Below are 54988 nucleotides of genomic sequence, written 5' to 3' on the forward strand. Positions count from 1 at the left end.
CGCCGCCGCCGCCCGCATCGCGTTGGTGTTGCCCGCGCGCGGCCGCGGGGGCCGGCCGGGCGGCCCCATCCCCGGTACCCATAAACCCCCGGGGGGGGCCCCGGCGGGCGCGGGCCCCTCGACGTCGCGCGAAGGGGGTGTTACTTGGACTGGCTGGGCGAGGGCGCCAGCGTCTCCATCGGGGTGTTGCCGGTCGGCTCGGGCGGCAGCGGAGCCTGGTCGGACGTGGTGGTGATGGCGTCGGCGCCGCCGCACACGGCGCCCGGCTCGGGGGTGTCACGGCCGTTCTGGTACTTCTTGATGAAGGCCGGGAGCTTGGGGTCGGACGGGTCCTGGAGCTTGAGCTGGTGGCCCCACGTCGAGGCGACGATCGGCGCCGGCAGGCCCGGGTAGGGGCTGACCAGCATGTAGTCCTGCTGGCCGGTGGAGGTCGCCACTTCCTTCAGCGCGTCGAGCTGCGCCTTGGGCAGGTCGGGGCGGTAGGTGATCCAGACCGCGCCGTGCTCCAGCGAGTGCACCGCGTGCTCGTTGTGGATCGGCTTGTCGTAGACCGCGCACTGCTGCCAGTAGTTGTTGTGCTCGCCGCCGACGGGCGGGACCTCCTTGTACGTGACCGACTTGGCGACGTGCTGCCCGGCCTCGTACTTGTAGTTGGCCACCGCGTCGAGCGAGGTCGCGCGCGCCTGGTTGACCAGGTAGACGCCGACCACGCCGACGAGGAGCACGACGATGAGACCGCCCGTCCCCCACATGAGCAGTGCGGCGCGGCGTTGTTTGCGCTGCTGCTCGGCCCGCATCTTCTGCAGATGCTCGCGCCGCGCCTGCGCCTTCTCCTTCGTCATCGTCCCTCCATCGGCGTACCTGACTGCGGTCACCCTATGCCCTACCGGCGTATGCGGAGAATAAGAGGCGCATAAGCGTCGGATCACAGCTTGCGCGGGGATGGGTACGCTGGACGGGCCATGGAAAAGCCCGCCAGAAAACCCGTTCTGATCGTCTGCGCCGTGCTGGTGCTCCTCGCCGCGGCGTTCCTGCTGTTCGGCCGCGACTCCACCCCCGGAGACTCCTCGCCCGAGGCCGGGTTCGCCCGCGACATGGCCACGCATCACGCGCAGGCCGTGGAGATGGCGTTCGTCATCCGGGACAAGAGCCCGGCCAAGGAGATCAGGAACCTCGCCTTCGACATCATCACCACGCAGTCCAACCAGCGCGGCATGTTCCAGGGCTGGTTGCAGCAGTGGGGTCTCGACCAGGCGACCGACCAGCGCCCGATGGCCTGGATGGCGGGCCATGGCCACGGGGCCACGCCCGCCGCTCCCGGCACGGCTCCGGGCTCGATGCCCGGCATGGCCTCGCCGCAGGAGCTGGCCAAGCTCAAGGAGCTGCAGGGCGTCCAGGCCGAGGTGCTGTTCCTGCAGCTCATGATCCGCCACCACGAGGGCGGCGTGGAGATGGCCGAGGGGCTGCTCAAGCTGTCCAAGCGGGACGAGGTGGCCGGCATGGCCCAGAAGATCGTCCAGGGGCAGAGCGGTGAGATCAGGCTGATGACCGACCTGCTCAAGCAGCGGGGGGCGCAGCCGTACCCGTCGATCCTGGCCCCCTGAACCCCGCGCGGGGCGGCGTGAGAGGCTGGAACCCCGGAGCGCGGAAGGGCGGGCGCCATGATCACCGCAAGGGCTGAGACGGTCGTCGTGGGGTCGGGCCCCAACGGGCTGACGGCCGCGGTCATGCTGGCCCGCGCCGGGCGCGAGGTGCTGCTGCTGGAGGCGGCCGACCGGTTCGGCGGCGGGCTGCGCTCCGGCGAGCTGACGCTGCCCGGCCGGGTGCACGACCTGGGCGCCACCGTGATGGCGATGGCGCTGGCCTCGCCGGCGATGCGGGCGCTCGACGTCAAGGGGGTCGAGTTCGCCCATCCCCCGGTGGCCGCGGCCCATCCGCTCGACGACCGTCCGGCCGTGCTGCTGCACCGCGACGCGGCCCGTACGGCCGAAGGGCTCGGCCGCGACGGCCGGGTCTGGCAGGCGACCGCGGGCGCGGCGGCGCGGGCCGGGTTCCCGCTCATGGAGGTGCTGCTCAGCCCGCTCGGGCCGTGGCGGGCCGGGCCGCGCACGTTCGCGCGGGCGGCCGGGTTCGGGGCCGCGGCCGCGCTGCCGGCCACGACGTTCGGCCGCCGGGCGCTGCGCACCGTCGAGGGGCGGGCGCTGCTGGCCGGGCTGGCCGCGCACTCCATGCTCGACCTGCGCTCGCCCGTCAGCGCCGGTTACGGGCTGGTGCTCGGGGCGCTGGCCCACCTGGTGGGCTGGCCGGTCGTGCGCGGCGGCTCGCAGGTGCTGGCCGACGCCCTGGTGGCCGAGCTGCGCTCGCTGGGCGGCGAGGCGGTGACCGGCCACCGGGTCGAGCGGCTCGACGAGCTCGACGCCCGGACGGTGGTGCTCGACGTGACGCCCCGGCAGTTCCTCGCGATGGCCGACCTGCCCGCCGGTTACCGCCGCGGCCTGCGCCGCTACCGGTACGGGCCCGGCGTCTTCAAGCTGGACTGGGCGCTCGACGGCCCGGTGCCCTGGCGTGACCCGGAGGTCGCGCGGGCCGGGACCGTGCACCTCGGCGGGACGCTGGAGGAGATCGCGCTCGCCGAGGCCGAGGTCGCCGCCGGACGCCACTCGCCCCGCCCGTACGTGCTGGTCGTCCAGCCGTACGCGGCCGATCCGACCAGGGGCGGGCACACGCTGTGGGCCTACTGCCACGTCCCCAACGGCTCGGCGGCGGACCTGACGGACGTCGTCGAGGCCCAGATCGAGCGGTACGCGCCCGGCTTCCGCGACAGGGTGCTGGCCAGGCACGCGACCGGCCCCGCCGCCCTGGAGGCGGGCAACCCCAACCTGGTCGGCGGCGACATCGGCGGCGGGCTCAACGACCTGGTCCAGCTCGTGCGGCGGCCGGTCTGGTCGGCCGCGCCGTGGCGCACCCCGCTGCCCGGGGTGTTCCTCTGCTCGTCCTCGACGCCGCCGGGGCCCGGCGTGCACGGGATGGGCGGCTGGCAGGCCGCCCGCCTGGCCACGCAGGCGGAGCGGCACGCCTCCTGACCGGCGGTCAGGCCCGCATCTCCTCGGCGACCGCCGCCGCGAACGCGTCGACGTCCGCCTCGGTGGTGTCGAAGGCGCACATCCAGCGCACCTCGCCGGTCGCCTCGTTCCAGGTGTAGAAGCGGAAGCGCTTCTGCAGCCGCTCGGTCACGTCCGCCGGCAGGATCGCGAAGACCGCGTTGGCCTCCACGGGCCGGGGCAGCGTGACGCCCGGGATGCGCCCCACGGCCTCGGCCAGCCGCCGCCCCATGGCGTTGGCCTGCCGCGCGTTGCGCAGCCACAGGTCGCCCGAGAGCAGCGCCTCGAACTGCGCCGAGACGAACCGCATCTTGGACGACAGCTGCATGAACGTCTTGCGGATGTAGTCGACGCCGGTGGCCGCCGACGGGTTGAGCACCACGACGGCCTCGCCGTACAGCAGGCCGATCTTGGTGCCGCCGAAGGAGAGCACGTCCACGCCCGCGTCGGTGGTCAGGGCCCGCATCGGCACGTCGAGCGCGGCGGCGGCGTTGGTCAGCCGCGAGCCGTCGAGGTGGACGAGCAGGCCGAGCTCGTGCGCATGGGCGCAGATCGCGGCGATCTCCTCGGGCGTGTAGACGGTGCCCCACTCGGTGGTGTTGGAGATGGACACCACCTTGGGCTGGGCCCGGTGCACGTCGCCGAAGCCCCACGCCTGGCGGTCGATCAGCTCGGGGGTGAGCTTGCCGTCGGGCGTGGGCACGGTGAGCAGCTTGATGCCGCCCGCCACCTCGGGGGCGCCGCCCTCGTCGGTGTGGATGTGGGCGCTCTCGGCGCAGATGACCGCCTCCCAGTGGGCGGTCATCGCGCGCAGCGAGACCACGTTGGCCGCCGTGCCGTTGAAGACCGGCCAGGCCCGCGCCCCGTCGCCGAAGTGCCGCTGGAAGACCTGCTGCAGCGCCTCGGTGTAGACGTCGTCGCCGTAGGCGATCTGGTGACCGCCGTTGGCCTGGACGATGGCCTGGAGGATCTCCGGGTGCACGCCGGCGTAGTTGTCGCTGGCGAACGCCTTGAGCTGGGGGTCGTGCCGGGGGATCAAGAAGTGAGGTCCAATCGGGTGCCGTTGATGTCTGCGGCGGGGCGGTCGTAGAGGCCGGCGATCGCCTCCGCCAGGTCGCCGACGTCGGTGAAGCCGGGGAACTTCGCCTCCGGCTTCGCGGCCCTCATCGCGTCGTTGACCAGGGCCTTCACCACCAGTATGACCGCCGCGGCCGTCGTGCCGGACAGCGCGTCGGCCAGGGAGAGCGTCCACGCCTCCGAGGCCGCCTTGGCCGCCGCGTAGGCCGCGCCGCCCGCCGTGGGGCGCTGGGCGGCCTTGGCGGAGATGATCACGAACCGGCCGTTGTCGCTCTTGCGCAGCAGCGGCTCGAAGGCCAGCGACACGTGCTGGAGCGTGCGGATCAGCAGGTCGTGCAGGTCGTCCCAGTCCTCCAGGCGGGTCTCGGCGAAGGTGCGCGAGCCGCGCCAGCCGCCGACCAGGTGGACCACGCCGTCGACCCGGCCGTGCTCGGCGTCGATCCGGGCCGCGAGGTCCTGGACGGCCGCGCGGTCGAGCAGGTCGACGTCGTCCTTGTCGACCCCGATCACGGTGTGCCCCTGCTTGCGGAAGTGCTCGGAAACGGCTTCACCCGTGGGGCCGCCGGCCCCGGTCACCAGGATGATCATGCGCGGATCCCCTTAGTCGACTCGACCACGTCTGTCAGCTTACGGCGCAGCGCCTCGTAGAACATGCTGAGCGGGAACTCGTCCGGCAGCACCGCGTCCACCTTGGCCTTCTGCTCCTCGGGCAGGGCCTGGACGCCCTTGGCCCACACCGAGCCGGGCGCCGGCGGCACGTACGCGCTGACCAGCTCGTGCGCGGCCAGCCAGTGCGCCAGCTTGGAGCGGTCGATGCTGTCGCGGTACAGCTTCTCGACCTCGCCCCGCAGGTCGGCCACGCCGTCCGCGACCCGCTCCCAGTCGATGGTGAGCCGGTTGTCGGTCCAGCGGACGATGTCGTTGCGGTGCAGGTACGCGAAGAGCAGCTGGCCGCCGAGCCCGTCGTAGTTGCGCACCCGGTCACCGGTGACCGGGAACCTGAACAGCCGGTCGAACAGGATGGCGAGCTGCACGTACCGGGCGTGCGGCACGCCCTTGCCCTCCAGCTCCACGGCCTCGCCGAACGCCGTCAGGTCGCAGCGCAGCTCCTCCAGCGAGTACAGCCAGTACGGCATCCGCTGCTTGATCATGAACGGGTCGAACGGCAGGTCGCCGTGGCTGTGCGTGCGGTCGTGGATCAGGTCCCACAGCACGAACGTGTCCTGGGCGAGCTGCTGGGAGTCCAGCAGGCGGGCGGCGTCCGGCGGCAGGTCGAGCCGGAGCGTGGCGGCGGCCGCCGCCGAGACCCGGCGGAACCGGGCGGACTCGCGGTCGGCGAAGATGCCGCCCCAGGTGAAGCGGGCCGGGGCCTGGCTCACCGCGACCGTCTCGGGGAACAGCACGGCCGAGTGGGTGTCGTAGCCGGAGGTGAAGTCCTCGAACGCGATCGGCACGAACATCGGGTTGTCGTAGCCGCCCGCCTCCAGCCTGGCCAGCCAGTCGGGCCAGATGGTGCGGATCCAGACGGCTTCGAGGTTGCGGCTGAGGTTGCCGTTCTGGGTGTACATGGGGAACACCACGACGTGCTCCAGGCCGTCCACGCGCTGGGTGTCGGGGTGGAAGAGGTCCAGGGCGCGCAGGAAGTCGGGCACGCCGAGGTCCTGGTCGGCCCAGGCGGCCAGGTCGTCCTGGACGGCCTGGAGGTACGCGGCGTCATGGGGGAAATAAGGCGAAATTTCGCCCACGCGGCGGCCGATCTCGGCGACCAGCGCCTTGGCCCGCTCCTTCTCCTCCGGCACCGAGCCGTCCTTGACCTGCAGCGGCTTCAGCTCCTCCACGGCCTCCTTGAGCCGGGCGAACAGCGCGGCCTTGGCCTCGTCCCGGGACCCGGCGGCCTCGTCGCCGCCGGGGACGCGGGCGGCCCAGGTGATCACGTTGCCCCAGAGCCTGCGGTGGTCGTAGTCCTCGATCGAGTCGTCGCCGAACAGGTCGGAGTCGGCGAACACGACGACCCGGCCCTTGCCGTGCCGCAGGGCGAGGGCCAGCGGCGCGCCCGCCGGGTCGGCGGTGGCCGAGGTGGCGAACAGCACCGTCGCCTCCTCGGGGGCGGTCAGGACGCCCGAACGGTAGAAGCAGGCCCGCTGGACGCCGGCCAGCACGCCGTCGCCCGTGGCGCGCTCGGCGAGCACCCAGGTGGCGACCTCGCGGTGGGCGTTCCTCGGGTCGCGCACGGTCGTGTGCCCGACGCCGACGCCGAAGCGGGCGAGCAGCTCGGCGACGTTGTTGCCGTACTTGTCCTGCTCCTCCTCGGCCAGCACCACGAGCCCGCCGCCCTCGGCCACGAACGCCTCGACGGCGTCCAGCTCGGCGGCGGCGAAGACGGGGCTGCCGTGGCCGGTGGTGCGCTCCCACCGGTCGCCGGACGGGTGGGCGATCACCAGGACGTCCTGGCCGGCCAGCGCCCCGGCCGTGAGGGCGCCCTCGGTGTGGGCGAGCACGTCGTGCCCCAGATGGCGCAGCGCGGCGGCCGCGCGCGCGTAGCTGTTGTCGTCGGGATGGGCGGGGTTGATGGTCTCGGCGACCTCGCGGCGGATGGTCCACGACTCGCTGTGGGCCTCGTCGAACAGCACCCGGGGGAACGATGGCATGAAATATCTCCTGTTGCTACCGCCTTCTCACGGAAAATATACACATACGTACCCCCCTGTCCGTCAAACCTCAGGCCGCACCGGGGCGCACAACCCCTGATTCGTAGGCGAAGACGACCGCCTGGGCCCGGTCCCGCAGGCACAGTTTCATCAGCACCCTGGCCACGTGCGTCTTGACCGTGGCCTCGCCGACGTACAGGTCTCTGGCGATCTCGGCGTTCGTCAGCCCCCTGGCCAGCAGCCGCAGCACCTCCAGCTCGCGCGGCGTCAGCTCGGCCAGCATCGGCGAGGGCGTGGGGTCGGCGCGCCCGGCGAAGGTGGCGATGACCCGGCTGGTCACGGCCGGGTCGAGCAGCGCGTCGCCGGCGTGCACCACCCTGATCGCCTCCAGCAGCTGCTCGGGCGGCGACACCTTGAGCAGGAACCCGCTGGTGCCGGCGCGCAGCGCGGCGTAGAGGTTCTCGTCGGTGTCGAACGTCGTGAGCGTGATGACCTTGGGCGGGGAGGGCGTGTCCAGCAGTTCCCTGGCCGCGGCGAGCCCGTCGAGCCGGGGCATGGAGATGTCCATGAGGACGATGTCGGGTCTGGTGCGGCGGGCCACCGCGATGGCCTCGCGTCCGTCGCCGGCCTCGCCGACGACCTCCATGCCGGGGTCGCTCTCGACGACCATGCGCAACCCGGCCCTGACCATCGCCTGGTCGTCGGCGATGACGATTCTTATGCCCACAGGCGGAGGGTAGACGGCCGATGCCCGGCTTGGACACCCAGGTCAAGCCGGGCACAAGTCAGTTACAAGTCTACGAAAGGCGCACGCTCTGCCTGATGCGCGTCTGGACGGCGTCGTCGCAGGTGTTCTTGGCGCAGAAGTACATCACGAGCATGGTCTTGGGCTGACGGTCGATGACGTAGCTGACGAATCCGAGCCGGGTGCCGCCGGCCGGGTCGTGCAGCACGCCGTCGAAGCGGGTGGCCGGGCTGCTGCCCGCCTGGTCCTGGACCGGCTTGCCCAGGTCCACCTGGCCGGGCAGCAGGTTGTCCATCTTGCTCTTCATCTGCTCGGAGTCGCCGCCCGCGTCGAGGGTGTCGGAGACCTGGACGTACACGCCCACGGCGCTGTCGGGGTCGTCGGCGACGATCTGGGAGATCGCCGACCAGTCGGCGCCCGGACCGGCCACGAACAGCGACTCGAACTCGGTGGCGTGCGGCGAGGCCACCGCGAACAGGTCCTGGTGGGTGCGCGCGGACCAGTCGCCGGGGTACTCGAAGGCCAGCGGCGCGGCGGCGCTGGCGGCGTAGCGCGACCAGGTGTCGCCGCGGTGGTTGAAGATGATCATCGCGACCAGCGTCAGCGCGGCCACGGCGGCCACCAGCGTGACCGCCACGATCGGCAGCCGCCCCGGCCGCCTGGCCGGAGCGGTGGGATGGGTGGGGGCGGCGTGCCGGGAATGGGCCTCGTGCGGCCCCGAGGGCTGCCCCAGGCCGTGCGGGCCGGTGCCGGGCACCGCGTACGGGCTCTGCTGCGGGCCGGTCCTTGGGACGGCCTGAGGCCCCGTACGCGGGCCGGTCAGCGGGCCCGCCGCCGCTCCCGGGACCGGCGCGGCGTGCGGGCCGGTGCGCGGGACGGCGTGCGGCACCGGATGCGGCCCCGACGGGTGCCGGCCGCCCGGCTCGGCCTCCAGGCCGCTGAGCGCGTCGCGCAGCGCGGTCACGAACTCGACGCAGGTGGCGTAACGCTGCTCGGGCGCCTTGGCCAGCGCCCGCGCCATCACGACGTCCACCTGCGGCGGCAGCTCGGGACGCAGCTGCGACAGCGGCGCGGGCTGCTCGGCCAGGTGCGCCCACAGCAGCGCGATGTCGTTCTCCCGCTGGAACGGCAGCCGCGCGCTCAGCGCCTCGTAGACCACGCAGGCCAGCGCGTACTGGTCGCACCGGCCGTCGATGTGCTCCTTGTTGATCTGCTCGGGCGACATGTACCGGGGCGTGCCGATGAACTGGTCGGTCTGGGTCAGGCCGGAGATCGACGAGCGGTGCTTGGTGATGCCGAAGTCGGTCAGGTAGACGTGGTCGCCGGCCAGCAGGATGTTGGCCGGTTTCACGTCGCGGTGGATCAGGTCGTGGGCGTGCGCGGCGTCGAGCGCGGCGGCCGTCTGGGCGAAGATCTGGCTGGCCTGGGCGAGCGGCAGCGGGCCCCGGTCGTAGATGAGCCGGCGCAGGTCGAGGCCGTCCACGTAGCGCATGGCGATGTACAGAACGCCGTCGGCGTCGGCGTTGGCCTCGTAGATGGGGATGATGTTGGGGTGCTCGATGCTGGCGACCGTCCTGGACTCCAGGATGAAGCGCTGGCGGAACCTGTCGTCCACGGAGAGCACCGGGTTGAGGATCTTCAACGCCACGCGGCGGCTGAGCCGGGGGTCGAGCGCCAGGTAGACGACGGCCATGCCGCCCTTGCCGACGATGTCCTCGATGTAGTACCCGGCCACCTCCTGGCCGATGAGCGATCTGTCGTTCAATTGCATCACGTCTCGATGGGATGGCCGCAGTAGCCGCAGAAACGATGGGCCGGGCCGAGCCTCATGCCGCACGAGGTGCAGTACTTGACCGGCGGCGAGTCGGGGGCGGTCATCACCTGCTGCTGCTGCGGGACCGCCTGGAACGGCTGCGAGCGGCGCACGACGACGGTCTGGCTGGCGCTCTCGTCGAACGGCGAGGGCACCGGCAGGGGCTCCGGCAGCTCGACCGGTCTGTCCGGGGCCCGCCGCCGCCACAGCAGGAACACCAGGCCGGCCCCGGCGATGAGCAGCAGCCCGGCCGCCACCAGGAACGGCCACAGCGGCGTGGAGCGCGACGGGGGCGCCGCCGCCTGCTTGGTGCCCTGGTCCTCGGGCCCGCCGCGCTTGGCCAGCGACGTCTTGAGCAGCGTGGCGGCCACCACGTTGCCGGGGTAGAGCTCCAGCACGCGCTGGAAGCCCGGCGCCGCCTCGGTGTAGTACCTGGTGTGGTAGCGGGTCAGCGCGGCCTCGAAGGCGGTGTCGATCGCGCCTCTGCGCGGCGCGACCTTGGCCGCGGCCAGGGTCGCGGTGATCTCCCTGACGCCCAGCATGGTGGCGGTCTTGCCGCCGCCGATGAGCATGCCGATGACGTGCCCGTCCTTGTCGCCGATCACCGGCGCGCCGGCCAGGCCCTGGTCGACCAGCGCGCCCAGCTTGACCGGCTCGTCCACCTTCTTCTCGGGGTCGGCGAACGGCCTGCCGGAGACGCCGGCCTGGCCGCCCTTGGCCAGGTGGGCGATCTGCACGGTCTCCTGGACGCCGGGTCCGGGCCGGCCGAGGAAGCCGGCCACGTTGGTCGGCGAGCCCTCCTGCTCGGGCACCTTGTCGGCGAGCGGCGCGGTCGGCATGCCGACGCTGCCGGCGGCGGGCGTGAGCGGGACCAGCACGGCGGGGGTGTCGGGGGTCTTGCCGGCCTTGATGCACTTGTACTTCAGGCCCTGGCCGGGCGGCGAGACGTTGGTGAACACCGTGATGTCGGTGGTCACGTCGATGATGCAGGTGGCGGTGCTGGTCTTGGGCGGGTAGCACTCCTGCAGGTGGTGGTCGAGCAGGTCGTCCTTGAGCTTGTGCTTCTGGTAGTCGAGCGGGATCTTCACCTTGTGGTGCTCGGCGAAGATCTTGTTGGCGGCGTAGACGGCGACGTCGTCCGGGTTCACGGCGTTGCGCCTGAGCGTGACGACGTCGCCCTCGGGGTTGACGACGGTCCCCGTGCCCGACGCGAACGGGATGTCGTAGGAGCGCTCCACGTGTTTCAGCTCGCCGATGTGGTCGAGCAGGGTGATCTCCACATGGGACACCGCCTCCACCCGCACCACGGCCGGCGTCACCAGGTCGGTGATCCCGCTGGGATGGTTGTGGGCCGCGGCGGGGAGAGCCGCGGGGATCGCGAGCAGCACGAGCGCCGCCGCCATGCCGCCCGCCAGAGCTGTGATGCGCGCCATCTTGGCTCCAAACACTGAATACGTCCAGGTTCCCAATCAGATGCCGTAAGTCAAGAGATCGATACATAGACAAGCGCTTGCTCGGGGATCTACCGTACCGGGATGGGGTTCGCGATCGGCGTCGACGTCGGCGGCACCTTCACCGACGTGGTCCTGAGCGGCCCCGGCGGGGTCGCCGCCGTGGCCAAGTGTCTGAGCACCCACGACGACCCCATCGCGGGCATACTCACCGGCGTTACTCGCGCGCTCGGATCCGTGGACCCCGCCCGGGTCACCCGGGTCGTGCACGCCACCACGCTGGCGACCAACGCGGTGCTCGAACGCACCGGCGCGCGGGTGGCGTTCGTGACCACCAGGGGCTTCCGCGCCGCCGTCCCGCTCGGGCGGCACGCCCGCGTGGAGGAGGACCGGTACGACCTGCGCTTCACCCCGCCCCCTCCCCCGGTCGCGCCCGGCGACTGCTTCGAGGTGGACGAGCGCGTCTCGGCCCGCGGCGACGTGCTCACCCCCCTGGACCCGGGCTCGGTACGGCGGGCCGCCGCGGAGATCGCCCGGCGCGGCATCACCTCTGCGGCCGTCTGCCTGCTGCACTCCTACGCCGAGCCCGCCCACGAACGGCGGGCCGCGGCGATCCTGCGCGAGCACGTGCCGCACGTGGTGGCCTCCTGCGAGATCTGGCCCGAGATCCGCGAGTACGAGCGCGCCACCACCACCATCATGTCCGCCTACATCGGCCCGCTGATGACCTCCTACCTGTCGCGCCTGCGCGAGCGCCTGGCCGCGATCGGGATCGACGCGCCCGTGCACGTCATGGAGTCCGGCGGCGGCGTCGTCTCGGCCGAGCTGGCGGCCCGGCGGGCGGTGTCCACGATCGAGTCGGGCCCGGCCGCCGGGGTGCTGGCGGCGGCCGGGACCGGGCTGCCGGACGTGATCTCGTTCGACATGGGCGGCACGACGGCCAAGGCGTGCGTGGTGCGCGGGGGACGTCCGGAGATCACCCACGAGTTCCACGTGGGCGGCAAGGGCAGCTTCGGCGGGCGGCGGGCGGGCACCGGCGTGCCGATCAAGACCCCGGCCATCGACCTGGCCGAGGTCGGCGCGGGCGGGGGCAGCATCGCGTGGCTGGACCCGGCGGGCGCGCTGCGCGTCGGGCCCCGGTCGGCGGGCTCCTCCCCCGGTCCCGCGTGCTACGGGCTCGGCGGCGGCGAGCCGACGGTCACCGACGCCGACCTCGTGCTCGGCTACCTCTCCCCGGCCTCGACGCCGCTGTCGGCGCCGCTGTCGGAGCCGCTGGCGGCCAAGGCCGTGGACCGGCTGGCCGGGCCGCTCGGGGTGTCCCGGGAGGAGGCGGCGCACGCCGTGCACGAGATCGTCAACGCTTCGATGGCCGCGGCCGTGCACGTGGTGACGGTCCAGCGCGGGATCGACCCGCGGGGGTTCGCGCTGGTGGCCTTCGGCGGCGCGGGGCCGATGCACGCGGCCGGGGTGGCGCGGCGGTTCGGGATCGCGACGGTGGTGGTGCCCGCGTACTGCGGGGTGGCCTCGGCGGCCGGGCTGCTGGCGGGGGCGCTCTCGACGGACCGGGTGCTGTCGCGGCTGGACGCGGGCGACCCGGAGGAGGTGTTCGCCGCGCTGGCCGCCGACGCCGCCGCCGATCTGGGCGTCGCCCGGGTGCGGGTGGCCCGGTCGGTGGACGTGCGGTTCAAGGGCCAGTCGCACGACCTGACCGTGGAGTGGGCGGAGTCGCGGGAGGAGCTGGCGTCACGATTCTTCGCGAAATATGCGCAGGTGTATGGGATTGCCCAGCAGGGGGAGATCGAGCTGGTCAGCTACCGCGTCCGCGTCACGGACGCCACCGCCCCCGCGCCCGCCACCGCGCCCGCCACCGCCGCCCCTCCCCGCCGGCCCGAGCCGCCCGGCGGCGGCGCGGAGGGCCGCAGGAGGGCGTACTTCCCCGAGGCCGGGGGGTGGCTCGACGTCCCCGTGCACCCGCGGCGGACGCTGGACCGGGTGCGCGGCCCGGCGATCGTCGAGGACGCCGGGTCCACGATCGTCGTCCCGCCCGGCTGGCGGGCCGCGGCCGGCCCGTCCGGCGCGGTGCGCCTGACCCTGGAGGGCGCCGCGTGAACGACACGCTGACCGCCGAGGTGCTGAGGAACGCGCTGGTCGTGGCCGCCGAGGAGGCCAGCATCGTGGTGGTGCGGTCGGCGTACTCGACGTTCATCGTGGAGGGCTCCGACGCCTCGGCGGCGATCCTGGACGCCGGGGGCAGGCTGGTCGCGCAGTCCATGGCGACCACGCTGATGAACAGCATGGCCCTGAAGGTCGCGCTGCCCGAGTTGCTGAAGGACGTCCCGCCGCACACCATGCGGCCCGGCGAGGCGTACGCGCTCAACGACGCCTACCGGGGCGGCGTGCACACCAACGACCTGCTGGTCTACCGGCCGGTGTTCGCCGGCGGGGTCCCGGCGTACTTCACCGCCACCATGATCCATGTCTCGGACCTGGGCGGGCTGTCGGCCGGCGGGATGGCGCCGCTGGCCACCGACATCTTCCTCGAAGGGCTCCAGCTCCCGCCGGTCCGCCTGGCCACCCGGGACGGCCTCGAACCGGCCGTGGAGGCCGTCCTGCGGGCCAACAGCCGCACGCCCGACAAGGTCATGGGCGACGTGCGGGCGCTGGTGGCCGGGACGGCGGTGGCCGCAGCCCGCGTGGAGGCCCTGATGGCCGAGTACGGCGTGGCGGGCCTGGCCGCGGGCGTCGAGGACTACCTGGACCACACCGAGACCAGGACCCGCGCGGCGCTGGCGGAGCTGCCCCGGGGCCGGTTCGAGGCGTCGTACCCGATCGACGACGACGGGGTGCGGCCGGGGGTGGCGCACCACGTGCGGGTCGCCGTCACGCTGGGCGGGGACGCGGCCGTCCTGGACTTCACCGGCACCGGGCCGCAGGTGCCCGCCGCGATCAACGCCTCGGCGTCGCAGTCGCTGGCGGCGGCCGTCTTCGCGGTGCGCTGCTTCCTGGACCCGACGATCCCGATGAACGACGGCTGCCTGCGCGCGATCGAGGTCGTCCTGCCGGCGGGCTCCCTGCTGAACGCCCGTTCCCCGCATCCGTGCGGCGGCCGGTACGTCCCCATCTACGCCGCCATGGAAGCGGTGTTCCAGGCGATGTCGGACGCGATGCCGGACCGCGCGATCGCGGCCAGCGGGATCCTCCAGCCGTTCTCGATCGCGGCGGTGGGGGCGCCGTACTGGATCCACCTGTCCTACGACTTCGGCGGAGTGGGCGCCCGGCAGGGGCTGGACGGGCCGGACGCGACGGGCGTGCACTTCGGCATCGGCCGCAACTCGGTGCCGCAGGCCGAGCCGGTGGAGAGCCGCTGCCCGCTGATCGTGGAGTCGGTCGAGACGATCGCCGACTCCGGCGGCCCCGGCCGCTTCCGGGGCGGGCTCGGCTCGCGTACCGTCTACCGCTTCCTGGCCGACTGCCACGTCACCACCCGCGGCGACCGCCTGCGCCTCCCGCCCCCGGGCCGGGACGGCGGCCTGCCCGGCAGGGTGGGCGGCTTCCACAAGCGCCACCCGGACGGGCGGGTGGAACGGCTGGCCTCGAAGGTCAACAACGTGCGGTTCGCGGCGGGCGAGGCGTTCGTCGTGGAGACCACGGGCGGCGGCGGCCTCGGCCCCCCGTCGGAAAGGGACCCGGCGGCGATCCTGGCCGACCTGGAGTCAGGCCACATCACCCCCGAAGGCGCCGAGAAGGACTACGGCTTCGCCCGCCGGGGACCGGTCAGGACGGCCGGGTCGAAGCTCACCGGATAGGGAGCCGAGAGACTGACCGTGGTGCCCGCCTCATACGCGACGGGCCCCTTGTAGGAGTCGTCGTCGAGCTCGTAGACGTAGAGCGTCGGCCCCTCGTCGGGCTCCACACGCCAGTAGAGGGGAATCCCGGCTGCCGCGTAGGCCAGCACTTTGCTCGTACCGTCGAGTAGTCGGGCGTGCGGGCCCGCGACCTCCACGGCCAGCAGCACATCGCTGGCCACGAGCGGCCCCGACCCGCAGGCTTTCTCGGGCACCACGACGAGGTCGGGGATGTAGAGGCACCCCTCGCCGGCGCGAACGCCGACGCCCGGCAAGGGCTCCAGCCCGGGCGTGGCCGCGTCGTCGAGGATCACCAGCAGCCGGCTGATCACTCGTTGGTGATCGGGGGTGGAGGGAGGACTCACCACCAGGCTCCCGTAGACACGCTCGTAACGGTTCCCGCCGTTGGGGAACGTAAGGAGGTCATCGTCCGGGCCGGGAAGAACGGTGCACCGTGTGGGGGGTTCGATCGGCGTTGCGGTCACCCACTCAGTATCGGGAGTCACGCCCTTGTCCACATGCTACTTCCCCCAAAATGCTCACCTGTAGTCACCGGGGCGCCACGCCTCGGCGCCGCGGCGGACGGCTGTGTGGACGGCGCGGGCCGCGCGGGCGCCCCACTCCGAGCGGGGGCCGCCGAAGAGCTGCTCGGGGCCGTCCTGCGGGACGACCACGCAGACGGCGTCCGAGGCGGTGCCCGTGCAGGGGTAGCCGGCCTCGATCAGCGCCTGGGTCTTGGCCTCGGTGACCGTCATGACCAGGTTCACCAGGGCGGCGTCGGTCATGGCGACGGGCAGGACGGTCACGATGTTGACGGTGCCCGCCCGCATGGGGGCGAGCTCGGGGTCGGCGGCGCCCTCGGGGGCGGCGGCCCAGGTGGGGACGCGCAGCCCGACGGTGGCCACGGCCTCGGCTCCCCCGTCGGCGGCCCGGACGTACCGGTCGACGGAGGCGGCGGTCAGCATGCCGACGCCGGGGCCGGGCGGCCCCAGCTCGACCAGGTGGTCCACCGGGTCCATCCGGGCGTAACCGGCCACGACCTGGGCGTTCAGCACCCATTCTCGGGGGCCGATGCCGCCGCCGAGCATGGCCGAGGAGATCATGCGGAAGCCGGGCCCGAACTCCCACAGCAGGGACCCCAGCCGGGTCCCTTCCTCCACGCGATAGGTCAGCTTCACGTCCCACCTCGCACCAGGTGCACCACGGGCCGCCCGTCGGGGCCCGGCTCGATCTTGACACGGGCGTCGAAGTGCCGTCCGATCAGCGCCTCGGTCAGCACCTGGTCGGGGCGGCCGGTGGCGGCGGCGCGGCCGCCGGCCAGCAGCATCAGGCTGTCGGCGTACAGGCCGGCCACGGTCAGGTCGTGCAGGGTGGTGACGACGGTCAGGCCGTCGGCGCGGCGCAGGCGGTCGACGAGCTCCAGCACCTGCTGCTGGTGGCCGAGGTCGAGCGCGGTGGTGGGCTCGTCGAGCAGCAGCACGGGGGCCTGCTGGGCCAGCGCCCTGGCCAGCACGACGCGCTGGCGCTCGCCGCCGGACAGCTCGCCGACGCGGCGTCCGGCGAAGGAGGTCAGGTCCAGCCGGTCCAGCACGGACGCGGTCACCTCGCGGTCGTGCCGGCTCTCGCGTCCCAGGTAGGGGATGTACGGCGTGCGTCCCAGCAGGGCGTAGTCGAAGACCGTCATGTCGGGCGGCAGGGCGGGCGTCTGCGGGGCGTAGGCCAGCAGCCTGGCGCGCTCGCGGGGCTTGAGCGCGGCGAGCGGGCGCTCGTCGAGCACGACCTCGCCCCGCTGCGGGACGATCGCGCCCATGACGGTCTTGAGCAGCGTGGACTTGCCCGCGCCGTTGGGCCCGATGATCGCCAGCCACTCGCCGCGCCGCACGTGCGCGTCCACGCCGGTCAGCACGTCGCGCTCGCCCAGGCGCACCGACAGGGCCCGTACGCCGATCACGTGGCCACCCGCCTGGTCATGCGCAGGACGCCGACGAAGAACGGCGCCCCGACGAACATCGTGACGACCCCGATGGGCAGTTCGGCCGGCGCGATCACGGTACGGGCGATGAGGTCGGCCGCCACGAGGAAGGCCGCGCCGCCGATCAGCGACAGCGGCAGCACGATCCGGTACGAGCCGCCCGCCAGCCGCCGGACGACGTGCGGCACGACCACGCCGACGAACCCGATGAGCCCGCTGACCGCGACGGCCGACGCGGTGGCCAGCGAGGCGGCCACGAGCACGGTCAGGCGCACCCGCCCGGCCCGTACGCCGAGGCTGCCGGCCTCCTCGTCGCCGACGCTGAGCACGTCCAGCATCCTGCCGTGCAGCAGGAGCAGGACGGAGGAGACCGCGGCGTACGGCAGCACCAGCAGGAGCTGGTCCCATCCGCCGCCGACGTCGCCGAGGATCCAGGAGTAGATGCGCTCCAGCTCCTCGACCTTGAGCTGCTGGACGAACGTCTGGATCGCGGTCAGGAACGACGTGACCGCGACCCCGGCCAGCACCAGGGTGGCCGTGCCGCCGCCGGCGCCGCCGGAGCGGCCGGCCGCGTTGCCCAGCGTGTACGCCAGGAACACCCCGCCCACCGCCCCGGCGAAGGCGGCGACGGGGATGCTCGCGCTCGCGCCGGGCAGCAGCACGATGGCCAGCGTCGTGGCCAGCCCGGCGCCGGAGGCGGCCCCCAGCAGGTACGGGTCGGCCAGCGGGTTGCGGAACACGCCCTGGTACCCGGCGCCGGCCATGGCCAGCAGGCCGCCCACGACCGCGGCGACGAGCACCCTGGGCAGGCGCAGCTCGTACAGCAGGCCCTGCTCGACCGGCGCGAGGCCCGAGTCGGCCGAGACGAACGGCAACCAGTCCGCCACCTGGAGGACCACCTGCCACGGCGAGATGTCCGCCGCGCCGCCGAGCAGCCCGGCGACCATCGTGAGGGCCAGCACGGCCAGGGCGCCCGCCACCCAGACCGGACGCGCCCTCGACGGCTGCGCCTTGCCTGTCACCGTCAGCCCGCGCCGCCGGCCTTGGCCACGGCCGCGCCGATCGCCTGGGCCAGGTCCACGACGCGCGGGCCCCAGCGGGAGGCGAGGTCGTCGTCGAGCTGGATCACCTGGTCGTTCTTGACGGCCGAGAGGTTCTTCCAGCCGGGCCGCTTGGCCAGCGTCTCCTTGCTCTGCTGGCAGCACTTGACGTCGGCCAGGAAGATCAGCGCGGGGTCGGCCTGGGCGACGAACTCGGCCGACAGCTTGGGGTAGCCGCCCGCCGCGTCCGGGGCCTGGTCGGCGATGTTGGTCAGCCCGAACATGCCGTAGACCTGGCCGATGAACGTCTTGGACGTGGCGGCGTAGGGCGTCTGGTCGAGCTCGTGGTAGTAGGTGAGCTTCTTGTCCTTGGGGGCGTCGGCGGCCAGCTTGGCCATGGCCGCCTTCATGCCGGAGACGACCTCGTCGGCCTTGGCCTTGTTGCCGGTGGCCGCGCCGATCTCGCCGATCTCCTCGTACGCCTCCTCCAGCCCGGTCGCGGCCGGTTCGAGCAGGACGGGGACGTTCACCTTGGCCAGCTCGGCGACGATCTTGTCCTGGTCGTTGGAGAGGATGACCAGGTCGGGCTTCTTGGCGATGATCGCCTCGACGTTCGGCTTGAAGCCGGACAGGTCGCTCTTGGGGGCCTGCGGCGGGTAGTTCGACTGGTCGTCCACCGCGACGACCTGGGGGCCGGCGCCGACCGCGAACAGCGTCTCGGTGTGGGTGGCCGAGAGGGAGACGATGCGTTCCGGCTTCTTGGCGAGGGTGACCTTGCCGTTGCCCGCCTCGACGGTGACCGGGAAGTCCCCGGTGCTCGCCGCGGTGGTGGCAGGGGGGTCGGCGGGGGAGTTCGAGGGGGCGACATTGGCGCCGGTCTGGCCACATCCGGCCAGGACGAGCGTTCCCAGCAGCGCGCCCGCGAAGGCCGTGCGTACGGGCCTCACGAGTAGTCCTTTCACACTGTCGGAACCGAGAGACCCGCGATGAGCGACGGATCACCCTTTTCCACGAGGGTTGATGACGTCGGCGCAGAGGCAGGCGACCTGGCTATGACAGTTGCGGGACAGCGCCGGAATCGCACCGGACTTCGCTGCAGCACTGCGCGTCGGACAAACGTTATCAATGCCCCAGACTTCCTCGACGTCAAGGGGTCTCGGGGTCAGGCGGCGAAGGCCACGGGATCAGGCGGCGAGCTGCGCCTCCGCGGCGGCGATGATCTCCTGGAGCCGCAGGCCGTGCGCCGCGTCCAGCGGGTGGCCGCCGCCGCGCCGGACGGCCTGGGCGAACTCCTCGGCCACGACCTCCAGGGGGTCCTCGTCGCCGGGCAGCAGGACGGCGTTGCCGGTCCTGCCGTACACCTCGAAGGTCGAGGGCGGCAGGTCGCCGACGGCCGCCATGCACAGGGACGCCTCGCTGACCGCGCCGCCCTCGTGCTCCAGCAGCAGGCCGGTCCAGCCGAGCGGGTTGCCGTGCGCGCGCACGCCGACGATCCGGCCGAGCGCGGCGTCGAGCAGGTCGATCACGTGCGGGCCGACGTCCAGCAGGGCGCCGCGCTCCAGCCGCCACGGGGTGGCGAACGGGTTGCCGCCGAGCAGCGCGCCGGAGATGTTGGCGGCGTGCCCGCCGAACGGCTGGATCTCGGCGCAGCGGGCCAGGAACGTGCGGGTCGGGGTGGCGTAGCGCATGGTGAGCATCATCTGCGAGGGGACGCCCGTCTCCGCCACGGCCTCGGCCACGCGCATGGCCCCCTCGACGGAGTCGGCGAGCGGCTTCTCCAGCAGCAGCGCCTTGCCCGCGTGGGCGGCGCGGACGGCCAGCTCGGCCTGCACGCCGGGCGGCACGCAGAACGCCACGGCCTCGCAGGCGTCGAACAGCTCCTCGACCCGCTCGTACACGGGGGCGCCGAGCCTGGCGGCCTGCTCGGGGCGGCGGGCCCAGACGCCGGCGAGCCGGGTGTGGGGGCCTTTGGCCAGCATCGGCGCGTGCGCCATCTCCGCCCAGGGCCCCGCCCCGATCAGCCCGACCGCGACCGGCTCCATCCGTCCCCCTTAGTCCGCTTTTCTCCCGACCTTAGATCCCTCGGCCGGGCTCCCGCCCACCGGCCCCTCCGGTCAGGCGCGGGAGCGGTGGATGGCGTGCTCGGGGCGGTGGACGAGGGTGCCGCCGTCCAGGGCGACAGTCTGGCCGGTGATGCAGCGGGACTCGGCCGAGGCCAGGAAGGCCACCAGATCGGCCACGTCCTCGGGGGCGCAGGGCCAGGGCAGGAGGCGTTCGGCGGCCTTGTCGGCGAGCTGCTCCGGGGTGAGGGCGCGCTCGGCGGCGGCGGTCATGACCAGGGCGGGGGCGACGGCGTTGCAGCGGATGCCGCGGTCGCCGTACATGGTGGCGACGTAGCGGGTGAAGCCGACCAGGGCCGCCTTCGAGGTGCCGTACGCGGCGTGGTCCACGTCGCCGGTCAGGCCCGACACCGAGGACGTCAGGACGATCGCGCCGCCGTCGCGCATCACCGGGACGACGTGCTTGACCAGCAGCATCGCGCCCCGCAGGTTGACCTCCATCGTGCGGTCCCAGACGGCGGCGTCCATGGCGGTCAGGTCGCGGTCGCGGCCGTAGACGTCGCGGTCGAGGCAGGCGGCGTTGGAGTGCAGCACGTCCACCCGGCCGAAGGCGGCCACCAGCGCGGCCACCGACTCCTCCACCTGCTTCTCGTCCGACACGTCGCAGGTCAGCGCCATGGCGGCGCCGCCCCGGGCGCGTACGGCGGCGGCGGTGGCGCGGGCCGGGGCGGCGCGCAGGTCGAGCACGCCCACCCGGGCGCCCTCGGCGGCCAGCCGGGCCGCGCAGGCCGCGCCGATGCCCGACCCCGCCCCCGTCACCAGCGCCACCCGCCCGCCGAACCGGCCGTTCATGGTGCCGGCGGTCACCACTCCACCGCCAGCGCGCTCAGCCCGCGTCCCACCAGCGACCTGCGGTAGGCGACGGGCGCGTCCGGGGCGAGCCGCAGGCCGGGCAGGCGGCGCCCGAGGACGTCGAGCGCGGCGCGCAGTTGCAGGCGGCCGAGCGCCGCCCCGACGCAGAAGTGGATGCCGTACCCGAAGACCAGGTGGTCGGCGGCGTTGGGACGGTCGATCACGAACCGTTCCGGGTCGGGGAAGACGGTCTCGTCGTGCCCGGCGGAGTCGGTGGACAGCAGGACGAGCGAGCCCGCCGGGATCGTCACGCCGTGCAGGACGACGTCCTGGACGGCGTACCGGAAGGAGCCCAGCGAGGCGCCGTCGATCCGCATGCACTCCTCGACCGCCCCCGCGATCGAGGAGGGCGGCACCGGCCAGGCGTCCTCGCGCAGCAGCCGCAGGACGCTGTTGCCGAGCTGGTTGGGGACGGTGTCGTTGCCGCCGAGCAGGATCGTGGAGATCAGCTCGACGACCTCCCGATGGCTCAGCTCGTCGCCGATCAGCGAGGTCATCAGGGACGTGAAGTCGTCCCGCGGGTCCTTGGCGCGGGCGGCCACCAGGCGGTCGACGTAGTCGAGGTAGGCCAGGAAGCTGTCGGCCAGCTCAAGCTGGCGGGCGGGCGGCTGCGGCGACAGGAACAGCATGAACCAGTCCTTGACGTGCGCCTGCACGAACGCCTCGTCGGCCTCGGGCACGCCGATGAAGCGGGCGGTCAGCTTGACCGACGGCTCGTGCCCGATCTCGGCGACGAAGTCGGCCCGGCCCCTGGGGGCGACCCGGTCGAGGACGTCCTCGTTCAGCCGCCGGAAACGCTCCTCCATGGCGGCGACGGCCCGCGGCGTGAAGGCCCGGGAGACCGAGCGGCGCAGGCGGGTGTGGTCCGGCGGGTCCACGTTGGCCACGAAGCTGGACAGGAACGAGCCGTGCTCGCCCAGCTTGGCGCGGGTCTGCGGGGTGAGGCTGCGGGAGATCGTCAGCGACCCCTCGGAGGAGAAGCGGGCCGGGTCGCCGTACGCGGCGCGCACGTCGGCGTGGCGGGTCAGCACGTACGCGCCCAGATGCTCGCTGCGGAACACCGGCTGTGCGGCGCGCAGGCGGCGCAGGAAGTCGTACGGCGCGGCGACGTGCCAGTCGGCGGCGACGTCGAAGTCCTGCGCCGAGGCGGGGGTCGTCGCAGAGGTCATCGCAGGATCCTCCTGGGGTTGTCGACGAGCATCTGGTGGAGCTGGTCGCCGGTGACGCCGCGTCTGCGCAGTTCGGGCACGACGTCGCGGGAGATGTGCAGGAGGTGGTAGTTCGGGTGGCGCCGCCGTACGACGTCGGGGTCGAACCGGTCATTGAAACAGTACGAATCGTGACCCAGAACCATTTTTCCGGCGTGGCCGCGTTCGCACATCGCCGCCACCACCGCCACCCGGTCCTCGAACGAGCTGATCGTCTCGATGCCGAACCGGTCCATGCCCAGGTACGAGCCGCCCGCCACCAGCTCCTCCAGGTACGCCAGGTCGGTCGAGTCGCCCGCGTGCCCGATCACCACCCGTTCCAGGTCCACGCCGAGCGAGCCGAGCAGCCGCTGCTGCTCCAGCCCGCCCCTGGAGGCGCTGTGCGAGTGCGTGGTGATCGGCGCGCCGGTGGCCAGGTGGGCCTCGGCCACGGCCCGGAACACCCGCTCGCACCCCTTGGTCATCCCGAGGTGGTCGGAGGCGCATTTCAGCATGGCCGCCTTCACCCCGGTCCGCCCGATCCCCTCGGCGATGTCGCGGACGAAGAACTCGGCCAGCCGGTCCGGGCCGCCGAACAGCGACCCCGGCCCCCGGTTCCCGAAGTACGGCGGCAGCGCGTCGTAGGTGTAGAGCCCGGTGGCGGCCACGATGTTCACCGACGTCAGCTCGGCCACCCGCTGGACGGCCGGGACGTACCGGCCGAGCCCGACGACGGTCAGGTCGACGATGGTGTCGATCCCCTCGGCCTTGAGCGCGTCCAGCTTGGCCGCCGCCTCCCGGGCCCGCCGCTCCAGGTCCCAGCCCTCGGGGACGTCCGGCCAGTTCCACAGGATCTCCGGGCTGAGCCCGAACACGTGCTCGTGCATCAGCGTCGCCCCGAGGGCGGCGACCGGGCCCCTCACGGTCTCAGGCACGGGAACCTCTCGTGCTCGAAGGGCCGGTTGACCTCCAGGCCGAGCCCGTCGGTCTGCCGGTACGGCAGCCCGGTGTAGAGGGCGTCGGCGTCGAAGTAGGTGACGGTGAACGACAGGCGGGCGGCCTCGCGCCGGTTGGCGGGCGCGCCGTGCACGGTGAGCGCGTGGTGCACGGTGGCGTCCCCGGCCCGCAGGTCGAGCGGCGGGGACAGCTCCAGCTCCGCGATCCAGGGATGCTGGGTGAGCTGGTCGTCCCCGGCGCGGGTGAAGCTGCGCCCGAGCAGGCCGCAGCGGTGTGAGCCGCTGTAGAAGCGCAGCGACCCCATGTCGGCGGGAACGTCGGCGAGGGCCAGCCACACGGTCAGCATGGCCGAGCGGTCCATGGGCATCCACGGGAAGTCCTGGTGGAACTCGGTGGCGCCGTGCTCGCCCGGCTCCTTGACCAGCAGGTTGGTGACCTGCACGCGCACGGCCCGCACCCCGCCCAGCAGCCGTACGGCGTTGCGGCCCATGGCCGGGCTGGTGCTCAGCGCGCCGAACAGCTCGTCCTCGGCGGCGACGTCGCGGGACTGCCCGAAGGCCCGGTCGACCGGCGTGTCCCCGGCCCGGGTGCGCGACCGCAGGCGCTCGCGGGCCCGTTCGCGCAGCTCGCCGACCGTGTCGGGGGCGACCAGCCGGTCCAGGCGGACCCAGCCGTGCTCGCCGAAGAACGCCACCTCGTCGTCGGTCGCCTGGCGTACCGGGATCTCCATGGCCACCAGTGTGCCACTCCAAGCAAGCGCTTGGTAAGATCCGGGTCGAGGAGGATGCCGTGCGACGGTTCAGGTTCGGTGCGGTGCTGCGCGGGGCGCGGTCCGGCAAGGAGTGGGCCGAGCGGGCCAGGCGGCTGGAGGCGTCCGGCTTCGACGTGCTGCTGGTGCCCGACCACCTGGTCGGCCCGCGCTTCGCGCCCGTCGCGGCGCTGACGGCGGCGGCCTGCGCCACCACCCGGCTGCGCGTGGGCACGCTGGTGTTCGCCAACGACTTCCGGCACCCGGCCGTGCTGGCCAAGGAGGCCGCCACCCTGGACCTGCTCTCCGGCGGACGCCTGGAGCTGGGCCTCGGCACCGGCTGGATGGCCGACGAGTACGAACGGGCCGGGCTGCGGCTGGACCCGCCCGGCGTGCGCCTCGACCGGCTGCGCGAGGCCCTGGAGGTGATCAAGGGCCTGTGGGCCGGGGGCCCGCTGACGTACGAGGGCGCGCACTACCGCCTGGCCGGGCTGGCGCAGGAGCCCCGGCCGGTGCAGCGCCCGCGCCCGCCGATCCTGCTGGGCGGCGGCGGCCCCCGCATGCTCGCCCTGGCCGCCGAGCACGCCGACATCGTCAACCTCGGCACCCGCGTCAAGGCGGACGGCACCGGCCCCGACCCGCGCGACGCCGGGCCGCAGGCGTTCCTCGCCAAGCTGGCGCTGCTGCGGCGCAGCCCCCGCCACCACCTGCTGGAGATCGGCACCAGCGTGATGCAGGTGGGCGAGCGCAAGCCGGAGGAGTCGTGGAGCGCCGCCGACACCTCGCGGCTCGGCGACACGCCGCAGGTGCTGCTCGGCACCCGCCGCGACATCGTGGACCGGCTTCGCCACTGGCGCGACGCGCACGGCGTCTCCTACTTCGTGCTGCACCACGAGCGTGACCTGGCCGCCTTCACCCCTGTCGTCGAGGAGCTGGCGGCCCTGCCGGATGATGGACCTCATGGATGAGATGTTGTTGCTGAGGCACGGAGCCACCGAATGGAGCACGGCCGGCCGGCACACCGGCCGTACCGACCTGCCGTTGACGCCCGACGGGGAGGACCAGGCCAGGGCGCTGGCGCCGCTGGTCAAGGCGTCCGCGTTCGGGCTGGCGCTGGTCTCCCCCGCGCAGCGGGCCCGCCGTACGGCGGAGCTGGCCGGTTTGACGGACTACGAGGTCGACCCCGACCTGTGGGAGTGGGACTACGGCGGCTACGAGGGCATCACCACGCCGGACATCAGGAAGACCCGGCCCGGCTGGTACCTGTGGCGTGACGGCGTGATCCCCGGCGACGCCGAGCATCCCGGCGAGAGCGCCGCCGAGGTGGCCGCGCGCGCCGACCGGGTGATCGAGCGGGCCCGAGGGGTCGAGGGGCGGGTCGTACTGGTGGCGCACGGCCACTTCCTGCGCGTGCTGGCCGCCCGCTGGCTCGGCCTCGACCCGGCCGACGGCCGGCTGCTGCGGCTGGACACCGGCACCTACTCCCGCCTCGGCTTCGAGCACGCCGAACCGGTCCTGCTGAGCTGGAACTCACCGGTCGCCTGACCCGGGACGCCTGGGTCAGTCGCACCCGAGGGTGGCGGCGGCGTGGATCAGGTCCCGGACCAGGTCGCGGTCGCCCTCCGACGCGTGCGGGAAGGCGTCCGGGGGCCACCGGCCGGCCACCAGCCGGCAGAAGTCCACCGCGCCCGCCGAGATCAGCCCGGCGTCCCGGCCGGGGGCGCGCGAGAGCGGGACCGTCCAGGTGCCGCCCCCCGGCCCGGTCAGCACGACGGTGACCGAGACGTCGCGGCGCGGCCCCCTCAGCGCCCGGGGCAGCAGCGCCAGGCCGAACTCGGCGACCAGGCGCACGTGCCCGGCCCGGGGCGGCGCGGGCGGGCGGCCGGTCGCCGCCCTGATGTCGTCGGCGTGCGTCCAGGTCTCGAACGTGCGCTGCACCAGGGCCTGGCGCAGCGGCGCGCGGGCCGGGCGCACCCCCGCCAGCGCCACCTCCACCCCGAGCAGCACCTCCCCGGCCCTGGAGAGCCGTTCCAGCAACGCCCCGGCCTGCTCCCGCCAGCGCCGGCGCTCCCCCGCCGGCTCCCCCGCCCGCTCCCCCGCCCGCTCGCCCGCCCGCTCCCGGGCCGCGCCCGCGCCGGGCAGGCCCATGAAGCAGGCCACGGTGGCGTCGTTGGCGGCCAGGTGCCCGACCAGGTCGCGGACGGTGCCGTGCCGGGTGATCGGCGCGTCCCACTGGGACGGGCCCAGCTCGGCGAGCAGGTCGTCCATGAGCGCCACCTGCTCGGCGTACGGCACGGTCACGGACGCCACGCCCCCGGCGGCGGGCGCGCGCCGGCGGCGGGCCCCCGACAGCACGGCCGCGCGCAGCTCGGGCGGCGGCCCGGCCGGCGGGCGCCGCGGACCCGCGGGCGCGGCGGCGGCGCGCGGTTCCGGCTGCGCGGCGAGGGGATCGGCCTCGCCCCCGCCGTAGAGGTACGGGTCCGTCATGGCTGCCTCCGCAGCCGACGCTAACCCGGCCCCGGTCCCCGCGCCAGACGGCTGCCGGGAAACGGCGCGAGCAGGGTCTCGCGCCAGGGGCCTTCGAGGTAGCCGCGGGCCCGCCTGCCCCAGTCGAGCAGCCGGGAATCGGGCGCGACCTCGTCGTCGAGGCCGAGCGCGGCGTCGCGGGCCCGCTGGGTGGCCAGGTGGTCCTCCAGCGAGACGGCCCACATGGTGACGGCCTCGGTGTCGCAGAACAGCACCTCGTACAGGCCGGTCAGGGTGTGGCCGTGCTCGGCCAGCAGCGGGGCGCGCTCGGTGCGGACGGCCTCCAGGTAGTCCAGCGCGGCCCCGGGCCGGACGCGGGCGCTCTCGAAGAGGTAGAACTCGGCGGCGGGCGCCTCGGCGAGCGGCGGGCAGCCCGGCGCGGCGCCGAGCGGCCGGGAGAAGGCGGAGAAGCGCAGGTCGTCGATGTCGGACAGGAACAGGCGCTCGTCCACGCCCTGGTAGATGCCCATCATCTGGCGCCAGCCGCCGTCCCACCCGCCGTGGCAGTCCCACAGCGTGACGGCCTTGAACTGGGGGTGGCCGGTGATGCCCACGGCGTAGAAGGCGCCGACGAGGTCGATCTCGCGCGACCTGATGGACATGCCGGTGGTCAGGGCGGGCTCGGCGCGGCTCTCGTCCTCGCGTTTGTAGCGGGTCAGCCAGGTCAGGTACTCCAGCGGCCGCCTGGAGTTCATCGGCCGGAAGTCGACCTCTTCGAGCAGGTGGATCGCACGCCGCACCACGCCTCCTCTACCAAGCATTTGCTTGGCACGAGGATAGCGATCAGGTCAGCGCCTGGGAAGGCCGCGGCCCCCTGCCGGTCAGCCACTCCAGCACCCGGCGGTGCCCGGAGGCGGCGTCCTCGAAGTGGCCCCAGTGCCAGTAGCGCGGCTGGTCGCGCAGGCCGGTCACCCAGGTGCGGTAGGAGATGGCGGCGCCCGCGGGCGCCACGCCGTACGTGCGGACCACGACCTTGCCGCCCGGCGCGAGCAGCACGTCGTCGGCGATCGGGTACAGGTTCATCTGGTCGAGCATGACGACATCCTGACCGGCGGAAAGTCCCCGCCGGTTACGCCTCCGGCGCGCCCCCGTTACGGAAGCGCGCCGGAGGTGAACAGGCTGTTACACGAGAAGGCCGTCGAACTCGCCGTCCTTCGCGCCGAGCACCAGGGCCCGGATCTCGTCGCGGGTATAGATGAGAGCAGGGCCGTCGGGGAAGCGCGAGTTGCGGACCGCGATCCCTCCGTCGGGAAGCTCCGCGAGCTCCACGCAGTTGCCCTGCGAGTTGCTGTAGCGGCTCTTGCGCCAGGCGACCTGGGTGAGGTCGGCCGCGGGCATGCCGTTGTAGGTGTGGTTCATCTACATCTTTCTGAGAAGACCGCCGATGAGCTCGACGGTGCCCCCTGGCGTGGTGCTTTCCACGCACAGTTGCTCCATGGCGGTGAGGTACGGGTCGATGTCCTCACGTTTGTCCAGGTACAGGGCACCCCAGAGCTGCTCGACGTAGACAACGTCCGACAAATCGGACTCGGGAAACCGCAAGATGCTGAACGCGCCCCCCTCGGCGGCGTGCTTGCCGAACCTGAAGGGCATCACCTGGAGGGTGATGTTGGGCAGGGCGGCGACTTCCAGCAGATGCTGGAGCTGCTCGGACATGACCTCTCGCCCGCCGATGGTCCGCTTGAGCGCCGCCTCGTCGATGACGGCCCACAGCTTGGGGCCGTCCTTCTGGGTGAAGCGCTCCTGGCGCTGCATGCGCATGTGCACGCGGCGCTCGATCTTGTCCGGACTCGCGTCGGGGTTGCCGAGCTGGAAGACCGATCGCGCGTACGAGGCCGTCTGCAGCAGGCCGGGCACGAACTGCACCTCATAGGTGCGGATCACGCTCGCGGCCTCCTCCAGGCCCACGTACGTCGTGAACCACGAGGGCAGCTCGGCGGAGTACTTGTGCCACCACCCGGGGGTGTTGGCCTCGCGGACCATCTCCAGCAGGGCACGGCGTTCGGCATCGTCGACGACGCCGTACAGGGTGAGCAGGTCCTCCACGTCACGTGTCTTGAACCCGACACGCCCGAGCTCCATACGGCTGATCTTGGACTCGGACGCCCGGATGTGGAACCCGGCCTGGCCGCGGTCGAGCCCGGAGGCCTCGCGCAGGCGCCTGAGGCTCGCACCCAGCATGATGCGCCGAACGGTCGAGCCGGAGCCGGGCGGATCAATGGACACGTGCTGCTCCTTGTGTCGTTTCCTTGAAGACACAGTCTGTCACTTGGCGGCCGAAAGATCATGGGCCGCGGACAAGATCCCCTTTCCCCCATATTGACCACTTGAGGAGAACCGTAGCGGTTGCACGAGTTGTCTGCACGTGCATTCGCTCTTGCACCTGCACGAGAGATTGCCGCAGAATGATCACGTGCAATCCACCACCGCGCCCGGCCAGTGGACCACGTTCGACTGGTGGCCGCCCGTCGGCTGGTGGCCGGAGGCGGCTCGCGATCTCCTGGTGACCGGCCCGTCCGCGAGCGCCACGTACGTGCTCCCGCCCACCGCCTCCTCGGTCCATTCCGCGCGCAGCTTCACCACGGGGACACTGTCCGGCTGGGGGCTCGGCGAGCTGGTCGAGAACATGGAACTGGTGGTCTCCGAGCTGGCCACCAACGCCCTGCGCCACGGCCTGCGCCTCGACGAGCCCCACTGCCAGCGCCCGGTCCACATGTCCCTGGTGCGCCGCGGCTCGCTCGTCACCAGCGCGTTCACCGATCCCGGCACCTCGGTGCCCGTGCTGCGATACCCTGGCCCCCTTGACACCGGCGGCCTGGGTCTCCACATCGTCGAATCACTCAGCCTCCGCTGGGGGTGGTCGGCACTCGCGCCCCACGGCAAGATCGTCTGGGCAGTCCTCTCCTGACGGAGGGGTGCTCTGCACTACCGTGGATGGTCATGGCTCACGGTGAGTCCCACGCGACCCCATGAGAGTGCTGACAGATGGAAGATCACCTGCTCGGCTGGCTGCGCACACTAGACGAAAACCGGCTTGCCCGCATCCTGGCCAACAGGCCCGACGCCATCGCGCCGCCCTGGCCCCGCAGGCTCGACACGCTGGCCCAGCGCCTGGGCAACGGCTTCGCCGTCATGGAGGCCATGCGGGGGCTGCCGCTGCCCGCCCTGCAACTGGCCGAGGCGGGCCTGACCATGAGCCGGCCGACGCCCGAGGGGCTGGCCGCCTTCCTCGGCGTCCCGGGCGAGACGGTGGCCCCCTGGCTCGACCATCTGTACGACCACGCGCTGGCCTGGCCCGACGCCGACGGCGTGATCCATCTGGCCGAGGGCGTGGCGCGCTGGTGGGCGGCCCCGCTCGGCCTGGGCGAGCCGCTGGAGCACTACCTCAACTCCTGGACGATCAGCAACGACGCCCTGCGCGCCCTGGCCCGCGTGCTCGGCCTGCCCGCCCACGGCAACAAGCGGCGCACGATCGCCCGCGTCATCGAGCTGCTGTCCGACCCCGGCCGCCTCGACCGGCTGACGGCCACCGCCCCCGACGGCACGCTCGCGCTGCTCGGCCGCCTCGCCTGGGACGGCCCGGCCCGCGACGTCGACGGCGGCCGGTTCGTCACCCCCGGCACGCCGGAGAAGTGGTGCGCCGACCACGGCCTGCTGTTCCGCCCGAGCTGGCACGTCGCCGAGATCCCCCGCGAGGTGGCGCTGTGCCTGCGCGGCCCCGGCTACCATCCGCCGTTCCAGCCCGAGGCGCCCGAGGTGGCCTCGATCCCGGTCGACCCCGAGGAGGTCGACCACCTGATGACGCTGGCCGCGCCGCACGTGGTCGAGCGCTGCGCGGCCCTGCTCGACAACACCTCCAAGACCCCGCTGCCGCTGCTCAAGACCGGCGGCGTGGGCGTGCGCGAGGTCCGCAGGGTCGCCAAGGAGACCGGCTGCGACGAGGACGAGACCCGCCTGCTGCTGGAGGTCTGCGCGGTGGCCAGGCTGCTGGCCTGGGACGAGCAGTCGGGCGGCATGATCCCCACCGAGCGCTTCGACCGCTGGCGGCTCGACGAGGGCTCGGCCCGGCTGCGGGTGCTGCTGTCGGCGTGGTGGCGGATGGAGCGCTCGTCCCTGCGCAAGGTCGACGGCAAGTACGCCACCGTGCTCGGCGACGACCCCTCGGGCAGCGCGGTGGCCAGGGTGCGCAGGGCCGTGCTGGCGGCGCTGGCCCATCTGCCGGCCGGCACCGCCTTCGCCGACCGCGACAGCCTCGTGCGCAACGTCCACTGGCACGCCCCGCTGCTCGACCAGGCGCTGCTGGCCGAGTGCGCGCCGGCCGTGCTGGAGGAGGCCACGCTGCTCGGCCTGCTGGCCAACGGCGCGCTCACCGACCTCGGCCGCGCCCTGGCCGGGCTGACCGCCGACCCCGGCGACGAGAACGACGACGCCGTCCCGCAGGTCGAGCACGATCCGGTGCTGGCCGAGGCGTCCACCAGGGCGCTGGCCAGCGTGCGCAGGAGCGCGCTGTTCGGGCCCGACCTCACCGCCGTGGTGACCGGACCGCCGTCGGCCGAGCTGGCGGCGCTGCTCGACCGGGTGGCCGAGCGGGAGTCGCGCGGCGCGGCCTCGGTGTGGCGCTTCACCATCGAGAGCGTGCGCGGCGCGCTCGACCACGGCTACGACGCCGACGAGCTGCTCGACGAGCTGGCCACGGTCGGCACGATCCCGCAGCCCCTTGAGTACCTGGTGCGCGACACCGCGCGCCGGCACGGCGAGGTGACGGTCTCCACGGTCGGCTGCGTGGTGCAGGCCGGCGACACCGCGCTGCTCGCCGAGATCGCCGGGCACCGGCGGCTGGCCCGGCTGGGCCTGCGGCTGCTGGCCCCCACGGTGCTGATCAGCGCGGCGCCGGCCGAGCGCACGCTGGCCGCCCTGCGCGAGAACGGCTACTCCCCCGTGCCCGTCTCCGACACCGGCGAGATCACCATCCACCGGGCCAGGGCCGAGGAGCCGCACAACGGCAAGCTGATCCTGCTGCCCGGCGGGCAGGTGGCCGAGCTGTCGGAGTTCACGCCCGGCTCCGAGCCGCACGCGCCGTACGTGATCGCCGAGCCGGCCCCCGACCCGCACGAGCACGCCCGCCGCCTGGTCGCGGCCGGCCGGGACGAGTCCGGCAAGCACGGCCGCACCTGGGCGATCATCGGCAGGATGGCCACCAGGCTGCCGACCGCCCAGCAGTCGCTGCTCGGCTTCGTCGTCGACCGGGGGGTGCGGGCCGGCATCACGCTGGCCGACGGCCTGACGGCCACGATCAGCCACGGCGAGCTGCGCGCCGGGGCGCTCGACGCCTGGTGCGAGGAGGCGGGCGACTACCTGGAGTTCCCGCTCGCCGAGATCGTCGAGGTGCGCGGGGCCTACTGAAGCTTCTTGGCCTTCTTCAGGTTCGACACCAGCTCCTCCAGGAACGTGGCGTAGCCCTGGTAGCTGAAGGGGGCCTCGGCGCGCCACGGGTAGAACTGGCCCGCCTTGACCGCCGGGAGCTTGGCGAAGGTCGGCTTCTTCAGCATCTCCTCGGGCTTGAGCGACTGGGTGCGGGTGTCGTAGAGGATCACGTCGGCGTCGTAGGTGTCGGCGTTCTCCCAGCTCAGGGTCTGGAAGAAGCCGCCGTCGTCCACCTTCGCGGGCTTGACGATGTTCAGGCCGTTCTCGGTGAGATGCACGATGTCGGGGTACTCGGGCGGGTTGACGACCCACATGGCGTCGGCGCCGCCGGACATCATGAGGATCTTGAGGTCCTTGAAGGCGGCCAGCGCCTTGGTCGCGGCCTCCATGCGGGCCTTGGCCTCGGGCACGCCCTGGAGGTCGGCGCCGAGTGACCTGGCCAGTTCCTCGTACTTGCCGATCACCTGGGTGGCGCTGCGGCCGGTGAGCATGACGCCGGCGGTGGGGGCGACCTGCTCGATGGTCTCCTTCGACTTCGCCGGCACGTACCACAGGTCGCCCTTGACGTACATGCTGCTGACCAGCAGGTCGGGCTGGAGGGAGATGTACTTCTCGACGTTGAACTCGTCCCAGACGTTGCCCAGGCCCTCGACCTTGGCGATGTCGACGTTGCCGACCTGGGGGTCCCTGGATCCGTCGGCGAGCTTGTGCGGGCCGAAGACGGCGACCGGGCGCACGCCGAAGTCCCACAGCGCGGCGGCGGCGCCCACCTGGGCCACCACCCGGGACGGGCGTGCGGGCAGGTCCAGCTTCTTGTCGCGGTCGTCGGTGAACGTCCAGCCCTGGGCGGCGGTGGCGGCGGGCGCGGCGGAGGCGCTCGCGCCGCCGTCGCCCGCCGCCCGGGTGCCGCCGCCGCAGGCCGACAGTGTCAGGGCCGCCGCGAGCCCTGCCGTGGCGGCCAGGAAGCCTCTGCGCGCGAGTACCGGTCCCGACATGTCCATCTCCTAAGGTTAGGCTTGCCTTCTTACGGAGACATTAGATTAGCCTTGCCTAAGTTTGACCGCTACGAGAGGGGGTCGGGTGCGCCCGGCTGAGGACACGGCTGAGCCCGCCGGCGGGCGACCGTCGGCCACCGGGGAGGGGCCGCGACCCCGCCGGTCCGGTTCCGCGCCGGAGACCGGGGAGGGTCCGGCGTCACGCCGGTCCGCGCCCGCGACCGGGGAGCGGCCGCGGCGGTCCGCGTCCGTGCTGGTGGTCGGGCTGGTCGTGACCGCGGGGGTGCTGGCGCTGGTGGCGATGGCGAGCGTGGCGCTCGGGGCGCGGTCGGTGCCGTTCTCGACGGTGATCGACGCGCTGCTCGCCCCGGACGGCTCCAGCGACCACGTCGTCATCCGCGAGCTGCGCATCCCGCGCACGCTGCTCGGCATCGGCGTCGGCGCGACGCTGGGCCTGGCGGGAGCGCTCATCCAGAGCCTGACCCGCAACCCGCTGGCCGACCCCGGGCTGCTCGGCATCAACGAGGGCGCCGCGCTCGGCGTCACGCTGGCGCTCGCCGTGTTCGGCCTCTCCGACCCCGCCGTGTACGTCTGGTTCGCCTTCGGCGGCGCCGCGGTGGCCTCCGTCGTCGTCTACGCGCTGGCCGCGGCCGGCCGCTCCGGCGCCGGCCCGGTGCGCCTGGCGCTGGCCGGGGTCGCGCTCGGCATGGTGTTCACGGCCGTCGCCTCGGCGATCCTGCGCATGGACGCGCAGACCTTCGACCGGATGCGGTTCTGGCTGACCGGCTCGCTGGCCGGGCAGAGCGCGGACACGCTGGTGCGGCTGGCGCCGTTCATGGTGGCGGGGCTGGCGCTCGGGCTGACGCTGGCCAGGCCGCTCAACATGCTCTCGCTCGGCGACGACGCCGGTCGCTCGCTGGGCGTCGCGGTCGGCAGGACGCGCGTCCTCACCGGCGTGGCCGTCACGCTGCTGTGCGGGGCCGCGACCGCCGCCGCCGGGCCGCTGTGGTTCGTCGGGCTGGTCGTGCCGCACGCCGTGCGCGCGCTGGTCGGCGGCGACCAGCGGTGGGTGCTGCCGTACTCGGCGCTGGCCGCGCCGGTGCTGGTGCTGGGCGCCGACGTCGTCGGGCGGCTGGTCGCGCGTCCCGGAGAGGTGCAGGTGGGCATCGTGTGGGCGGTGATCGGCGCGCCGATCTTCATCCTGCTGGCCCGGCGCAGGCGGGTGGCGGCGCTGTGACCGTACGTCTCGGCCCCTGGTCCGTACGGCTCGCGCCCCGGTCCCTGCTCGTCTGCGCCGCCCTCGTGGCGGTCGGCTGCGGGGTGGGCGTGGCGGCCATCGCCACCGGCGAGTTCACCGTCTCCGTGCCCGACATCCTGGACGCCCTGTTCGGCCAGGGCACGCCGGTCGCCGAGCTGATCGTGAGCAAGCTGCGGGCCCCGCGCGTGGTCACCGGGCTGCTGGTGGGGGCGGCGTTCGGGGCGGGCGGCGCGATCTTCCAGAGCCTGACCAAGAACCCGCTGGGCAGCCCCGACTTCATCGGCTTCACCGCCGGCGCCTCGACCGGCGGCATCCTCGCCGTCGTCGCGGGCGGCTCGGCCATGACGATCGCGGGCGGCGCGCTGGCCGGTTGCGTGGTCACCGCCGTCCTGGTCTACGCGCTGGCCTTCCGGCGCGGCGTGCAGGGCTACCGGCTGGTGCTGGTCGGCATCGGCGCCAACACGCTGCTGCTGGCGGTCAACAACTACCTGCTGACCAGGGCCAACATCAACGACGCGGCCACCGCGGGCGCGTGGCTGACCGGCAGCCTCGGCGGGCGCGGGTGGGACCACGCGATCCCGGTCGCGGTGGCGCTGGCCGTCCTGCTGCCGGTGTGCGCGCTGGTGGCGCGGCCGATGCGGATGATCGAGATGGGCGACGACGCGGCCAGGGCCATGGGCGTCAAGGTCGAGGCCGTACGGGCCGCGGCCGTCACCGCCGGGGTGCTGCTGACCGGCGTGGCCACCGCGGCGGCCGGGCCCGTCGTCTTCGTCGCGCTGGCCGCGCCGCAGATCGCCCGCCGGCTGACCCGCTCCCCCGGCGTCACGATGGGCGCCTCGGCGCTCACGGGCGCGGTGCTGCTGACCGCCTCCGACCTGGTCGCCCAGCGGCTGCTCGCCCCGACCCAGCTTCCCGTCGGGGTGGTCACCGCCGCCGTCGGCGGCACGTACCTCGCCCTGCTGCTGCGAAAGGACCGCCACTGATGGCTGCGTCGCCCGGGACCCCCCGCCTGACCGGAACCGGCCTCACCCTCGCCTACGACCAGCGCGTCGTGGCCACCGAGCTCAGCGTGGCCATCCCGGACGAGTCCTTCACCGTGATCATCGGCCCGAACGCGTGCGGCAAGTCCACGCTGCTGCGCGCGCTGGCCAGGATGCTCAGGCCCAGGAAGGGAGCCGTGCACCTGGACGGCAGCCTGATCACCGCGCTGCCGTCGAAGGAGGTGGCGCGGCGGCTGGGCCTGCTGCCGCAGAGCTCGATCGTGCCCGACGGGATCAGCGTGGCCGACCTGGTGGCCCGCGGCCGGTACCCGCACCAGCGGCTCATGCGCCAGTGGTCAAGGGCCGACGAGGCGGCCGTGGCCGAGGCCATGCGCGCGACCGACGTCGCCGGGCTGGCCGACCGGATCGTGGACGAGCTGTCCGGCGGGCAGCGGCAGCGGGTGTGGCTGGCCATGGCGCTGGCCCAGGAGACGCCGATCCTGCTGCTGGACGAGCCCACCACGTTCCTGGACATCTCCCACCAGATCGAGGTACTCGACCTCTGCGCCGACCTGCACGAGGCCGGCCGGACCATGGTCGCCGTGCTGCACGACCTCAACCAGGCGTGCCGGTACGCCACCCACCTGATCGTCATGCGGGCCGGCGAGGTCGTGGCCGAGGGCGTGCCGGCCGAGATCGTCACGCCCGAGCTGGTCCACCGGGTGTTCGACCTGCGGTGCGAGATCATCCAGGACCCGCAGTCGGGCACGCCGATGATCGTGCCCGAGGCGCGACGGCGGGCGCCCGCCTCCGCCCGAGCCTGACCCTGCCTCTGCCCCTGACCCGCCTGACCCGCCTGACCTGCCTGACCCGCCTGAGCCGACGCGGGCTAGACCGGGCGGGCGAGGGCGGCGGCCAGGGCCGTGATGCCCGCAGCGGCGCGCTCGCGGCCGTACTCCTCGCGCAGCACCCCGGCCGCCTCCGCGCCCATCGCGGCCAGCAGGGTGTGGGCGAGCACGTCGGCGTCGGCGCCGGGCCGGGCCTCGGCCAGCAGGATCGCGACGTGGCGGTGCCAGAAGCGGTAGGCGCCGATGCGGTAGCGGGCCCCCGGGCTGGCCGTCTCGGACATCCGCACCAGGTCGAGGTGGGCGTAGAGGTAGTCGAGGTAGGCGGCCGTGAAGGCGGTCAGGCGCTCGGCGGCCGGCGCGCCGGGGCCGACCGGCGGCGGCCCGGACAGCACGCGCTCCTGCAGGTCGCGCTCGCGGGCGTCCAGCAGCGCCACCGCCAGGCCCGACTTGTCGCCGAACCTGCGGAACAGCGTGCCCTTGCCGACGCCCGCCTCGGCGGCGACCGCGTCCATCGACACGGCCTCGACGCCCTTCTCGGCGAACAGCCGCGCGGCGGCCGCGAGCACCTTCTCCCTGTTGCGCGCCGCGTCCGCGCGCTCTTTGACCGGTTTGCCGGTCAGCAGCTCCAGCGGCTCGCTTGACGAACCGGACTGCGGTCCGTTAGGTTCCTGGCCGTTCACACATCCGGACTCTAGTCCATTTCGCCGGGAGGCCACAATGACGATCACCCGCGAGGAGCTGCACGCCCGTCTGGGCAGCGTGACCGTGCTCGACACGCTCGGCGGCTCCTACTACGCCCAGCAGCACCTGCCCGGGGCCGTCGCCCTGGTGGAGAGCGAGGTCGCCGAGCGCGCCGCCGAGCTGCTGCCCGACAAGGACGCCACCATCGTCACCTACTGCTCCAACCCCGCCTGCGGCAACAGCAAGGCCGTGGCCAACCGGCTGACCGCGCTCGGCTACACCGACGTGCGCCGGTACGTCGAGGGCATCGAGGACTGGGTCGGGGCCGGCCTGCCGGTCGAGTCGTCCCTGTGACCGGTGCCGCTCAGCGGACGCCGCAGCGGCGCACCGCGAGCAGCGCCAGCGCGCGGGTGACCTCGCGCAGCTCGGCCAGCTCGACCTGCTCCCTGGGCGCGTGCGCGAACCGGACGTCCCCCGGGCCGTAGTGCAGGGTCGGGACGCCACCGGCCGCGTACAGGCGCAGGTCGCTCCCGTACGGCGCGGCGGCCTCGGCCGGACGGCGGCCCGCGACGTCGGCGACGGCCTCGTTGACCGCGCCGAGCAGTTCGTGCCCGGCGGGCAGCCGGCCGCTGGCGAACTGGCCGCCCGGCCAGGTCACCGTGGGCGGGTTGGCCCGCAGCCACGGGTGTCCGGTCGAGGCGACGGCCTCCTCGAAGGCCGCCCGCGCCGCGGCCGGGTCCTCGTCCAGCCGCACGCCGAGACGTCCCTCGGCGACCAGCAGGTCGGGCACGGTGCTCGCCCAGTCGCCCGCCCGCACGGTGCCGACCTCGATCGGGTACGGCATCGGGTTGTCGCCGAAGAGCTCCGGCACGTCCCGGTTGCGGTCGGCCTCCAGACGCCTGATCGCCTCGAACACCGGCCAGAAGACCTCGATCGCGTTGACGCCCTCGTACCGCGTGGCGCCGTGCGCGGCGCGGCCGGCGATCTCCAGCCGGAAGGTCTGCGCGCCGGCGTTGGCGGTGATGACCGCGCCGCTGGTGGGCTCGGTGATCACCGCGGCCTCCGCCGTGTGGCCCCTGGCCAGGGTGGCGAACGCGCCGAGGCCGCCGTCCTCCTCGCTGATCACGCAGTGCACCGCGAGCGGCCTGGCCAGGCGCACCCCCGCCCGCCTCAACGCCCGGACGACGGCCAGGTTGGCCACCAGGCCGGCCTTCATGTCGCAGGCGCCCCTGCCGTGCAGCACGTCGCCGGTGATCCGGGCGGCGAACGGGTCGCTGCCCGCCCACTTGGCCAGGTCGCCGGTCGGGACGACGTCGACGTGGCCCTGGAGGGCCAGCGCCGGCACGCCCTCGCCCTCGGTCACGGCGACGACGCCGTAACCCTCCTGCCTGGGGGCCTCGGTGCCGGGGAAGCCGGCGCGCGCGGTGAGGTCGGCGAGGTCGAGTTTCCAGACGTCCACGTCCAGGCCGGCCTCGGTGAGCAGGCGGGCGAAGCGGTGCTGGAGGTCGGACTCGGCGTCGGTGCCCGTGACGCTCGGGACGCGCACCGTCTCGGCCAGCAGGCCGACGGTCTCCGCCTCGTCGATGGCGTTCAGGACCCTGGCTTCCACGTCGCGCATGGAGCACACTTTCTCACGCCGTGAACGCCTTTCACGACATATGGCAATACAGGACGTGCGTACCTGGATGAGCTGGATCGCGGTGACGCCGTTCGCCCTCTGGGCGGCGGTGCGGCTGAGCGGGTTCGAGCCGGACTGGCCGTGGGTGCCGGTGGTCGCGTTCACGCCGCACGCGGCGGCAGGGGCGGCGCTGGGCCTGGCACTCGCCGGGCTGCTGCGGCGGTGGGCGGCGGGGGCGGTCGCGCTGGTCACGGTGCTGGCGCTGGGCGTCACGGTGCTGCCCCGCGCGGTGCCCGACCCCGCGCCGGCCGCCCGTGGCGCGGCGCTGCGCGTGCTGGCCGCCAACCTGCTGGTGGGGACGGCCGACGCGACGGAGCTGACCGGGCAGGTCAGGTCGCTGCGGCCGGACGTGCTGACGTTGCAGGAGTTCACGCCCCTCGCCGAGCGGCGGCTGGAGGCGGCGGGGCTGCGCGAGCTGCTGCCGTACGCGGTGACGCGGCCCGCCGAGGGGGCGGGCGGCTCGGCCGTGTACGCCCGCCACCCCCTCACCGCCGGCGAGCTGATCAAGGCGGGCGGGTTCGGCCAGGCCACGGCCGTGCTGAAACATCCCGGCGGGGCCCGGGTGGAGATCGTCTCGGTGCATCCGTGCGCCCCCAAGCGGTTGGGCAGGCAACCGTGCTGGCTGGCCGGGCTGGAACGCCTGCCACGCGGCGACGGACGGCTGCGCGTGCTGGCCGGCGACTTCAACGCCACCCTCGACCACCTCCCGCTGCGCGAGCTGCTGGCCGCCGGCTACCGCGACGCGGCCGACGCCATGGGCCGGGGCCTGTCCACGACGTGGGGCGGGTGGGGGCCGCTGCCCGGCGTGACGATCGACCACGTGCTGGCGGCCGACCGCATGGCGGTGCGGGACTTCCGGGTGCTCGCGCCGGTCGGCAGCGACCACCGCCCGGTGTACGCCGAGCTCCTGCTGCCCTGACCCCGCTCTCGTGCCCCGGCGCCGGGGCAGGGCGGGACCTGGGACGATCGCGGGATTCCGGAGCTGCGGCGGCTCGTAAACTGTGACCCGTGGAAGCGCCCAAGTTCGAGATTCAGATGCTGCACGACCGAGTGATGATCCGGCTGGAGCAGGAGGCCGAGGAGCGGCGCAGCGGCTCCGGCATCGTCATCCCCGCGACGGTCAAGATGGCCAACCGGCTGGCGTGGGGCGAGGTCTGCGGCGTCGGCACGAACGTGCGCGCGGTCAAGGTCGGCGACAAGGTGCTGTTCAACCCGGAAGACCAGTTCGAGGTCGAGGTGCACGCGCGGGTCTACCTCGTCATGCGCGAGCGCGACCTGCACGCGGTGGCCACCCAGGAGACCGACCACGGCACGGGCCTGTACCTATGACACGGGGGTCCTGGCGAAGTTGAGCCACAGCTCGGCGGCCCAGGTGGCGGCGGGCACGTCCGCGAGCACCCGCGTCGTCCGGCCGGTCAGGTCGAGCACCGCCAGGCGGCGGCTCCTCCCGGCCGTCGTGACGGCGATCAGGTGGGTGTCGTCCCACCAGCCGAACAGGGCCTCCGGCCTGACGGCCACGCGCTGGGCGATCGTGCCGGTGGCCAGGTCGATCAGGCACACCTGCTCCTTGAACCGCGAGGGGCACCACGTCGTCAGGCGTTTGCCCGAGGGCGCGTAGGAGTCCTCGGGGCCGGTCGGCAGGCCCACGTCCGCGTACGTGCGCAGCACCGCGCCGTCCGTGGGGCGGTAGACGCGCAGGCCGGCGCCGTACATGCTGACGAGGTTGCCGTCGGGGCTCCACCAGAAGCCGGCCCGCCGGGCGAGGCCCGCGACGCGGACCGTGCTCGCGGTGCCCGCGCGCACGTCCACCACCGTGAAGCCGAGCACCCGCCAGGTCCCGCCGCTCTTCTGCTCGACGGTGAGCGCGACCTTCCTGCCGTCCCTGGACCAGGAGGCGTAGGCGGCCGTCATGGGCTTCTTGACGGTACGGATCCGCGCGGTCTTGCCGGTGGCCCGGTCGGTGACGACCACGGAGTCGTAGCCCGCCCGGTACGACGACGGCACCCCGGCCGTCAGGCGGCCGTCGGGCGAGACCGCCACCTCCGACAGCCCCTTCTGCCGGGTGAAGGCGTCGCCGGTGGCGGCGCGCAGGTACGTGCGCCCGGTGCCGAGGCCGTACGCGCTGAGCCGGACCGGGTCGCCCGATTTCTCGTGATATTTCATGCCGCCGGTTTCCGGCAACGTCAGGTCCGCCCGAGCGGCGGCCGGGGCGAGGAACGTCAGCGACAGCGCGACGGCGAGGTGAGCGAGCACGCCCGCAGAATAGGCAGGGAAAGGCGGCGATTCCGGGAACGATAACGACCCGGTCTGAAAGCCCCTCCGGAACTAGACGAAACGCTGGGCGATCTCCAGCAGGTCGATGCCGAGCGTCAGCATGCCGAAGTAGACGATCACCGCGGCGGCGGCCACGGTCACCAGCAGCACGAGGATGCGCACCGTCCAGCCCTGCCGCTTGTACCACTGCGTCCAGGCGTGCAGCGTCTGCTTGCCGAACTCCAGCACCCGGTGGGCCCAGTGGAACTCGGTGGCCAGCACCGCCAGCCCGGCGAACACCACCAGCCAGCCGGGCCCGGGGAACGGCACCATGATCAGGCCGCCGATCACCATCACAGCGCCGATGACGCCGACCACGATCTTCAGCGTGAGCGCGCCCGCGCGGGTGGACCGTACGCCGTCGAGCCACCCCTTCAGACCGCTGCGGCGGGCGGGCATGGCGGACTGTTCGGCGGCCTCGTCCTTCATCACGTCGGCGTCGCCCGTCTCGGAGTTCTGGATCGGCACGTCTCCCCCGTGTCGTCGGCTGCCTCTCAGGATACGGCTCACATCGACAGGAACACTTGCAGACCACTAGCAGGTCGCCAAACAGGACGAAGAGTAAAATTTCCCGCCAGAAGGGAGGGGATTCCGGCAACTATCGGTTAATGTCTGCTATGCCCGAGGTCATCCTTCGCACCGTCACCGGCCCCATCCGCGCGGCAGCGGTGAACGGCGCCGTACTCCCCCACGAGCACCTGCGCAACGACATGCGCTGGGCGGTCGGCATCGACTCCGACCCCCACCGCTGGCTCGACGAGGAGACCACTGTCACCGCGGAGCTCCGCGAGCTGCGCCAGTCCGACGAGCTCAACCTGGTGGTCGAGCTGACCTGTCTCGGCATGGGCCGCGACGCCGCCGCCCTGGCCCGCATCGCGGCGGGCAGCCGGGTGCCGGTGATCGCCTCGACCGGCTTCTTCGCCCAGCCGTTCACCGACGTCGGCGACGACGACGTCGAGCAGCTCACCCGGCGCCTGATGACCGAGATCTCCAGCGGCGTGGACGGCACGGGCGTCTTCCCCGGCGTGATCGGCGAGGTCGGCAGCTGGGGCGCCGAGCCCACCGCCCGCGAGGAGCGCTGCCTGCGCGCCGCCGCCCGCGCCTCCCGCCAGTCGCGCCTGCCCGTCGCCACCCACGGCCAGAACGCCCTGGCGCTGCTGGAGATCCTGCTCGGCGAGAACCTGCCCGGCTCCCGCGTGGCCGCCGCCTACTCCGGCGACCTGGGCGGCGCCCGCAAGATCGCCGAGGCGGGCGCGTACGTCAGCCTCAGCGTCCTGGCGCTCGGCCCCGACCAGGCGGCCAGGATCGCACTCGGCCTCATCGAGGACGGCCACGCCGACCGCCTGCTCCTCAGCACCGGCCTCAGCCGCGTGGCCCAGGTCCAGCGGTACGGCGGCTGCGGCTACGCCCACCTGTTCCACAGCCTGCTCCCCCGCCTGCGGGAGGCCGGCACCGGCGAGGACGTCATCCGCCTGATCACCCACGACAACCCCTTGCGCTGGCTGACCGACGGCATGCGCTAACCCACCCCACCTGCGCCCGACGGAACGCACCGACCCGGACCGGTACCACCGCACCAGCAGACCGACCGAACCCCGGCCGCGCCCCCGCACCGGCAGGCCGACCGGGTGTGCTGAGCCTGACCGGCAAGCAGTCGCTCGTCGAGGAGCATGCGTGCCCGGGGGGGCTGATCGGGGCCCCTTCGTCAAGATCGTTTCGGGGCGGCCGGGTCGGCGGTGATCGGACCGTGCCGCCCAGAACTCGCTAGGATCGGGGCGACACGAGCCTGGCCGGGTGGGGGATGGTGAGCGAGCACACGCAACGCGGCGGGCGCCTGCGCAGGCCGTTCGCGGCGCTGTCGCGCCTGAGCCGGGTGGGTGACATCCCGGTCGTCGTCATGCTGGCCTGGGCCGGGTGGCTGGCCGTCCCGTGGTCGTTCAGCGGTCTCGCGCAGGCCAGGGCCGCGGCAGCGGCGGCCGCCGCCGACACCGAGCCGCCGCCCTCCTCCCACGCCTCCGACACCGCCCCACCGCCGTCCGCGCTCGGCCCGCACACCGCGTCGCCGTCCCCGCTCGGCGCGCACAGCACGCCGCCGTCCCCGCACGGCCTGCACACCGCGTCGCCGTCCGCGTTCGCGTCCCACGCCTCGACGCCGTCCGCTGTCGTCACGGGTGTGCCTGGTGCTGGGGGCGGGGCGCTGTGCGGTCCGGGGGCTGGGGATGCGGCTTCCGGGCGGGGGGCGTGGCCGGTGGGTGCGGCCTGGGGGATCCCGGCGCCCGCGGTCGCCCACCCCGCCGCCACCGTTCGTCCCGCCCGCCCCACCGCCGCCACCGACGCCTTCGCGACCACCACCCCGCACACGCCGGACGCCGCCCCGCATGCGGTGGGGGGCGTGGCCGGGCAGGGCACTGGGTTCGGAGGGTCGGGGGGTGCCCTTGGTGCGGCTGAGGTGGTGGCGGCCGAGCGGGCGCGGATCGCCGGGGAGGTGCACGACGCCGCCGGGCACGGCCTGGCCGCCATCGCGATGCAGGCCGGGCTCGCGCTCGTCGCCCTCGACGACGACCCCGAGCAGGTACGGGCCTCGCTGCGGGCGATCAGGGAGACCAGCACCACCGCCCTGGCCCACCTGCGCGCCGCGCTCGACGGCATCGACCCCCCGGCCGCCGACCTCCCCGGTCTCGTCGCGGGCGTACGCGCCGCGGGCCTGCCGGTCGACGTCGAGCCCGCCGATCCCGCCGTGCCCGCCCACCTCAGGGACGCCGTCTACCGGGTGGTCCGCGAGTCCCTCACGAACGTGCTCCGGCACGCCGGCCCGACCAGGGCCTCGGTACGCGTGGCCGACGGCCCGTGCGGGTTCGTCCTGGAGGTGGCCGACCGCGGCGCGGGCTGGACCGGCGCCGCCGAGGGGCGCGGGCTGGCCGGGATGCGCGCCCACGTCACCGAGGCGGGCGGCCGGCTCACCGCCGGACCCCGCGAGGGCGGCGGCTTCCAGGTGACCGCCCGCTTCCCCCGGTACGAAGCATGACCACCCCCACCCCAGGCCCCCACCCCCCAGGCCCCCACCACACAGGCCCGGACGCACACACCTCCGGCTCAGGCTCGCTCCCGCCAGGCCCTGACCCGCACGCCCCCGGTCCAGCCCCCTTCCAGACAGGCCCGGACATGCACGCCCCCGGCACAGCCCGGCCCGGGACGGCCGCCCTGCCCCCCGCAGACGCCGGGGAGCGCCCGATCAGGGTGGCGGTCGCCGATGATCAGGCCGTCGTGCGGATGGGGCTGCGGGCGTTGCTGGACCGGGAGCCCGGCATGGAGTGCGTGGGCGAGGCGGCCGACGGCGCGGCGGCGCTCGACCTGATCCGCCGTACCCGTCCCGACGTGCTGCTGCTCGACATCCGCATGCCCGGCACCGACGGCCTGTCCGCGTTGCGCGCCGTGGCCGCCGATCCCACGCTGGCCGGCACCCGGGTCGTCGTGGTGACCACGTTCGCCGTCGACGAGTACGTCTTCGCCGCCCTCCAGGCCGGGGCGAGCGGGTTCGTGCTCAAGGACAGCGCGCCCGACGAGCTGGTCAACGCCGTGCGCGTGGTGGCGGCGGGCGAGGCGCTGCTGTCGCCGTCCATCACCAGGAAGGTCATCGGCCTGTTCGGCCGCGGCGGCGCCGAGCCCGTCGAGGGCCTGGGCACGCTCACCCCGCGCGAGCGCGAGCTGGTGGCGTGGGTGGCGACGGGCCGGTCCAACGACGAGATCGCCAGGGAGCTGGTGATCAGCCCCGACACTGTGCGCACGCACGTCAGCCGGGCCATGGTCAAGCTGCGCGCCCGCGACCGGGCCCAGCTCGTGGTGTTCGCCATGCGGGCCGGGCTCGCGCCGCCCGTCTGAGCCGGCCCCGCGCCCCCGGAGCCGGACCGGGCTTGCGGTCTACCGCAGGAAGCCCTCGTAGTTGCGCTGCTGGAGCTGGGCCTCGATCTGCTTGACCGTGTCCAGCCCGACGCCGACCATGATGAGCACGCTGGTCCCGCCGAACGGGAAGTTCTGCTGGGTGCCGGGGTCGCGCAGGATCGCGAACGCCACCAGCGGCAGCAGCGCCAGCACGCCGAGGTAGAGGGCTCCGGGCGCGGTCAGCCGCGACAGCACGTACGCCAGGTAGCGGGCCGTCGGCGCGCCCGGCCGGATCCCCGGGACGAACCCCCCGAACCGCCGCATGTTGTCGGCCACCTCGACGGGATTGAAGGTGATCGCGACGTAGAAGTAGGCGAAGGAGACGATCAGCAGCACGTACACGCTCATGTAGAGCGGATGGGTTCCGGCGGTCAGGTTGCGCGAGACCCAGGCGCCCGCCTCCGCGCCGAGCAGCGGCGCGGCCAGCGTCGGCACGTAGAGCAGCGACGAGGTGAAGATCACCGGCACGATCCCCGCCTGGTTCACCTTGAGCGGGATGTACGTGCTGCTCCCCCCGTACATGCGCCGCCCCACCATGCGCTTGGCGTACTGGACGGGCACCCGCCGCTGGGCCTGCTCGACGAACACCACCGCCGCCACCAGGCACAGCCCGGCCGCCAGCATCACCGCGAACCCGAACGGCGTGAGCACGAAGATCTTCGCCATGTACCCCGGGAACACCGCCACGACCTGCGTGAACATCAGGATCGACATGCCGTTGCCGATCCCCCGGTCGGTGATCAGCTCGCCCATCCACATGACCACGCAGGTGCCCGCGACCATCGTCGCCACGATCACCGTCACCGCGAGCAGCCCCTGGTCGCGCAGCAGCGGACGGGCGCAGCCGGGCAGCAGGTTCCCCGACCGGGCCAGGGTGACGACGGTGGTGGCGTTCAGGACGGCGAGGCCGACGGTCAGGTAACGGGTGTACTGGGTGATCCGCGCCTGCCCGTTGGACCCCTCCTTCCTGAGCGTGTCGAGCCGCGGCACCACGACGGCGGACAGCTGCAGGATGATGCTGGCCGTGATGTAGGGCATGACGCCCAGCGCGAACACCGAGAGCTGGAGCATCGCGCCGCCGCTGAGCATCTGCATCATGTCGAAGACGCCGCCGCTCGCCGAGCCCACGCACTGCCGCACGGCCACGACGTCCACGCCGGGGGCGGGCATGATCTGGCCGAGGCGGAACAGCACGATCAGCCCCAACGTGAACAGCAGTTTCCTGCGCAGCTCCGGCACCCGGAACGCTCTGGCGAAGACGGTCAGCATGAGCAGGAAGTCTGTCCGCGGGCGCGCCGGACGTCGTCCGCCCAGGCGAGGCACCCGCGTACGCAGATCCGCGTAGGTTGGGCGCATGACGACGGTGTGGGTGATCAGCGGGCCGCCGGGGGCGGGCAAGTCCACGGTGGCGGCCGAGCTGCTGGCCCGCCTGTCGCCGGTGCCGGCCCTGCTGGACAAGGACACCGTCTACGGCGACCTGGTGGCGGAGGTCCTGCGGGCCCACGGCCGCGACCAGGGCGAGCGCGAGGGCCCCTGGTACGACCGGCACGTCAAGCACCACGAGTACACCGGCCTGACCAGGATCGCCGCGCAGATCCGCGGCCACGGCTGCCCGGTGCTGCTCGACGGCCCGTTCACCGCGCAGGTGCACGACGCGGGGCGGTGGGCGCGGTGGGTGGCGGAGCTGGGCGGCCCGCCCGTGCGCCTGTTGTGGGTGCGTTCGGACGGGCCGACGCTGCGCGCCCGGCTGGAGGCGCGCGGCCTGGCCAGGGACGCGGGCAAGCTGGCGGCCTTCGCCGACTACCTGCGGAACATCCGGGTGGACGAGCCGCCCGTCGTCCCGCACCTGGAGATCGACAACCGGCGGGGCGCACCGCCGGTCGGCGACCAGCTCACGGCGGCGGGCACACCGCCGCGAACAGCTCACGGCGGCGGGTACACCGCCGCGAACACGGCCGGCAGCCGGGGGACGAGCCGGGTGAACCGCCCCTCCTCGTAGGAGGCGCCCGGCTCGTTGCTGAGCTGCTGGGACACGGGCCCGGCGATCAGGCTCGCGGCCAGGGCCAGCCCCTCCTCGCCCGCGGCGTCGGGATGCAGCTCGCCGCGCTCGACGGCGGCCCTGATCAGCTCGGCGAAGTGCTCGTGGACGGCAAGCGCGGGCGCGTACGCCTCGGGCGATGGCGCGAACCCCGGCACCGGCCGCCAGAACATCAGCTGGGCCAGCACCTGGTTCTCCATGATCCACCGCGCTCCGGCCTCCAGGGACGGCCCCATGGCCGCCAGCCCCGGCTCGTGCGGCTCGGCCCCCCGCCGCACGGCCTCCAGGTAGCCCTCCTGCCCGCGCCTGAACAGGGCGTCGTAGACCGCGTGCCGGGACGGGAAGTACTTGTACAGCGACGGCGGCTGGATGCCGAGCCGCCTGGCCACGGTCGCCAGGCTCAGCCCCGCGACGCCCTCCTCCGCCATCACGTCGAGGGCGATGCCGAGGATCTCGGCCTGCGTCTCGGCTCGCCGTCGTGCTCGCCGGTCGGGAATGTCTGCCACATGTATTAGCTTAGGCTATAGGTAGTAGCCAAAGCTATGGGGGTGTGACACGTGTCGCGCGACATCGAGCTGATCGGCCTGCGGCAGAACAATCTCAAGGACGTCTCGCTACGGCTGCCCAAGGAGCGGCTGACGGTGTTCACCGGCGTGTCGGGGTCGGGCAAGTCCTCGATCGTGTTCGGCACCATCGCCACGGAGTCGCAGCGGCAGCTCAACGAGACCTTCAGCGCGTTCGTCAGGAACCGGCTGCCCAAGCACGAGCGGCCGCGCGCCGAGCGCATGTCCGGCCTGACCGCCGCCGTGATCGTGGACCAGAAGCCGGTCGGCGGCGGCGCCCGCTCGACCGTGGGCACGATGACCGAGGTGCACGCGATCCTGCGGGTGCTGTTCTCGCGGCGCGGCGAGCCGTCGGCGGGGCCCGCGACGGCGTACTCGTTCAACGACCCGCAGGGCATGTGCCCGGTCTGCGATGGTCTGGGGAAGAAGGTGGAGGCCGACGTCGGCAAGCTGCTCGACGAGGACCTCTCGCTGAACGAGGGCGCGATCCGCATGGCGCCGCCCGGGTCGTACGTGTGGCAGCTCTACGCCAGGTCGGGGCTGTTCGACCCGGACAAGCCGCTGCGCGACTTCACGGCGCAGGAGCGCGACCTGCTGCTGTACGGCGGCGGCTTCAAGGTCAGCCGGGGCGAGTACACCAACACCTACGAGGGGCTGGTCACCCGGTTCGAGCGGGTCCACCTCAAGCGCGACCTCGACCAGCTCGACAAGGCGGCGGCGCCGTACGTGCGGCAGGCCACGTGCCCGGAGTGCGGCGGCCGGCGGCTCAACGCGGCCGCGCTGGCCTCGCGCATCGACGGCCTGTCCATCGCCGACCACTGCGCGATGGAGGTGACCGACCTCATCGGCGTGCTGGAGGGCCTGGGCGACCCGGTGGCGGAGGCGGCGGTGGAGTCGTTGCGCCGGATCGACGCCATCGGCCTCGGCTACCTCAGCCTCGACCGCGGGACGCCGACGTTGTCGGGCGGCGAGGCGCAGCGGCTCAAGACCGTGCGGAACCTGGGCAGCAGCCTCACCGGCATGACGTACATCTTCGACGAGCCCAGCGTGGGGCTGCACCCGCGCGACGTCCACCGGCTCGGCGACCTGCTGGTCGAGCTGCGCGACAAGGGCAACACGGTGCTGGTCGTCGAGCACGACCGCGACCTGATCGAGCTGGCCGACCACGTGGTGGACATGGGGCCGGGCGCGGGCACGCGGGGCGGCCGGGTGGTGTTCGAGGGCACGGTGGCGGCGCTGACGTCCGGCGGCACGCTGACCGGCCGCATGCTGCGGCGGGTCACCGGGCTCAAGGACGCCGTGCGCGCCCCGGCCGGCTGGCTGACCGTCGAGGGCGCGAACGCCCACAACCTCAAGGACGTCACCGTACGCGTGCCGCTCGGCGTGCTCACCGCGGTCACCGGCGTGGCCGGGTCGGGCAAGAGCACGCTGATGCGCCAGGAACTGGTCGCCCGGCATCCGCACGTGGTGCTCATCGACCAGTCGGCCATCGGCGGCTCGCCGCGCTCGACCCCGGCGACGTACCTCGACGCCATGGACCCGCTGCGCAGGCTGTTCGCCCGGGCGAACGGGGTGCGGCCGGGCATGTTCAGCTTCAACTCGGCGGGGGCGTGCCCGGTGTGCAAGGGGCGCGGCGAGATCAGGACGGACCTGGCGTTCATGGACCCGGTGACCCGGGTGTGCGACGCGTGCGGGGGCAGCCGGTACAGCGAGCAGGCGCTGTCGTACACGGTGGAGGGCCGCACGATCGCGGACGTGCTGGCGATGACGGCCGAGGAGGCCGCCGGCCTGTTCGACCTGCCGGGCATCGGCGGGCTCGGCGCGCTGGGGCTCGGCTACCTGACGCTCGGGCAGCCGCTCAGCACGCTGTCCGGCGGGGAGCGGCAGCGGCTCAAGCTGGCGCACCGGATGCGCGAGCGCGGCCAGGTGTACGTCTTCGACGAGCCGACGACCGGGCTGCACATGGCCGACGTGGACACGCTGCTGGCCCTGCTCGACCGGCTGGTGGACGGCGGCGACACGGTCATCGTCGTCGAGCACGACCTCGACGTGGTCAAGCACGCCGACTGGGTCATCGACCTCGGCCCCGAGGCGGGCCGGCACGGCGGCGAGGTCATCTTCGAGGGCACCCCGGCCCAACTGACCGAAGCATCCACCTATACCGCGAAATATCTGGTCAAGTCACTCGATAGTCGTCGTCCCGGACGTCCAGCACGGCCATGTGACCGGGAAGATGACCGATCGCGTACTCCACGCCGCTCGCCATGACCGCCGCCTGCGGCGTCACCCCGCAGGCCCAGAACAGCGGCACGTCCCCCGGCCGCAGCTCCACCGGTTCACCGAAGTCGGGACGCCCCAGGTCGAGCACGCCGATCGCGGCCGGGTCGCCCACGTGCACGGGCGCGCCGTGCACCCGCGGATACCTGCCGCTCACCTCGACGGCCTTTGGCACCAGCTCCTCCGGGACGGGCCGCATCGAGACGACCAGCGGCCCCGACAGCGAGGCGGTGGACTCGCACGGCACGTTCGTGCGGTACATCGGCACGTTCCTGCCCTGCTCCAGGTGCCGTACCGGGACGCCGGCGGCCAGCAGCGCCGCCTCGAAGGTGAAGCTGCAGCCGATGAGGAACGGCACGAGGTCGGCCCGCCACTGCCCGGTCACCTCGTCCAGGTCGGCCAAGGGCTCGCCGTCGCGGTAGAGGCGGTAGCCGGGCAGGTCGGTACGCAGGTCGCCGCGGAACAGGGCGGTCGACCAGGCGCCCGGCTCGCCCACGTCCAGCACGGGGCAGGCCTGGGGGTTTCGGTGGGCGAACAGCAGCAGCTCGTACCGCAGGGCGGCGGGCACGGCGATCAGGTTGGCCTGCGTCCAGCCGCGGCACCAGCCCGCGGTGGGCACCCGTTCGCCGACGCGGAAGCGGGCCCGCGCCTGGGCGGGGGTCAAGGTGGCGACGTCCACCTCTCGACACTATGGCGACCAGCCCACGGGGTCCACAAAGCAACCCACCACGTACCCCCACACCCCCACCACACGAGCACTCCACACCAGCCGCACCCCCAGACCACCGCACCACAGCGAGCACCGGACCACAGCGAGCACCGGACCACAGCGAGCACCGCACCCCCGACCACAGCGAGCACTCCACACCGCCTGCACCACCCCACCCCCATCACGATCCGGTCCGGGGCCGCACCCCACCCGCGTGTGCGGCTATAGCGGGGTTTTCCGGGTAGCGGGCCGGTTGTGCGATTAGACGTCAACCTCCTCGACTACCTGCTCATCGCGGTCTACTTCGCCACCGTGCTCGCCATCGGGATCGCCGCCCGCCGCCGGATCAGCTCCAGCCTCGACTTCTTCCTCGCGGGCCGCGGACTGCCCGCCTGGATCACCGGGCTGGCGTTCGTGTCGGCCAACCTGGGCGCGATCGAGATCCTCGGCATGGCGGCCAACGGCGCCCAGTACGGCGCGATGACCGTGCACTACTACTGGATCGGCGCCGTCCCCGCGATGGTGTTCCTCGGCATCGTGATGATGCCCTTCTACTACCGCTCGAAGGTGCGCAGCGTCCCGGAGTTCCTGCGCAGGCGCTTCAACGGCGCCACCCAGCTGCTGAACGCGCTCATGTTCGCGGTCGCGCAGATCCTCATCGCCGGGGTGAACCTGTACGCGCTGGCCCTGGTCATGGAGGCCCTGCTGGGCTGGCCGCTGCCGGTGTCGGTGGTGGTCTCGGCGCTGATCGTGCTCTCCTACATCACGCTCGGCGGCCTGTCCTCGGCCATCTACAACGAGGTGCTGCAGTTCTTCGTGATCCTCGCCGGGCTGATCCCGCTGACCGTGCTCGGCCTGGTCAAGGTCGGCGGCGTGGCCGGGCTGTTCGACAAGGTACGGCAGAGCGCGCTCGGCGAGGGCGGCCTGCACACCTGGGCCGGGACCGACGGCTCCAACCCGATGCAGGCCCACTGGATCGGGATCGTCTTCGGGCTGGGCTTCGTGCTCTCCTTCGGCTACTGGACGACGAACTTCGCCGAGGTGCAGCGCGCCCTGTCGGCCAGGAACACCAACGCGGCCCGCATGACGCCGATCATCGCCGCCTTCCCCAAGCTGTTGATCCCGCTGGTCACGGTGCTGCCGGGGATGATCGCGCTGGTGCTCTTCGGCGACCTGGGCAAGGGCCGGGACTACAACGACGCGATCCCCCTGCTCATGCGCGACCTGCTGCCGAACGGCGTGCTCGGCGTCGCGGTGACCGGGCTGCTGGCCTCGTTCATGGCGGGGATGGCGGCCAACATCAGCGGCTTCAACACGGTGTTCACCAACGACATCTGGCAGGCGCACGTACGGCCCGACCGGCCGGACCGCCACTACCTGAACGTCGGGCGCGTCGCCACCGTCGCCGGCGTGGCGCTCGGCGTGGGCACGGCGTTCATCGCGGCCGGCTACTCCAACATCATGAACTACCTTCAGGCGCTGTTCAGCTTCTTCAACGCGCCGCTGTTCGCGACGTTCGTCGTCGGGCTGTTCTGGCGGCGGATGACGCCGTGGGCCGGCTTCTGGGGGCTGCTGGCGGGGACGCTGAGCGCCTTCGCGTCGTACTTCGCCTACAAGGCCGGCGTGGTGGACTTCGGCACCGAGCTGAACGCCAGCTTCTGGGGCGCGGGCATCGCCTTCGCCGTGGACGTGCTGGTGTCGGTGATCGTCACGCTCGTCACCACGCCCAAGCCGGAGCGGGAGCTGCGCGGCCTGGTGTACGGCCTGAGCGCCGCGGACCTGGAGGACGACGCCCTCGCCGGCGACACACGCTGGTACCGCTCGCCGGTGCTGCTCGGCACCGGCGCCGTGATCCTGGCCGCCCTGTTGTACGGAGTGATCCTGTGAGCGACATCCGGATGGTGATCGGCGGGCTGTTCCTGCTGTACGGCGTGATCCTCGTCGTGGCCGGCCTGCTGGGGGACGCGGTGAACCTGTGGACGGGCCTGCCGATGGCCGTCTTCGGCGCCGCCTTCGTCCTGTGGGCCCGCCTCCGCCCCCTCAAGCCCTGACCGCACCGCATTCGCCGTACCCGCGGGGCCCGCAGGCCGTACGCCCGGCCTGCGGGCTCCCCATCCGTCCGGAGGGCTGCGCGTCCGTTCAGTACTCGACCTCGAAGGTGTGGGGGCCGAGGCCGTACCCGTCGCCCCGCGGGACGACGTACCCCCGGCCCGCGAGGACGGCCAGGCTGTCGCGCACCTCGTCGTCCTCCAGGCCGGTCGCCCGGATCACCGCCTCCAGGCCGGCCACGCCGCCGGACCCGACCACCTGCGAGGCCACCGCCTCGTAGACGTGGATGTCGACGTCCGACAGCTCCTGCACGTCATGCCCCTCGGACATCAACGTTGCCTCGCCCCCTCCCTCAGCCTGGCCGGATCGACCTCGCGGTCGGGGAACCTGCGAAGGTATTCCGCCTCTAGCTCATGGGTACGGGAAGTGTGACGTGCCAGAGCATCGTCTGATCCATGGAAGAATGTGTCACTACGAGTGGCATGGAGTTGCCGCAGCTCGCGTACCACATCCTCGTCGCTGAGCTGGGCCGGATCTATTCCCATCGTCGTCATGGGTTCCCCCTACCCCAGACACCCCCGACAATATCTGTCACAATTCCTGACATATAGCCATTGTTTGGGAGCGATTCGTCGCCTTACCTTCCCGGTATGGACCTCGAGCTCAGGCACCTCAGGATCGTCCGCGCGGTAGCGGACGCGGGAAGTGTGAGCAAGGCCGCGTCCCTGCTCGGGCTGGCACAGCCGGCCCTCACCGCCCAGCTCAAACGGATCGAGAGGGTGCTCGGCGGCGCCCTGTTCGAACGTGACCGCCACGGGGCGCGCCCCACGCGGCTCGGCGAGTTGGTGCTCGCCCGGGCGCGCGTGCTGCTCCCCGCGGCCAAGGAATTGCAGGACGAGGCCGTACGATTCGCCCACACTCCCTCCCCCGGCTTCCGCATCGGCGCCACCAACGGCCCGATACTCGGCGGCCTGGTCGACCGGCTGGCCGCGGAGCGCACGGTCACCACGTTCACGTCGTGGTCAACGCACGAGCTGATCAACATGGTCGAGCTCGGCCGCCTCGACTACGTGCTGACCGGCGCCTGCGGCGACTCCGGCACCCCCACAGGAACGCTCCTGTGGGAGACGATCAGCGTCGACCCGGTCTTCGCCCTCGTCGGCGAGGACCATCCGCTCGCCAAGGAGAAGGAGGTGGAGCTGGCCGACCTGGCCGGCGAACAATGGGCCGTCACCCCCGGCGACGGCTGCTTCGCCGACTGCTTCGCCATGGCGTGCGCCCGAGCCGGCTTCACCCCCGGAACGATCTACGAGACGGACGTCCCGACCTGCACCCACCTCGCCCAGGTGGGCCGCGCCGTGGTGCTCTGCCAGGCGACCCACCAGGCCCTGCCGGGCCTGGCCATGGTCCCGCTCTCCGGCGCGCCCCTGCGCTGGCGGCAGCTCCTCGGCCGCCATCCCACCGCCCCCGACGCCACCTGGGTGGTCGCCCAGGCCAAACAGGCACACACCGAGGCCGTACGCCGCAGTCCGGTCTACTCCGATTGGCTCGTACGCAACCCGGCGTACGGCACCGCGCCATAACACCCTGATAGGAGTGAAGTAATAACTCCTCGCCCCCTGGGCCCGCCGTTACCGTGACGGCACCCCCAGCGGCGGGAGACAACCCAGCTCCACCCGCCGGCGCTGATCGCGAACGCGGTCGGCGCATCAGCCATGTCCGGCCCCCACCGCCACCACCATCCGGGGGCCCCACCCCACCCTGACCCGCCACCCGCCTCCAGGCAAGGTGCCATGCCACCTCGAACCCCAAGGTGCTATGCCACCTCGTACTCCCACCCGGGCCGCCACTCGAACGGCGCGTCCACCAGGTCCTCCAGCGGAGTGCCGTCCAGCAGGTGCTGCAACGCCCACCGATTGGCCGAATGGGACACCACCAGCACCGTGGCCCCCTGCCACTCCTCCCGCAGATCGTCGAGGAACGCCGCCGTCGCCGCCACGACCTGCCGATAGCTCTGGCCGCCCGGCCACGGCGTGTCGATGTGCCGCCGCCGCAGGGCCGCGACCTCGCTCACCGGCCGCCCGTTGTAACGGCCGTAGTCGCACTCCCTGAGCCGCGCGTCGAGCCTGACCTCCTTCCCACCCCCAAACGCCACCTCCACCGTCTCGACCGCCCGCCGCAGATCCGAGCAGTGGACGACGTCCACCCCCCGCCTCCGCACCCCGAGCTCGGCGGCCAGCTCCCGCCCCCGCTCGGACAACTCTCCAGGCAGCCACCCGGTGGCGACACCGACCTCGTTGTCCACAGTGATGGAGTGCGTCTCGTACACCACCTTGATCGCCATATCGGCACCGTACCTCTGCCCCCAACCCCTCCCATTCCGCCCACAGCAAACACAACCCCCAACCGAGACCCGAATATGATCGACACGACCCCACCAACCTTGCCCGGCATGGAATGATGTCCGCGGGACCCCGTCCCCATCCGGCCGTGCGGCACTCCCGGATCCGATGCTCTAGCCTTGACATGCGCGAGCCTCACCAAGATCCACCTGCCACACACCGCATGTCACAACTGAATCCAGGGGCGGTAGCTCAGCCGGTCAGAGCATCGGACTCATAATCCGTGGGTCGTGGGTTCAAGTCCCACCCGCCCTACTCACGCTCCTAGGGCTTGACCTGGGACGTCCTTGATCCCACAAAATCCGTGGGTCGGCGAGATTCCAGGTGGGAGACCGAAGGGAGACCGTCAGTTTCGGACGCCTCCCCCACAGCGACCGCGCGCGGCACCAGAGAGATCGTGGCCTCGGCCGCCGAATGCGCCAACTCCGGCAGCACGGTCGTGTACAGGTCCGAAGTGATCGACAGCGACGAGTGCCGCAGCATTGCACTCGTCGTCTTCATGTCGTTCCCGGCCGCCAGCGACAGCGTGGCCGCGCCGTGGCGGAGGTCATGCAGCCGGATCGGCGGCAGGCCGGCGGCAAAGACGATCCGCTCGAAGTGCTCGCTGACCCAGTCCGGTTTCACTTCGGCGCCGTCCTCGCGGGTGAAGATACGGCCGGTGTCGGTCCACGCCTCGCCCCACTCCAGGCGTTCAGCGAGCTGCCGCTTGCGGTGCGCGCGCAGCACAGCGGCCGTGCCCGTGTCGAGAGCGA

At 73.0% G+C, this 54988-nt stretch carries 56 protein-coding genes and 1 tRNA gene (1 of these 57 cut by a window edge); 23 read left to right on the forward strand and 34 right to left on the reverse strand.

Going from position 1 to position 54988, the window contains the following annotated elements; all coding sequences use genetic code 11:
* Nucleotides 1-140: 140 nt before the first annotated feature.
* Nucleotides 141-842, reverse strand: coding sequence for a DUF3105 domain-containing protein (locus ACIBQ8_RS49645; RefSeq protein ID WP_397171002.1), 702 nt, complete (start codon nt 840-842; stop codon nt 141-143).
* Between the two features lie 120 nt (nt 843-962).
* Between ACIBQ8_RS49645 and ACIBQ8_RS49650 the strand changes: the two genes are divergently transcribed.
* Entirely contained in the window at nt 963-1604 is a 642-nt protein-coding gene (locus tag ACIBQ8_RS49650) for a DUF305 domain-containing protein (protein WP_397171000.1), read from the forward strand.
* A gap of 57 nt (nt 1605-1661) precedes the next feature.
* Nucleotides 1662-3083, forward strand: a complete 1422-nt coding sequence (locus ACIBQ8_RS49655) for a phytoene desaturase family protein (RefSeq protein ID WP_397195706.1) — start codon at nt 1662-1664, stop codon at nt 3081-3083.
* A gap of 7 nt (nt 3084-3090) precedes the next feature.
* Here the strand turns inward: ACIBQ8_RS49655 and ACIBQ8_RS49660 are convergent, their stop codons facing one another.
* From ACIBQ8_RS49660 to ACIBQ8_RS49685, 6 genes are all read right to left on the reverse strand, one after another.
* Nucleotides 3091-4140 (reverse strand): low specificity L-threonine aldolase, encoded by a 1050-nt coding sequence (locus tag ACIBQ8_RS49660; protein WP_352353523.1) that lies wholly within the window; start codon nt 4138-4140, stop codon nt 3091-3093.
* Nucleotides 4137-4766 carry an SDR family NAD(P)-dependent oxidoreductase gene (locus tag ACIBQ8_RS49665; RefSeq protein ID WP_397170997.1) on the reverse strand — a complete coding sequence of 210 codons (630 nt, stop codon included), beginning with the start codon at nt 4764-4766 and terminating at the stop codon, nt 4137-4139. Before ACIBQ8_RS49665 ends, ACIBQ8_RS49660 begins: the two co-directional genes overlap by 4 nt.
* Entirely contained in the window at nt 4763-6826 is a 2064-nt protein-coding gene (locus ACIBQ8_RS49670) for a DUF6421 family protein (protein ID WP_397170995.1), read from the reverse strand. The genes ACIBQ8_RS49665 and ACIBQ8_RS49670 overlap by 4 nt, the downstream gene beginning before the upstream one ends.
* Before the next feature lie 70 nt (nt 6827-6896).
* On the reverse strand, nt 6897-7553 hold the full coding sequence (locus ACIBQ8_RS49675; RefSeq protein ID WP_397195707.1) for a response regulator: 657 nt from the start codon (nt 7551-7553) through the stop codon (nt 6897-6899).
* 70 nt (nt 7554-7623) lie between these two features.
* Nucleotides 7624-9342: a serine/threonine protein kinase gene (locus ACIBQ8_RS49680; protein ID WP_397195750.1), complete on the reverse strand. Its 1719-nt coding sequence runs from the start codon at nt 9340-9342 to the stop codon at nt 7624-7626.
* Complete coding sequence (locus ACIBQ8_RS49685) at nt 9342-10817, reverse strand: hypothetical protein (protein WP_397195708.1); 1476 nt, start codon at nt 10815-10817, stop codon at nt 9342-9344. The genes ACIBQ8_RS49680 and ACIBQ8_RS49685 overlap by 1 nt, the downstream gene beginning before the upstream one ends.
* Nucleotides 10818-10919: 102 nt before the next feature.
* Here ACIBQ8_RS49685 and ACIBQ8_RS49690 point away from each other — a divergent pair, with 102 nt between their 5' ends.
* Together ACIBQ8_RS49690 and ACIBQ8_RS49695 are read left to right on the forward strand one after the other, a co-directional pair.
* The gene (locus ACIBQ8_RS49690; RefSeq protein WP_397195709.1) at nt 10920-12944 is read left to right on the forward strand and encodes a hydantoinase/oxoprolinase family protein; all 2025 of its coding nucleotides are present in this window, start codon (nt 10920-10922) and stop codon (nt 12942-12944) included.
* On the forward strand, nt 12941-14641 hold the full coding sequence (locus ACIBQ8_RS49695; RefSeq protein ID WP_397195710.1) for a hydantoinase B/oxoprolinase family protein: 1701 nt from the start codon (nt 12941-12943) through the stop codon (nt 14639-14641). Before ACIBQ8_RS49690 ends, ACIBQ8_RS49695 begins: the two co-directional genes overlap by 4 nt.
* On the opposite strand, the gene ACIBQ8_RS49700 is transcribed toward ACIBQ8_RS49695, so the two are convergent.
* The 10 genes from ACIBQ8_RS49700 to ACIBQ8_RS49745 form a co-directional block, all read right to left on the reverse strand.
* Complete coding sequence (locus ACIBQ8_RS49700) at nt 14584-15198, reverse strand: Uma2 family endonuclease (RefSeq protein ID WP_397195711.1); 615 nt, start codon at nt 15196-15198, stop codon at nt 14584-14586. The genes ACIBQ8_RS49695 and ACIBQ8_RS49700 overlap by 58 nt on opposite strands.
* A gap of 21 nt (nt 15199-15219) precedes the next feature.
* The gene (locus ACIBQ8_RS49705) at nt 15220-15858 is read right to left on the reverse strand and encodes an adenosylcobinamide amidohydrolase (protein ID WP_387647836.1); all 639 of its coding nucleotides are present in this window, start codon (nt 15856-15858) and stop codon (nt 15220-15222) included.
* Nucleotides 15855-16631, reverse strand: a complete 777-nt coding sequence (locus tag ACIBQ8_RS49710) for an ABC transporter ATP-binding protein (RefSeq protein WP_397195712.1) — start codon at nt 16629-16631, stop codon at nt 15855-15857. The genes ACIBQ8_RS49705 and ACIBQ8_RS49710 overlap by 4 nt, the downstream gene beginning before the upstream one ends.
* Entirely contained in the window at nt 16628-17674 is a 1047-nt protein-coding gene (locus ACIBQ8_RS49715) for a FecCD family ABC transporter permease (RefSeq protein WP_397170982.1), read from the reverse strand. The genes ACIBQ8_RS49710 and ACIBQ8_RS49715 overlap by 4 nt, the downstream gene beginning before the upstream one ends.
* A 2-nt stretch (nt 17675-17676) precedes the next feature.
* On the reverse strand, nt 17677-18639 hold the full coding sequence (locus ACIBQ8_RS49720; protein WP_397170980.1) for an ABC transporter substrate-binding protein: 963 nt from the start codon (nt 18637-18639) through the stop codon (nt 17677-17679).
* 237 nt (nt 18640-18876) lie between these two features.
* Nucleotides 18877-19734: a Gfo/Idh/MocA family protein gene (locus ACIBQ8_RS49725; RefSeq protein ID WP_397195713.1), complete on the reverse strand. Its 858-nt coding sequence runs from the start codon at nt 19732-19734 to the stop codon at nt 18877-18879.
* Nucleotides 19735-19806: 72 nt separating this feature from the next.
* Nucleotides 19807-20619 (reverse strand): SDR family NAD(P)-dependent oxidoreductase, encoded by an 813-nt coding sequence (locus ACIBQ8_RS49730; RefSeq protein ID WP_397170977.1) that lies wholly within the window; start codon nt 20617-20619, stop codon nt 19807-19809.
* A complete protein-coding gene (locus tag ACIBQ8_RS49735) occupies nt 20616-21833 on the reverse strand; it encodes a cytochrome P450 (RefSeq protein ID WP_397195714.1) in 1218 nt (405 codons plus the stop codon). Before ACIBQ8_RS49735 ends, ACIBQ8_RS49730 begins: the two co-directional genes overlap by 4 nt.
* The gene (locus ACIBQ8_RS49740) at nt 21830-22786 is read right to left on the reverse strand and encodes a phosphotriesterase (RefSeq protein ID WP_397195715.1); all 957 of its coding nucleotides are present in this window, start codon (nt 22784-22786) and stop codon (nt 21830-21832) included. Before ACIBQ8_RS49740 ends, ACIBQ8_RS49735 begins: the two co-directional genes overlap by 4 nt.
* Nucleotides 22771-23538, reverse strand: a complete 768-nt coding sequence (locus ACIBQ8_RS49745) for a phytanoyl-CoA dioxygenase family protein (RefSeq protein WP_397170973.1) — start codon at nt 23536-23538, stop codon at nt 22771-22773. The genes ACIBQ8_RS49740 and ACIBQ8_RS49745 overlap by 16 nt, the downstream gene beginning before the upstream one ends.
* A 59-nt stretch (nt 23539-23597) precedes the next feature.
* Between ACIBQ8_RS49745 and ACIBQ8_RS49750 the strand changes: the two genes are divergently transcribed.
* Nucleotides 23598-24524, forward strand: coding sequence for a TIGR03621 family F420-dependent LLM class oxidoreductase (locus ACIBQ8_RS49750; protein WP_397170971.1), 927 nt, complete (start codon nt 23598-23600; stop codon nt 24522-24524).
* A complete protein-coding gene (locus ACIBQ8_RS49755) occupies nt 24517-25101 on the forward strand; it encodes a histidine phosphatase family protein (RefSeq protein WP_397195716.1) in 585 nt (194 codons plus the stop codon). Before ACIBQ8_RS49750 ends, ACIBQ8_RS49755 begins: the two co-directional genes overlap by 8 nt.
* Nucleotides 25102-25116: 15 nt before the next feature.
* Here the strand turns inward: ACIBQ8_RS49755 and ACIBQ8_RS49760 are convergent, their stop codons facing one another.
* The 5 genes from ACIBQ8_RS49760 to ACIBQ8_RS49780 form a co-directional block, all read right to left on the reverse strand.
* Nucleotides 25117-26043, reverse strand: a complete 927-nt coding sequence (locus ACIBQ8_RS49760) for a maleylpyruvate isomerase family mycothiol-dependent enzyme (protein WP_397195717.1) — start codon at nt 26041-26043, stop codon at nt 25117-25119.
* A gap of 20 nt (nt 26044-26063) precedes the next feature.
* The gene (locus tag ACIBQ8_RS49765; RefSeq protein ID WP_397195718.1) at nt 26064-26822 is read right to left on the reverse strand and encodes a hypothetical protein; all 759 of its coding nucleotides are present in this window, start codon (nt 26820-26822) and stop codon (nt 26064-26066) included.
* A gap of 43 nt (nt 26823-26865) precedes the next feature.
* The gene (locus ACIBQ8_RS49770) at nt 26866-27117 is read right to left on the reverse strand and encodes a hypothetical protein (RefSeq protein WP_352353565.1); all 252 of its coding nucleotides are present in this window, start codon (nt 27115-27117) and stop codon (nt 26866-26868) included.
* A gap of 87 nt (nt 27118-27204) precedes the next feature.
* Nucleotides 27205-27441, reverse strand: coding sequence for a DUF397 domain-containing protein (locus tag ACIBQ8_RS49775; RefSeq protein ID WP_352323675.1), 237 nt, complete (start codon nt 27439-27441; stop codon nt 27205-27207).
* A complete protein-coding gene (locus tag ACIBQ8_RS49780) occupies nt 27442-28263 on the reverse strand; it encodes a helix-turn-helix transcriptional regulator (RefSeq protein WP_352323686.1) in 822 nt (273 codons plus the stop codon).
* 232 nt (nt 28264-28495) lie between these two features.
* Between ACIBQ8_RS49780 and ACIBQ8_RS49785 the strand changes: the two genes are divergently transcribed.
* Together ACIBQ8_RS49785 and ACIBQ8_RS49790 are read left to right on the forward strand one after the other, a co-directional pair.
* A complete protein-coding gene (locus tag ACIBQ8_RS49785) occupies nt 28496-28990 on the forward strand; it encodes an ATP-binding protein (protein WP_352353567.1) in 495 nt (164 codons plus the stop codon).
* A 77-nt stretch (nt 28991-29067) separates the two neighbouring features.
* Nucleotides 29068-31485: a helicase-associated domain-containing protein gene (locus ACIBQ8_RS49790; protein WP_397195719.1), complete on the forward strand. Its 2418-nt coding sequence runs from the start codon at nt 29068-29070 to the stop codon at nt 31483-31485.
* Here ACIBQ8_RS49790 and ACIBQ8_RS49795 read toward each other — a convergent pair.
* A complete protein-coding gene (locus ACIBQ8_RS49795; RefSeq protein ID WP_397195721.1) occupies nt 31479-32501 on the reverse strand; it encodes an ABC transporter substrate-binding protein in 1023 nt (340 codons plus the stop codon). The two genes, ACIBQ8_RS49790 and ACIBQ8_RS49795, sit on opposite strands and share 7 nt — an antisense overlap.
* Before the next feature lie 250 nt (nt 32502-32751).
* On the opposite strand from ACIBQ8_RS49795, the gene ACIBQ8_RS49800 reads away from it, so the two are divergent.
* The 3 genes from ACIBQ8_RS49800 to ACIBQ8_RS49810 are packed head-to-tail and all read left to right on the forward strand — an operon-like array spanning nt 32752 to nt 35563.
* Nucleotides 32752-33738, forward strand: a complete 987-nt coding sequence (locus ACIBQ8_RS49800) for a FecCD family ABC transporter permease (protein WP_397170963.1) — start codon at nt 32752-32754, stop codon at nt 33736-33738.
* On the forward strand, nt 33735-34742 hold the full coding sequence (locus ACIBQ8_RS49805; protein WP_397170961.1) for a FecCD family ABC transporter permease: 1008 nt from the start codon (nt 33735-33737) through the stop codon (nt 34740-34742). The genes ACIBQ8_RS49800 and ACIBQ8_RS49805 overlap by 4 nt, the downstream gene beginning before the upstream one ends.
* Nucleotides 34742-35563, forward strand: coding sequence for an ABC transporter ATP-binding protein (locus tag ACIBQ8_RS49810; RefSeq protein ID WP_397195722.1), 822 nt, complete (start codon nt 34742-34744; stop codon nt 35561-35563). Before ACIBQ8_RS49805 ends, ACIBQ8_RS49810 begins: the two co-directional genes overlap by 1 nt.
* A gap of 65 nt (nt 35564-35628) precedes the next feature.
* On the opposite strand, the gene ACIBQ8_RS49815 is transcribed toward ACIBQ8_RS49810, so the two are convergent.
* Nucleotides 35629-36267, reverse strand: coding sequence for a TetR/AcrR family transcriptional regulator (locus ACIBQ8_RS49815; protein WP_397170957.1), 639 nt, complete (start codon nt 36265-36267; stop codon nt 35629-35631).
* Nucleotides 36268-36304: 37 nt separating this feature from the next.
* On the opposite strand from ACIBQ8_RS49815, the gene ACIBQ8_RS49820 reads away from it, so the two are divergent.
* Nucleotides 36305-36622, forward strand: coding sequence for a rhodanese-like domain-containing protein (locus ACIBQ8_RS49820; protein WP_352323684.1), 318 nt, complete (start codon nt 36305-36307; stop codon nt 36620-36622).
* A 10-nt stretch (nt 36623-36632) separates the two neighbouring features.
* Here ACIBQ8_RS49820 and ACIBQ8_RS49825 read toward each other — a convergent pair whose 3' ends face one another.
* Nucleotides 36633-37886 (reverse strand): ArgE/DapE family deacylase, encoded by a 1254-nt coding sequence (locus ACIBQ8_RS49825; RefSeq protein WP_397195723.1) that lies wholly within the window; start codon nt 37884-37886, stop codon nt 36633-36635.
* A gap of 55 nt (nt 37887-37941) precedes the next feature.
* Between ACIBQ8_RS49825 and ACIBQ8_RS49830 the strand changes: the two genes are divergently transcribed.
* Nucleotides 37942-38865: an endonuclease/exonuclease/phosphatase family protein gene (locus ACIBQ8_RS49830; protein WP_397195724.1), complete on the forward strand. Its 924-nt coding sequence runs from the start codon at nt 37942-37944 to the stop codon at nt 38863-38865.
* 89 nt (nt 38866-38954) lie between these two features.
* Complete coding sequence (locus ACIBQ8_RS49835) at nt 38955-39275, forward strand: co-chaperone GroES (protein WP_352327236.1); 321 nt, start codon at nt 38955-38957, stop codon at nt 39273-39275.
* Here the strand turns inward: ACIBQ8_RS49835 and ACIBQ8_RS49840 are convergent.
* The gene (locus tag ACIBQ8_RS49840; protein WP_397170953.1) at nt 39270-40199 is read right to left on the reverse strand and encodes a hypothetical protein; all 930 of its coding nucleotides are present in this window, start codon (nt 40197-40199) and stop codon (nt 39270-39272) included. The genes ACIBQ8_RS49835 and ACIBQ8_RS49840 overlap by 6 nt on opposite strands.
* 72 nt (nt 40200-40271) lie before the next feature.
* On the reverse strand, nt 40272-40727 hold the full coding sequence (locus ACIBQ8_RS49845; protein WP_397195725.1) for a TIGR02611 family protein: 456 nt from the start codon (nt 40725-40727) through the stop codon (nt 40272-40274).
* A gap of 149 nt (nt 40728-40876) precedes the next feature.
* On the opposite strand from ACIBQ8_RS49845, the gene ACIBQ8_RS49850 reads away from it, so the two are divergent.
* The 3 genes from ACIBQ8_RS49850 to ACIBQ8_RS49860 all read left to right on the forward strand — a co-directional run bounded on the left by ACIBQ8_RS49850 (nt 40877) and on the right by ACIBQ8_RS49860 (nt 44138).
* Nucleotides 40877-41782 carry a phosphotriesterase gene (locus ACIBQ8_RS49850; RefSeq protein ID WP_397195726.1) on the forward strand — a complete coding sequence of 302 codons (906 nt, stop codon included), beginning with the start codon at nt 40877-40879 and terminating at the stop codon, nt 41780-41782.
* 278 nt (nt 41783-42060) lie between these two features.
* Nucleotides 42061-43284: a sensor histidine kinase gene (locus ACIBQ8_RS49855; protein WP_397195727.1), complete on the forward strand. Its 1224-nt coding sequence runs from the start codon at nt 42061-42063 to the stop codon at nt 43282-43284.
* Nucleotides 43285-43421: 137 nt separating this feature from the next.
* Nucleotides 43422-44138 (forward strand): response regulator, encoded by a 717-nt coding sequence (locus tag ACIBQ8_RS49860; RefSeq protein ID WP_397195728.1) that lies wholly within the window; start codon nt 43422-43424, stop codon nt 44136-44138.
* Between the two features lie 39 nt (nt 44139-44177).
* Here the strand turns inward: ACIBQ8_RS49860 and secY are convergent, their stop codons facing one another.
* Nucleotides 44178-45467, reverse strand: coding sequence for a preprotein translocase subunit SecY (gene secY, locus ACIBQ8_RS49865; RefSeq protein ID WP_397195729.1), 1290 nt, complete (start codon nt 45465-45467; stop codon nt 44178-44180).
* A gap of 85 nt (nt 45468-45552) precedes the next feature.
* Between secY and ACIBQ8_RS49870 the strand changes: the two genes are divergently transcribed.
* Nucleotides 45553-46197: an AAA family ATPase gene (locus ACIBQ8_RS49870; RefSeq protein WP_397195730.1), complete on the forward strand. Its 645-nt coding sequence runs from the start codon at nt 45553-45555 to the stop codon at nt 46195-46197.
* On the opposite strand, the gene ACIBQ8_RS49875 is transcribed toward ACIBQ8_RS49870, so the two are convergent.
* Complete coding sequence (locus ACIBQ8_RS49875) at nt 46122-46742, reverse strand: TetR/AcrR family transcriptional regulator (RefSeq protein WP_357987058.1); 621 nt, start codon at nt 46740-46742, stop codon at nt 46122-46124. The genes ACIBQ8_RS49870 and ACIBQ8_RS49875 overlap by 76 nt on opposite strands.
* 51 nt (nt 46743-46793) lie before the next feature.
* Here ACIBQ8_RS49875 and ACIBQ8_RS49880 point away from each other — a divergent pair, with 51 nt between their 5' ends.
* On the forward strand, nt 46794-49067 hold the full coding sequence (locus tag ACIBQ8_RS49880; protein ID WP_397195731.1) for an excinuclease ABC subunit UvrA: 2274 nt from the start codon (nt 46794-46796) through the stop codon (nt 49065-49067).
* On the opposite strand, the gene ACIBQ8_RS49885 is transcribed toward ACIBQ8_RS49880, so the two are convergent.
* Nucleotides 48976-49755 (reverse strand): putative hydro-lyase, encoded by a 780-nt coding sequence (locus ACIBQ8_RS49885; RefSeq protein WP_397195732.1) that lies wholly within the window; start codon nt 49753-49755, stop codon nt 48976-48978. The two genes, ACIBQ8_RS49880 and ACIBQ8_RS49885, sit on opposite strands and share 92 nt — an antisense overlap.
* Nucleotides 49756-50040: 285 nt before the next feature.
* On the opposite strand from ACIBQ8_RS49885, the gene ACIBQ8_RS49890 reads away from it, so the two are divergent.
* Both ACIBQ8_RS49890 and ACIBQ8_RS49895 read left to right on the forward strand, forming a co-directional pair.
* The gene (locus ACIBQ8_RS49890) at nt 50041-51672 is read left to right on the forward strand and encodes a sodium:solute symporter family protein (protein WP_397170941.1); all 1632 of its coding nucleotides are present in this window, start codon (nt 50041-50043) and stop codon (nt 51670-51672) included.
* A complete protein-coding gene (locus ACIBQ8_RS49895) occupies nt 51669-51836 on the forward strand; it encodes a hypothetical protein (RefSeq protein WP_352353608.1) in 168 nt (55 codons plus the stop codon). Before ACIBQ8_RS49890 ends, ACIBQ8_RS49895 begins: the two co-directional genes overlap by 4 nt.
* Nucleotides 51837-51924: 88 nt before the next feature.
* On the opposite strand, the gene ACIBQ8_RS49900 is transcribed toward ACIBQ8_RS49895, so the two are convergent.
* Together ACIBQ8_RS49900 and ACIBQ8_RS49905 are read right to left on the reverse strand one after the other, a co-directional pair.
* Entirely contained in the window at nt 51925-52164 is a 240-nt protein-coding gene (locus tag ACIBQ8_RS49900; RefSeq protein WP_397170940.1) for a hypothetical protein, read from the reverse strand.
* On the reverse strand, nt 52164-52388 hold the full coding sequence (locus ACIBQ8_RS49905) for a DUF6158 family protein (RefSeq protein WP_397195733.1): 225 nt from the start codon (nt 52386-52388) through the stop codon (nt 52164-52166). The genes ACIBQ8_RS49900 and ACIBQ8_RS49905 overlap by 1 nt, the downstream gene beginning before the upstream one ends.
* Before the next feature lie 96 nt (nt 52389-52484).
* Here ACIBQ8_RS49905 and ACIBQ8_RS49910 point away from each other — a divergent pair, with 96 nt between their 5' ends.
* Complete coding sequence (locus tag ACIBQ8_RS49910) at nt 52485-53417, forward strand: LysR family transcriptional regulator (protein ID WP_352353612.1); 933 nt, start codon at nt 52485-52487, stop codon at nt 53415-53417.
* A gap of 233 nt (nt 53418-53650) precedes the next feature.
* Here the strand turns inward: ACIBQ8_RS49910 and ACIBQ8_RS49915 are convergent, their stop codons facing one another.
* Nucleotides 53651-54178: a histidine phosphatase family protein gene (locus tag ACIBQ8_RS49915; RefSeq protein WP_397195734.1), complete on the reverse strand. Its 528-nt coding sequence runs from the start codon at nt 54176-54178 to the stop codon at nt 53651-53653.
* A 239-nt stretch (nt 54179-54417) separates the two neighbouring features.
* On the opposite strand from ACIBQ8_RS49915, the gene ACIBQ8_RS49920 reads away from it, so the two are divergent.
* A tRNA-Ile gene (locus ACIBQ8_RS49920) sits at nt 54418-54491 on the forward strand.
* Nucleotides 54492-54500: 9 nt separating this feature from the next.
* On the opposite strand, the gene ACIBQ8_RS49925 is transcribed toward ACIBQ8_RS49920, so the two are convergent.
* Nucleotides 54501-54988, reverse strand: partial view of a tyrosine-type recombinase/integrase gene (locus tag ACIBQ8_RS49925; RefSeq protein WP_397195735.1) — the 3' end only. 1018 nt of this gene lie beyond the right edge of the window; only the last 488 of its 1506 coding nucleotides appear in the window; its start codon lies beyond the right edge, outside the window; the stop codon is at nt 54501-54503.

It is taken from the genome of Nonomuraea sp. NPDC049646, from assembly GCF_044465525.1.
Classification (GTDB): Bacteria; Actinomycetota; Actinomycetes; order Streptosporangiales; family Streptosporangiaceae; genus Nonomuraea.

What these genes read in the sequence shown, in the direction of transcription:
- ACIBQ8_RS49670 (WP_397170995.1), bottom strand. Translation starts at nt 6,826, where the DNA reads ATGCCATCGTTCCCCCGGGTGCTGTTCGACGAGGCCCACAGCGAGTCG.
- ACIBQ8_RS49905 (WP_397195733.1), bottom strand. Translation starts at nt 52,388, where the DNA reads ATGACGACGATGGGAATAGATCCGGCCCAGCTCAGCGACGAGGATGTG.
- ACIBQ8_RS49745 (WP_397170973.1), bottom strand. Translation starts at nt 23,538, where the DNA reads ATGGAGATCCCGGTACGCCAGGCGACCGACGACGAGGTGGCGTTCTTC.
- ACIBQ8_RS49655 (WP_397195706.1), top strand. Translation starts at nt 1,662, where the DNA reads ATGATCACCGCAAGGGCTGAGACGGTCGTCGTGGGGTCGGGCCCCAAC.
- ACIBQ8_RS49825 (WP_397195723.1), bottom strand. Translation starts at nt 37,886, where the DNA reads ATGCGCGACGTGGAAGCCAGGGTCCTGAACGCCATCGACGAGGCGGAG.
- ACIBQ8_RS49735 (WP_397195714.1), bottom strand. Translation starts at nt 21,833, where the DNA reads ATGACCTCTGCGACGACCCCCGCCTCGGCGCAGGACTTCGACGTCGCC.
- ACIBQ8_RS49870 (WP_397195730.1), top strand. Translation starts at nt 45,553, where the DNA reads ATGACGACGGTGTGGGTGATCAGCGGGCCGCCGGGGGCGGGCAAGTCC.
- ACIBQ8_RS49680 (WP_397195750.1), bottom strand. Translation starts at nt 9,342, where the DNA reads ATGCAATTGAACGACAGATCGCTCATCGGCCAGGAGGTGGCCGGGTAC.
- ACIBQ8_RS49725 (WP_397195713.1), bottom strand. Translation starts at nt 19,734, where the DNA reads ATGGAGCCGGTCGCGGTCGGGCTGATCGGGGCGGGGCCCTGGGCGGAG.
- ACIBQ8_RS49645 (WP_397171002.1), bottom strand. Translation starts at nt 842, where the DNA reads ATGACGAAGGAGAAGGCGCAGGCGCGGCGCGAGCATCTGCAGAAGATG.
- ACIBQ8_RS49900 (WP_397170940.1), bottom strand. Translation starts at nt 52,164, where the DNA reads ATGTCCGAGGGGCATGACGTGCAGGAGCTGTCGGACGTCGACATCCAC.
- ACIBQ8_RS49755 (WP_397195716.1), top strand. Translation starts at nt 24,517, where the DNA reads ATGGATGAGATGTTGTTGCTGAGGCACGGAGCCACCGAATGGAGCACG.
- ACIBQ8_RS49770 (WP_352353565.1), bottom strand. Translation starts at nt 27,117, where the DNA reads ATGCTCGACCAGATGAACCTGTACCCGATCGCCGACGACGTGCTGCTC.
- ACIBQ8_RS49855 (WP_397195727.1), top strand. Translation starts at nt 42,061, where the DNA reads ATGGTGAGCGAGCACACGCAACGCGGCGGGCGCCTGCGCAGGCCGTTC.
- ACIBQ8_RS49650 (WP_397171000.1), top strand. Translation starts at nt 963, where the DNA reads ATGGAAAAGCCCGCCAGAAAACCCGTTCTGATCGTCTGCGCCGTGCTG.
- ACIBQ8_RS49820 (WP_352323684.1), top strand. Translation starts at nt 36,305, where the DNA reads ATGACGATCACCCGCGAGGAGCTGCACGCCCGTCTGGGCAGCGTGACC.
- ACIBQ8_RS49850 (WP_397195726.1), top strand. Translation starts at nt 40,877, where the DNA reads ATGCCCGAGGTCATCCTTCGCACCGTCACCGGCCCCATCCGCGCGGCA.
- ACIBQ8_RS49790 (WP_397195719.1), top strand. Translation starts at nt 29,068, where the DNA reads ATGGAAGATCACCTGCTCGGCTGGCTGCGCACACTAGACGAAAACCGG.
- ACIBQ8_RS49915 (WP_397195734.1), bottom strand. Translation starts at nt 54,178, where the DNA reads ATGGCGATCAAGGTGGTGTACGAGACGCACTCCATCACTGTGGACAAC.
- ACIBQ8_RS49780 (WP_352323686.1), bottom strand. Translation starts at nt 28,263, where the DNA reads ATGCTGGGTGCGAGCCTCAGGCGCCTGCGCGAGGCCTCCGGGCTCGAC.
- ACIBQ8_RS49760 (WP_397195717.1), bottom strand. Translation starts at nt 26,043, where the DNA reads ATGACGGACCCGTACCTCTACGGCGGGGGCGAGGCCGATCCCCTCGCC.
- ACIBQ8_RS49910 (WP_352353612.1), top strand. Translation starts at nt 52,485, where the DNA reads ATGGACCTCGAGCTCAGGCACCTCAGGATCGTCCGCGCGGTAGCGGAC.
- ACIBQ8_RS49775 (WP_352323675.1), bottom strand. Translation starts at nt 27,441, where the DNA reads ATGAACCACACCTACAACGGCATGCCCGCGGCCGACCTCACCCAGGTC.
- secY (WP_397195729.1), bottom strand. Translation starts at nt 45,467, where the DNA reads ATGCTGACCGTCTTCGCCAGAGCGTTCCGGGTGCCGGAGCTGCGCAGG.
- ACIBQ8_RS49665 (WP_397170997.1), bottom strand. Translation starts at nt 4,766, where the DNA reads ATGATCATCCTGGTGACCGGGGCCGGCGGCCCCACGGGTGAAGCCGTT.
- ACIBQ8_RS49795 (WP_397195721.1), bottom strand. Translation starts at nt 32,501, where the DNA reads ATGTCGGGACCGGTACTCGCGCGCAGAGGCTTCCTGGCCGCCACGGCA.
- ACIBQ8_RS49860 (WP_397195728.1), top strand. Translation starts at nt 43,422, where the DNA reads ATGCACGCCCCCGGCACAGCCCGGCCCGGGACGGCCGCCCTGCCCCCC.
- ACIBQ8_RS49810 (WP_397195722.1), top strand. Translation starts at nt 34,742, where the DNA reads ATGGCTGCGTCGCCCGGGACCCCCCGCCTGACCGGAACCGGCCTCACC.
- ACIBQ8_RS49690 (WP_397195709.1), top strand. Translation starts at nt 10,920, where the DNA reads ATGGGGTTCGCGATCGGCGTCGACGTCGGCGGCACCTTCACCGACGTG.
- ACIBQ8_RS49685 (WP_397195708.1), bottom strand. Translation starts at nt 10,817, where the DNA reads ATGGCGCGCATCACAGCTCTGGCGGGCGGCATGGCGGCGGCGCTCGTG.